This is a genomic window from Umezawaea sp. NPDC059074 (genome assembly GCF_042738955.1).
Taxonomy (GTDB): Bacteria; Actinomycetota; Actinomycetes; order Mycobacteriales; family Pseudonocardiaceae; genus Umezawaea.
This window is the reverse complement of record NZ_JBHYHC010000043.1, coordinates 1-54614: the sequence shown is the minus strand read 5'-3', so window position 1 is coordinate 54614 and position 54614 is coordinate 1. Positions and strand designations below refer to the sequence as shown.

Below are 54614 nucleotides of genomic sequence, written 5' to 3'. Positions count from 1 at the left end.
CACCGGCGTCGGTGTCGTCGAAGCGTCGAAGATGCTCGGCCCCGACCGGGTCAAGCCCGGTGACGTCGTCATCGGCATGGGCTCGTCCGGCCTGCACTCCAACGGCTACTCGCTGGCCCGCCACGTGCTCCTGGAGATCGCCAGGATGCCGCTGGAGGGCCACGTCGAGGAGTTCGGCCGCACCCTCGGCGAGGAGCTGCTGGAGCCGACCCGCATCTACGCCAAGGACTGCCTGGCGCTGGCCGCCGAGGCCGAGGTGCGCACGTACGCGCACATCACCGGCGGCGGCCTGACCGCCAACCTGGCCCGCGTGCTGCCCGCGGGCGTGCGCGCCGACCTGGACCGCGGCACCTGGACGCCGGACCCCGTGTTCGCCCTGATCGCCCAGCGCGGCCGGGTCGAGCGCGAGGAGATGGAGAAGACGTTCAACATGGGCGTCGGCATGATGGCGGTCGTCTCCCCCGAGGACGTCGACCGCGCACTGGCCGTGCTGACCGCCCGCCACGTGCCCGCGTGGGTGCTGGGCGAGGTCAACAAGGCCGACGACGCCGACGCGCCGCGCGCGACGCTCGCCGGGGACCACCCCCGCTTCTGAGCCCGAGGCAACCTCCCCGGTCGTCGTCCACGTACAGGACGACGACCGAGGGGAGGGGCCCGTGGGAGATCGCGACAGCGAGTTCTCCGAGTACGTGGACGCCCGCGCGCTGGTGCTGCGGAGAACCGCGTACCTGCTGTGCGGTGACTGGCACCGCGCGGAAGACCTGGTGCAGACCACCTTTGCCAAGCTGTACGTGGCGTGGCCGCGACTGGCGCGTGGCGGCGGCGTCGACTCGTACGCCCGCAAGGTGCTGGTGCACGTGTCCGTCGACGAGTCCCGCCGCGCCTACCGGCGCCGCGAGCAGACCGTCGACCGGACTCCCGAGCAGCGCGACGCCGCCACGCGACCGGAAGACCGGGTCGACGTGCTGGCCGCGCTGGACAAGTTGCCTCCAGGGCAACGTTCCGTCCTGGTTCTGCGGTACTGGGAGGACCAGTCCGTCGCCGAGACCGCGCGACTGCTCGGCAGTTCGCAGGGCACCGTCAAGAGCCAGGCGTCCAAGGGGCTGGCCGCGTTGCGCGTCCTGCTCGGCACCGACCAAGCGGCAGTGGGGGACCAGCGATGACAGACGACGACATCAGGACCGCGTTCGGCTCGGTCTTCACCGACGAGCCGCCGCTGGGCGTCCACTCCGCCGAGGTGCTCCGCAAGGGGCGAGGGCGACTGCGCAGGCGCCGGGCCGCGCTGGCGGGCGGGTTCGCCGCCGTCGTGGCCGCGGTGGTGGTCGGCGGCTCCCTCCTGCCGGGCCCGCGGGAACTGGTCTCGGCGGCCCGGCCCTCTCCCGACCGCGCGGCGGGGCCGTGCAGCACGGGGCCGGAGTCGTCGACCGCCCCCGCCACCCTTCAGGGTTCGACCGCCCCCGCCGCGACCACCCTTCCGGTGAGGCCGTGCGAGCCCACGACCGCGGAGCAGGCGCAGGCGCTGACCGGCCTGCTGACCCGCGTCGGCGTGCTGCCGTCGGAGTTCACCCTCCGGGGCGCCGACGACTCGCCGGTCCTGTTCGTGGAGAGGCGGGGGGAGTACCTGCTGACCGCCGACCTGGTCGCCCCGGACGGCCAGGAAGGCGCTCTCACCGTGCTGGTCGGCGGCCTCAGCTCCGGCGACTCCCGCCCGAGTTGCCAGCCGCCCGCCACCTGCGAGTTCCGGACGGTCGACGGGGAGACGCTGCAAATCACCACGAGGCCGTTCGGCTCGGCGGGCGAGGTCCTCACCATGGTCTACCACCTGAGCGCCGACGGCTCCCAGGTGTACGCCTCGACCTCGAACGTCTCGTCCAGGGCGTCGGGGGCGACCGGCAAGGCCCGCACGCCGCCGAGCATCGACCACCAGCCCCTGACGGTGGACCAGCTGGTAAAGCTGGTGACCTTGCCGGGCCTGGAGTTCTAGGCTTGTGCCGTGGCTGACGACTTGACCGTGACGCGGACGCTGGTGCTGCCGGCGGCCGAACTCCGCGAACGGTTCTCCAGGTCGGGTGGCCCCGGTGGCCAGGGCGTGAACACGGCGGACAGCCGGGTCGAACTCAGCTTCGACCTGGCTGCCTCGCCGTCCGTGCCGGAGTGGCTGCGGAACCGGATGGTCGAGCGGCTGGCGAACCGGCTGGTGGACGGCGTGCTCACGGTCGCCGCCAGCGAGCACCGCGCCCAGCTCCAGAACCGGCAGGCCGCCCGCGGGCGGATGGCGAACCTCCTGCGCGAGGCCGCGGCCGCCCCGCCACCGGTCCGCCGCCCCACCAAGCCCAGCCGCGGCTCGAAGGAACGCCGGATCGCCCAGAAGAAGCGCCGCGGCGTCACCAAGCGCGGGCGCAGCGGCGGGTTCGACGACTAGTCGCGGTCGAGCCGGTGTCGTAGCGTCGCCGGTGTGGCCGAACTCGTCGGTGTGCAGAAGACGCTCAGCCCCGTCCTGCGGGCCAAGGCGCTGGACAACCGGCTGCCGAGCCCGATCCTCGGTGACGAGCTGGCCGAGCGGACCATGCGCCTGCTCGACCCCGAGTACGACAAGCGCCCGTTCGGCACCAGTCAGCTGGGGCTCGCGGCCGTGGTGCGGGCCAAGGTCCACGACGACTGGGCGCGGTCGTTTCTCGCTGAGCACCCGGACGCCGTGGTGCTGCACCTCGGCTGCGGTCTCGACGCGCGGGTGTTCCGGCTCGACCCGCCCCCGACCGTCGATTGGATCGACCTGGACTACCCCGCGATCGTCGAGCTACGGCAGCGGTTCCTGCCGGAGCGGGAGCACTGCGCCCTGGTCGGGTCCAGCGTCACCGACCTGACCTGGCTCGACCGCGTGCCCCGCGGCAGGCCGGTGCTGGTGATCGCCGAGGGGCTGGTGCCCTACCTGACCGAGGCCGAGCTGCGACGGCTGCTGACGGGCGTCGTCGACGCCTTCCCCAGCGGTCAGGTGCAGGTCGACACCGTGTCGGTCTGGGCGTGGCGCACGTCGAAGTGGGATCCCACCCTGCGCAAGTACGGCACCCGGTTCCACTGCGGTTTCGACGATCCGGCCGTGCTCGCGGACTGGCACCCGAGGCTCCGGTACGTCGACGAGGCCCCGATGAACGACTCGCCGGTGCTGCTGGCCAAGGCGCCCGCGAACGTCCGCCGCGCGTACCGCGTCCTGAACCTGGTGCCGGGCATGAGGAAGTCCACCCGCATCGCGCGGTTCCGGTTCTAGCGCGGGTCGCCCAGCCACACGTACTGGCGTTCGGGCCGCCCGGTCCCGCCGTAGCGCAACCGGACCTCGGCCTTGCCGATCCCGACGAAGTACTCCAGGTACCGCCGCGCGCTCACCCGCGCCAGTTCCGTCACCTCGGCGCACTCCGACGCCGACAGCCCGTCCAGCCTGCCCCGCAGCGCCCGTTCCACGAGGGTCGCGGTCTGGGCCGTCAGCCCCTTCGGCAGCACCGGGGCCGCGCTGCCCGGTCGCGCCCCGAACACCTGGTCCACGTCCGCCTGCCCGGCCGCCGCCAGCCGGTCCAGCTTCCGCCGCAGCGCCGCGAAGTGCTCCAGCTGGTCGCGCAGCGCGGAGAACTCGAACGGCTTGATCAGGTAGTGCAGGACCCCGCCCCGCATGGCGCTGCGCACCGTGTCCACGTCCGTGGCGGCGGTGATCACGATGACGTCAACGGCCGCGTCCCCCTGGGCCCGCAACGTCCGCAGCACCTCCAGCCCGCCGACGTCCGGCAGGTAGATGTCCAGCAGCACCAGGTCCGGCCGCAGCTCCCCGACCAGCCGCACCGCGTCCGCCCCGGTGTGCGCCACGCCCACCACCGAGAACCCCGGCGTCCGCGACACGTACCCGCTGTGCACCTTCGCGACCATGAAGTCGTCGTCCACCACCAGCACCCGGATCACGCGGGCACCTCCCTCGGCAGTCGGGCCGTGAACACCGCGCCGGAGTCGTTGTGCACCCGCACGCTCCCGCCCCGCCGCAGGCACGTCTGCCGGGTCAGCGCCAACCCGAGGCCGCGCTGCCCCTGTTCGGCGGCCTTGGTGGTGAACCCGTTCTTGAACACCTCTTCGGCGATCTCCGGCGCCACGCCGGGCCCGGAGTCGCGGACCTCCACCAGCACCGCCGAGTCGGACTCCGACACCGACACCGAGATCCACCCCCTGGCGTTGGCCAGCGCGTCCAGCGCGTTGTCCACGAGGTTGCCCAGCACCGTCACCAGGTCCGTCGACAGCTCCTCGTCCACCTCGTCCAGGTGGCTGTCCGGGTCCATCCGCAACCCCACCCCGCGCTCGGCTGCCAGGCTCGACTTCGCGATCAGCAGCGCGGCCACGGCCGGGTCCAGGATGCGCGACCCGACCTCGACCTGCCACTGCCCCTGCGCGGAGCTGATCCGGTGCACGAACCCGCGCACCTCGTCGTACTCGCCGAGCTCGATCAGGCCGGAGATGGTGTGCAGCCGGTTGCTGAACTCGTGGGCCTGCGCCCGCAGGGTGTCGGTGGCGTGCCGGTTCGCGTCCAGCTCGTTCTGGAGCACCAGCAGCTCGGTGCGGTCCCGCAGCGTCACGACCGACCCGACCTCCACGCCGTGCACGGCGATCGGCATCCGGTTCAGCGTCAGCACGGACCCGGCGCGCAGCACGAGCTGGTCCGCCCCGGTGGCCTTGCCGGTCAGCACGTCCTGCAACCGGTCGTCCAGCTCCAGGTCCGCCACCGCCCGCCCGACGCAGTCCGCGGGCAGGTCCAGCGACTCGCGCGCGTGGTCGTTGGCCAGGGTGATCCGGTGCTGCGGGTCGAGCCCGACCACGCCCTCCTTGATGCCGTGCAGCAGCGCTTCCCGGTGCTCCACCAGCGAGGTGATCTCCCGCGGCTCCAACCCGAGCGTCTGCTTCTTCACCCGCCGCGTGAGCAGCACCGACCCGACCACGCCGATGGCCAGCGCGACCCCGAGCAGCCGCAGCGCGTTGCCGGGCGAGTCCAGCACGCCCTCGAAGAACCCCGGCGAGTCCTGGCCCGCCGCGACCAGCCCGATCACCTCGCCCCGGTCGCTCATCACCGGCACGTGCGCCACCAGCGCGCCGTGCAGCTCGCCGACCCACGACCGTCCACTGAGGGCGGTGCTGTCCCCGATGTCCAGCGCCGCACCGACTTGCGCCGGGTCCGGTGACGTCAGCACCCGCCGCGAGGCGTCGGTGATGATCACGTAGCTGGCCCCGGACAGGCTGCGCCCGCTCTCGGCGAACGGCGCCAGCGCGTAGTGCCGCAGCGGGTCCTCCAGGCTCAGCCGCACGCCCGCGGTCGCGGCCACGTCCTCGGCCACGGAGAGCATCCGCCGTCCCTCGGTGGTGGCGAAGTTCGCCCCCGCCTGGACGACGGACAGCGCGCCCACCGAGCACAGCAGGGCCACGACCACTACCAGTTGCCAGGCGAGCAGTTGCCTGGCCAGCGATCCCCGACCGCCCATCGACCCTCCCGCCTCGTCGCGTGGGAGTGACAGTAGGACGTTCGGAGGACCGGTGCGCGAGACCACAAAGACCAAAAGAACCGCTACGCCCGCAAACGGGACTTCCGGTTAACACCCCGGCAACATCCCACCCCAACGGAGGAGAGGCGGAGATCACAGTGCTGATCAGGAACTGGCTGGCGGTCGGGGCCGCGGTCGCGGCCGTGCTCGTGGTGCCGCCGCTGCTCACGCCGGGCGGCGACAGCGCTTCGGGCCAGCTCCGGGCGTTGCGGGTGCTGGTGCCGAACGCGCCCGGCGGCGGCTACGACATCACCGCCCGCACCGCGGCCAAGGCGATGGAGGACGCGGACCTGCTCCGCAACGCCGAGGTGTTCAACCTGCCGGGAGCGGGCGGGACGGTCGGGCTCGGGCGGACCGTGGCCGAGAAGGGCAACGGGAAGCTGGTCATGTCGATGGGCCTCGGCGTCGTCGGCAGCGTCTACACGAACAAGGCCCCCTCGTCGCTGCTGGACACCACGCCCGTCGCGAAGCTGATCGAGGAGCCGGACATCGTCGTGGTGGGCAAGGACTCGCCCTACCGGACGCTCGACGACCTGGTCACGGCGTGGAAGGCGGATCCGGGCGCGGTGCCCGTCGGCGGCGGGTCGTCGCCCGGCGGACCGGACCACCTGGCGCCGATGCTGATGGCGAAGGCCGTCGGCCTGGAGCCGAGGACCGTCAACTACATCCCGTTCGACGGCGGCGGCGAGCTGCTCGCGTCGGTGCTCGGCGGCAAGGTCGCCTTCGGCGTGTCCGGCATCGGCGAGTACCGCGACCAGATCCAGGCCGGGACGCTCCGCGTGCTCGCGGTGACCAGCGCCGACCGGATCCCCGGCGTGGACGCGCCGACGCTGACCGAGGCGGGCGTGGACGTGAAGTTCAGCAACTGGCGCGGGATCGTCGCGCCACCCGGACTGTCCACTGAGGACCGCGACCGGCTGGTGGACCTGTTCACGAAGCTGCACGCCACCCCGCAGTGGAAGGAAGCGCTGGAGCGCAACGGGTGGACCGACGCCTTCGCGCCGGGTGAGAAGTTCGGGGACTTCCTGGAAGAGGAGAACACGCGAGTGGCGACCGTGCTGAAGGACTTGGGGCTCGCATGACCACGTGGCTGAAGGAGCGCTCGGAACTCGGGGTGTCCGCCGTCCTGGCGGTGCTCGGGGTGGTGGTGCTGGTGGACGCGCTGCGGATCCACACGGACTTCGCCCAGCGCGGACCGGTCGGGCCCAAGGCGGTGCCGGTCGTGGTCGGCGTGGGGCTGCTGGTCGTGGCCGTGCTGCTGGCGCGCGACGTGCTGCGCGGCGGCCGCGGCGAGGCCGAGGGCGGCGAGGACGTCGACCTCACCGCGCCCGCCGACTGGCGCACGGTCCTCCTGCTGTGCGGGGCCTTCCTGGCCAACGCGGCGCTGATCGGCGTGGTCGGGTTCCCGATCTCCGGGGCGGTCCTGTTCTGGGGCGCGGCGTACGCGCTGGGCAGTCGGCACTTCGTGCGCGACCCGCTGATCGCCGCCGGGATGGCCGTCGTGACGTTCCTGGTGTTCAACAACCTGCTCGGGGTTCCCCTGCCCGGCGGCCCGCTGATGGGGGTGCTGTGATGTTCGACCAGCTCATGGGCGGTTTCGCCACCGCCTTGACGCCCACGCACCTCGCGCTGGCCGCGCTGGGCGTGCTGCTCGGCACCGCGATCGGCGTGCTGCCGGGCATCGGGCCCGCGATGGCCGTGGCGCTGCTGCTGCCGGTGACCTACGGCCTGGAGCCGACCGGCGCGTTCATCATGTTCGCGGGCATCTACTACGGCGGGATGTTCGGCGGCTCGACCACGTCGATCCTGCTGAACACCCCCGGCGAGAGCGCGGCGGTCGTGGCCGCGATCGACGGGAACCCCATGGCGCGCAAGGGTCGTGGCGCGCAGGCGTTGGCGGCCGCCGCCATCGGGCACTTCGTCGGCGGGATCATCGGCACGACCATGCTGGTGCTGCTCGCGCCGACCGTGGCCGAGTACGCCGTCGACATCGGCGCCCCGGACTTCTTCGCGATCATGGTGCTGGCGTTCATCGCGGTCACGTCGGTGCTCGGCGCTTCACGGGTGCGCGGCTTCGCCTCCCTGCTGATCGGCTTGGCCATCGGGCTCGTGGGGCTCGACGAGATGACCGGCCAGCAGCGGATGACGTTCGGGTCGCTGCACTTGGCGGACGGCATCGACGTGGTGATCGTGGCCGTGGCGCTGTTCGCCGTCGGAGAGTCGCTGTGGGTGGCCGCCCACCTGCGGCGCAACGTCAGCGAGGCCATCCCCGTCGGACGGCCGTGGCTCGGGCGCGCGGACCTCAAGCGGGCGTGGAAGCCGTGGCTGCGCGGGCCGTTCATCGGGTTCCCGTTCGGCGCGATCCCCGCCGGCGGCGCGGAGATCCCGACGTTCCTGTCGTACGTGGCCGAGAAGCGGCTGGCCGGGAAGCACCGGGACGAGTTCGGCAAGGGCGCCATCGAGGGCGTCGCCGGGCCCGAGGCGACGGCGTCCGCGTCGGCCGCGGGGACGCTGGTGTCGATGCTGACGCTGGGACTGCCGACCACGGCGGTCGCGGCGGTGATGCTGGCGGCGTTCCAGCAGTACGGGATCCAGCCGGGCCCGCTGCTGTTCCAGCGGGAGTCGTCGCTGGTGTGGGGCCTGATCGCGTCGCTGTTCATCGGGCTGACGCTGCTGCTGGTGCTGAACCTGCCGCTCGCGCCGCTGTGGGCGAAGCTGCTGCGGATCCCGCGGCCGTACCTGTACGCGGGCATCCTGTTCTTCGCCAGCGTCGGGGCCTACGCGGTCAACGCCGACGTGTTCGACCTGCTGGTGATGTTCGTGATCGGCGTGCTCGGGTTCGTGATGCGGCGCTACGGCCTGCCGGTGCTGCCCGCGATCATCGGCGTGATCCTCGGACCGGCCGCCGAGCAGCAGATGCGGCGGGCGTTGCAGCTCTCGGACGGCGACCTGTCCGGGCTGGTGAACACGCCGTTCTCGATCGTGGTCTACGTCGTCATCGCGGTGCTGCTGTTCTTCCCGCTGATCCGCAAGGCGATCGCGCCGAAGAAGCCGACCACGCCCTCCGCCCCCGTGCGCGAGGAGGTGTGAGGCCTCCCCGGTTCCACGGCGCCCCTCGTGCCGTGGAACCGGGGAGCGCTCTAGCCGTGGGTCGGGAAGCCCAGGTCGATGCCGTGCTGCCGGGGCCAGCGGGCGGTGACCGCCTTCGCCCTGGTGTAGAAGCGGACGCCCTCCGCGCCGTGCACGTGGGTGTCGCCGAACAGCGAGTCCTTCCAGCCGCCGAAGGAGTAGTACGCCATCGGCACCGGGATGGGGACGTTGATGCCGACCATGCCGACCTGCACGCGGCGCTGGTACTCGCGGGCCGCGAGGCCGTCACCGGTGTAGATGGCCGTGCCGTTGCCGTACCTGTTGGCGTTGACCAGGTCCACGGCCGCCTCGAACGTCGGCACCCGCACCACGCTCAGCACCGGGCCGAAGATCTCGTCCCGGTAGAGCGCCATGTCCGTGGTCACGTGGTCGAACAGGGTCGGCTTGAGCCAGAACCCGTTCTCGTGGCCCTCCGGGGCGAACCCCCGGCCGTCGACCACGAGCGTCGCGCCCTCGTCGTTGTCCACGTAGGACTGCACCTTGTCTCGGTGCACCCCGGTGACCAGCGGGCCCATCTGCGAGGCGGGATCGGTGCCGGGGCCGGTGACCAGGCCCTTCGTCCGCTCGGCGATCTTCTCCACCAGGCTGTCCGCCGCGTCGCCCACCGCGACCACGACGGAGATCGCCATGCACCGCTCGCCCGCGCTGCCGTAGCCTGCGGACACGGCCGCGTCCGCCGCCACGTCGAGGTCGGCGTCCGGCAGCACGACCATGTGGTTCTTGGCCCCGCCCAACGCCTGCACGCGCTTGCCCGCCGCCGTGCCGCGGGCGTAGACGTGCCGGGCGATGGCCGTGGACCCGACGAACGACGCCGCCGCGACGTCCGGGTGGTCCAGCAGCGCGTTGACCGCGGTCGCGTCGCCGTGCAGGACGTTCAGCACGCCGTCCGGCAGGCCCGCCTCGGAGAACAGCTCGGCCAGCCGCACCGCCGCCGACGGGTCGCGCTCGGACGGCTTGAGGACGAACGTGTTCCCGCTGGCGATGGCCACCGGGAACATCCACATCGGCACCATCACCGGGAAGTTGAACGGCGTGATGCCCGCGACCACGCCCAGCGGCTGTCGGACCGAGTACGCGTCCACCCCGCGCGACACCTGCTCCGAGTGCTCGCCCTTGAGGAGGTGGGGGATGCCGCAGGCGAACTCGACGACCTCCAGGCCGCGCTGCACCTCGCCCGCCGCGTCGTCGAGGACCTTGCCGTGCTCGGCGGTGATGATCGCGGCCAGCTCGTCGCGGTGCTCGTGCAGCAGGTGGCGGTAGGTGAAGAGGATGCGCGAGCGCGTGGCCAGCGACGACTCCGACCAGGACGCCGACGCCTTCAGCGCCGAGGCGACGGCCAGGTCGACGTCCGCCTGGTCCGCGAGGACGACCCGCTTGGCGACCTCGCCGGTCGCCGGGTCGAACACGTCGCTGGTCCGGCTCGACACGCCCGTCGTGCGGGCGCCGTCGATCCAGTGCGGGATGGTGCTGGTCAAGACGACCCTCCTGGGGCGGCAGTGGTGTTCCGGACGACGAGCTTCGGGTGCAGCAGGTGCCGCACGGGCTCGGTGCGCTCGCCGCGCACGCGTTGCAGCAGCGCCTCGGCGGCCAGCCTGCCGATCTCGTTGCGCGGCTGGTCGACGGTGGTGAGCGAGACGTGGCGCAGTGCGGCCAGCGAGGTGTTGTCGTAGCCGACGACCGAGACGTCCTCCGGGACGCGGAAACCGGCCTCCTCCAACGCGGAGATCGCGCCGACGGCGTTGAAGTCGTTGCAGGAGATGATCGCCGTGGGCATCCGGCCGCCGCGGTGCAGCTCCTGGATGGCCTTCGCGCCCGCCGCGTCGGTGTACTCGCTGCCCACCACGCGGGGTTCCAGGCCGTGGCCGGTCATGGCGTTCACGTAGCCGCGCCGCCGCGGACCGGCCTGGCTGCCCTCGCCGCCGTCGAGGTGGACGATGTCGCGGTGGCCTAACGAGACCAGGTGGTCCACCGCCAAGCCCGCGCCCTGCTCGCCGTCGTCGTTGACCGTGTCCACGCCCGAGACGCGGCTCGACCTGGCCACGAGCACGATCGGCAGGTGGTCGGCGGCGTTGCTGATGGCGGCCGTCGGCACGACGGGGCTGAGCAGCGCCAATCCCGCCGGGCGGAACGACAGCAGGCTGTCCAGCGCCCGCCGCTCGCGGGCCGGGCTGCGGCCGCCGGTGTTGATGATCAGGTCGAAGCCCTGCTCGCGCGCCACCGCGTCGAGGCCGTCCACGACCTCCGCGAAGAACGCGTTGTGCAGGTCGGACACCATCACCCCTAGGACGGTCGAGGTCCGGCTGGCCAACGACCGCGCCATCGCGTGCGGCGAGTAGCCCAGCTCCTCCGCCGCCTTGAGCACCGCGGCGCGTCGCTGCTCGCTCACCTTGGGTGAATCCCGCATCACCAGCGACACCAGCGCGCGGGACACCCCCGCCCGCTTGGCGACGTCCTCCATGGTCGGCCTGGCCACCGCCACCTCCCTCGTCCGCGGGTCACGAGCCGGAAACGCCCCCTTGACACCCGTGTGACGGAAGCTACAGCATTGGAGCGCTCCAACCAATAGAGCGCTCTAACGCCACAGACCTCCTACCAGGACGGAGACCCTCCGCATGCGGATCGGAGTCGCTGGAGTCGGCCGGATCGGCACGATGCACGCCACCAACCTCGCCGCGCTGGACCAGGTCGACGAGGTCCTCCTCTTCGACCCCGTCCCCGGTCGAGCGGCCCAGGCGTCGGCCGACCTGCCCGGCACGAAGGCGGTCGACGACCTCGACGCGTTGCTCACGGCGAGTGACGGCGTGTTGTTGGCGACCCCGACGAACACCCACCCCGCCCTGCTGCGCGCCGCGCTGGCGGCGAAGGTCCCCGCCCTGTGCGAGAAGCCCATCGCCAGCGACCTGGACGAGATGAGGGCGCTGGTCGACGACGTCGAGGCCTCCGGCGTCGAGGTGCTGGTCGGCTTCCAGCGCCGCTTCGACCCGGCCGTGTTCGAGCTGCACCGCCGCATCCGCGCGGGAGAGGTCGGCGACATCTACCTGGTCCGGGCGGTCGGCAACGACGCCCAACCCCCGGACTTCGGCTACCTGCCCGCGTCCGGCGGCATCTTCCGCGACCTGCTGATCCACGACCTGGACGCCGTCCCGTGGCTGGTCGGCGAGCCCGTGGTGGAGGTGTACGCGTCCGGTTCCGTCCTGGTGAACCAGGCGTTCGCCGACGCCGACGACGTGGACAACGCCGTGGTGCTGCTGAAGTTCGCGGGAGGCGCCCACGCCACCCTCGCGGGCGGCAGGCACGACCCGCTCGGCTACGACCACCGCATCGAGGTCCTCGGCAGCAAGGACTCCCTCGCCGTGGGCGTGGACCCCCGCACCCCGCTGACCTCGCTCGAACCCGGCGGCCCGGTCGTCGCGGCCGACGCCTACCCCGGTTTCCCCGAGCGCTTCCACCGCGCCTACCTCAACGAGATGGCCGTCTTCACCCAGGTGGTCGCCGGTGAAGTGGCGAACCCCTCCCCCGCGAGGGAGAGTTTGATCAGCCTCCGCCTCGCCGAGGCGTGCGAGGCTTCCCGGCGTTCGGGTTCGCCGGTCCGCCTGACGGGAGTGAACGCATGACGAAGATCGCCGGCGCGCCCATCTCCTGGGGTGTGTGCGAGGTGCCCGCTTGGGGTCGGGTGTTGGAGGCCGAGCAGGTGCTCGGTGAGATGGCGTCGCTCGGGTTGGCGGCGACCGAGTTGGGGCCGCCCGACTACCTGCCGTCCGATCCCGCCGCGTTGAAGGCGCTGCTCGCCGAGCACGACCTCAGTCTCGTCGGCGGGTTCCTCGCGGTCGTGCTGCACGACCCGCCGCAGGTGCCGTCCACTGTGGAGGAAGCCGAGCGCGTCGCCGCGCTGCTGGCCGCCGCTGGGGCCGGGGTGCTGGTGCTGGCCGCCGCCACCGGGCTCGACGGGTACGACGAGCGGCCCGAGTTGAGCGACGAGCAGTGGCGGACGTTGATCCAGACGTCCGCGAAGATCGCCGACATCGCCGCTGCCCACGGGCTGCGGACGGTGCTGCACCCGCACGTCGGCACGCACGTGGAGCGGACCGCCGAGGTCGAGCGGTTCCTCGCGGACTCCGAACTCCCGCTCTGCCTGGACACCGGCCACCTGCTCATCGGCGGCACGGATCCGGTCGACCTGGCCCGCCGCCACCCGGACCGGATCGGCCACGTGCACCTCAAGGACGTGCGCGCGGAGATCGCGGACCGGGTGCGCGGTGGGGAACTCGGCTACACCGCCGCCGTCCAGCAGGGGATCTACGTGCCCCTCGGCGACGGCGACGTGGACGTGGAAGCTCTGGTCACGCTCCTCCGGGAGGCGGGCTACACCGGTTGGTTCGTCCTCGAACAGGACACCGCGCTCGGTGACGGCAGTCCAGCGGACACCCCCGTGCTGGACACCGCGCGCAGCCTCGCGCACCTCAACAAGATCATCGGAAAGGGCTAGGGACGATGACGTCTGTTCGCTCTGCAAGACGAAGTGTTCTGCGCGTGGGCCTCGGCGTTGCCGCGGTCGCCCTGCTGGCCGCGTGCAGCGGGCCGGGTGCGAGCAACACCACCAGTTCCGGCAGCCCCGACACCGGGTCCGCCTCCAGCTCCAGCGGTCCGCTGAAGGTCGCCGTCGTCACGCACGGCTCCGCCGGTGACACCTTCTGGAACGTGGTCAAGAACGGCGCGACCGACGCGGGCAAGGCGCTCGGCGTGACGGTCGACTACAACTCCGACGGCGACCCCGGCGCGCAGTCCAAGCTGATCGACAACGCGGTGTCGCAGAAGGTCGGCGGCCTCGTCGTGTCGATGGCGAACCCGGACGCGCTGAAGACCTCGATCGAGGCCGCCGTCAAGGCGGGCATCCCGGTGATCACCATCAACTCCGGCGGCGACAAGAGCGCGTCCTTCGGGGCCATCGCGCACGTCGGCCAGGAGGAGGGGATCGCGGGCGAGCAGGCGGGCAAGAAGCTCAAGGACGCGGGCAAGACCAAGCTCCTCTGCGTGATCCACGAGGCGGGCAACATCGGCCTCAGCCAGCGCTGCGACGGCGCGAAGACCGGCTTCGGCGGCTCGGTGACGAACCTCCAGGTCGACATCAACAACCCGACCGACATCGAGGCCCGCATCAAGGGCGCGTTGCAGACCGACCCGTCGATCGACGCCGTGCTGGCGCTGAACCCGCAGGTCGCCGTCAACGCCGCGAGCGCGGCCAAGGGCGCGTCCTCCAAGGCCGCCGTGGCGACGTTCGACCTCAACGCCGACGTGGTCGCGGGCATCAAGGCCGGTGACGTGCTGTTCGCCGTCGACCAGCAGCAGTACGAGCAGGGCTACCTGCCGATCGTGATGCTGAAGCTGTACCACGACAACGCGAACACCGTCGGCGGTGGCCAGCCCGTGCTGACCGGTCCCGGCTTCGTCGACAAGTCCAATGTGGACAAGGTCGAGGAATACGCCAAGCGCGGCACCCGCTAACCGACGCTGGAAGGGAGGGAGATGTCCGTGGCAGCGCAAGCTCCACCGGCCGCCGACGAGCGGATCAGCAAGCCCGGCCTGCTCGACCGGCTGGTCGTCCGACCGGAGATCGGGTCGCTGCTCGGCGCGGTGCTCGTGTTCCTGTTCTTCTCCATCGTGACCGAGCAGTTCCTGAGCACCGGCGGTGTCGCGACCTGGCTCGACGACGCGTCCACGCTCGGGATCATGGCGGTGGCCGTGTCGCTGCTCATGATCGGCGGGGAGTTCGACCTGTCCGCCGGTGTCATGACCGCGTCCACCGCGCTGGTCACGGCCATCCTCTCCACCCAGCTCGGCTGGAACGTCTGGCTGGCCCTGGTCGTGTCGCTGCTGTTCGCGCTGGGCGTCGGGGCGCTCAACGGGTGGCTGGTGATGCGGACGGGGCTGCCCAGCTTCATCGTGACGCTCGGCTCGTTCCTCGCGTTGCAGGGCCTCAACCTCGGCATCACGCGGCTCGTCACCGGCACCGTGCAGGTGTCCGGGATGCGCACCACCGACGGCTACGCGTCCGCCGGGTTCCTGTTCGCGTCGACGTTCAGCTTCGGCGGCACGTCGTTCTACATCTCCATCGTCTGGTGGATCCTGTTCACGGTCGTCGCCTCGACGATCCTGGTGCGGACCCGCTTCGGCAACTGGATCTTCGCGGTCGGCGGGTCGGCGCTCAGCTCCCGCGCGGTCGGCGTGCCGGTGATGCGGACCAAGATCTTCCTGTTCATGACCACGGCGTTCGCGGCGTGGCTGGTCGGGTCGATCAACATCCTGCGGTTCACCAGCGTGCAGGCCAACCAGGGCATCGGCCTGGAGTTCCAGTTCATCATCGCGGCCGTCATCGGCGGCTGCCTGCTCACCGGCGGCTTCGGCTCCGCGGTGGGCGCGGCCATCGGCGCGCTGATCTTCGGCATGGCGCGCCAGGGCATCGTCTACGCCAACTGGAACAGCGACTGGTTCCAGCTGTTCCTCGGCGTGATGCTGCTGTCGGCGGTGCTGGTCAACAACGCCCTGCGGCGGCGAGCGGAGAGGGTGCGGCGATGACCTCGCTGATCGAGACCACCGAGATCGGCAAGACCTACGGCAGCGTCATCGCGCTGCGGGACGTGTCGACCGTCGTCAACGCGGGCGAGGTCACCTGCGTGCTCGGCGACAACGGCGCGGGCAAGTCCACGCTCATCAAGATCCTCGCGGGCGTGCACCAGCACGACCGGGGCAGCCTCAAGGTCGAGGGCGAGGAGATCAGCTTCACCTCGCCGCGCGAAGCGCTCGACCACGGGATCGCCACGGTCTACCAGGACCTCGCCGTCGTGCCGTTGATGAGCGTGTGGCGCAACTTCTTCCTGGGGTCCGAGCCCACGAAGGGGTTCGGGCCGTTCAAGGTGCTGGACCGCAAGCAGGGCCGCGAGGTCACGAAGAAGGCGCTGTCCGAGATGGGCATCGACCTGCGGGACGTGGAGCAGCCGGTCGGCACGCTGTCCGGCGGTGAACGGCAGTGCGTCGCCATCGCGCGGGCCGTGCACTTCGGCGCGAAGGTGCTGATCCTGGACGAGCCGACCGCCGCGCTCGGCGTGAAGCAGGCCGGGGTGGTGCTGAAGTACGTGGCACGGGCCCGCGACCGCGGCCTCGGCGTCGTGCTGATCACCCACAACCCGCACCACGCGTTCCCGGTCGGCGACCGGTTCCTGCTGCTCAAGCGGGGTCGTTCGCTCGGGTCGTACGACAAGGCCGACATCACCATCGAGGAACTGACCCGGCAGATGGCCGGTGGCGCCGAACTCGACGCGCTGTCGCACGAGCTGCGTGCGGCGGAGAAGGAGGACGTGAGCTGATGGCGGTGGACGTGCTCACGGTCGGTCGTGTCGGTGTCGACCTCTACCCCGAGCAGAGCGGAGTCCCGCTGTCGGCCGTGCGCACGTTCGCCAAGTCGCTCGGCGGCACCGCGACCAACGTCGCGGTGGCCGCCGCCCGGCTCGGGCGGCGCTCGGCGGTGTTGACGAAGGTCGGTCCGGACGGGTTCGGCGACTACGTGCGCGAGGCGCTGGCCGGGTTCGGCGTCTCGCCGGAGTTCGTCGGCACGTCGCCCGACCTCCAGACGCCGGTGGTGTTCTGCGAGCTGAACCCGCCGGAGGACCCGCCGCTGCTGTTCTACCGCTCGCCGATCGCGCCGGACCTCACGCTCGGGGAGCCGGACGTGCCGTGGGACGTCGTCGCGGACGTGCCGCTGCTGTGGGTCACCGGCACGGGGGTGTCGGCGGAGCCCGCGCGGGGAACCCAGCGCAAGATGCTGGAGCACCGCGGCCGCCGGGCGCACACCGTGCTGGACCTCGATTTCCGGCCGATGTTCTGGTCCGATGTGGACAGTGCGCGGCGGGAGATCGGCTGGATGCTGGACCACGTGACCGTGGCGGTGGGCAACCGGACCGAGGTCGAGGTCGCCGTCGGCACCGCCGACCCGGACGAGGCCGCGCGTCGGCTGCTCGACCGCGGCGTGGAACTCGCGCTGGTCAAGAAGGGCGCCGAGGGCGTGCTGGTCGCGACGGCCGAGGGCTCGTGGACCGTGCCGCCGCACCCGGTCGACGTGGTGTGCGGCCTGGGCGCGGGCGACGCGTTCGGCGGGGCGCTGGCGCACGGCCTGCTCTCCGGCTGGGATCCGGTGCGGATCGCCCGCTACGCCAACGTCGCGGGCGCGCTGGTCGCGGGCCGTCTGGCCTGCGCGGACGCCATGCCGGAACCGCACGAGATCGAGGAGCTCCTGTGATCACCGACCAGCAGTGGGCCGAGCTGCTGACCACCAGGGCGACCGACCCCGGCTCGATCCGCCGGGCGTACCAGGCCCGCCGCGGCCCCAAGGGCCTGCTGTCGGAGCGCGGGACGCTGTTCCTGGTCGCGGCCGACCACCCGGCGCGCGGCGCGCTGGGCGTCGGCGGCGACCCGATGGCGATGGCGGACCGGCGGTCGCTGCTGGACCGGCTGCTGATCGCGCTGGCGAACCCGGACGTCGACGGCGTGCTCGGCACCCCGGACGTGATCGAGGACCTGCTCCTGCTCGACGGCCTGCACGAGAAGGTCGTGATCGGCTCGATGAACCGGGGTGGCTTGGCGGGCGCGGACTGGGAGATCGACGACCGGTTCACCGCGTACGACCCGCCCTCGATCGCCACGAACGGGCTCGACGGCGGGAAGATGCTGCTGCGCCTGGTGAACTCCGACGCGGGGACCGCCCCGACGTTGGAGGCGTGCGCGCAGGCCGTGTCCGCGCTGGCTCAGCACGGGCTGATGGCGATGGTCGAACCGCTGCCCTACGACCGCGACGACAGCGGGAAACTGGTGCTGCGCACCGATTCCGCGTCGCTGGCACGGGCGGCCGCGGTCGCCGCGGGCCTCGGCGTCACGTCGGCGTTCACCTGGCTCAAGCTGCCCGCCCCCGCCGACCCGGACACCGCGCTGGGCAGCACGACGCTGCCCACGCTGGTGCTGGGCGGCGTCCCCGGCCCCGATCCCGCCGCCGACCTGGCCTCGTGGGGGCGGTCGCTGCGGCACCCGACCGTGCGCGGGCTGGTCGTCGGTCGCGCCCTGCTCTACCCGCCGGACGGCGACGTGGCGGGCGCGGTGGCCTCCGCCGCGGCCGTGCTGCGCGCCGCTCACCAGGAGGTCACGGCATGAGTTGGCACCGCCCGTTGGGAACCCTGTCCTACGGCGACGACGCGATCCGGCTCGGCCCCGCCGAGGCGGGCTGGACCTACACCGGCCTGCGGGTGCTCCGGCTGGCCCCCGGCGAGAGCCGGGTGGTCGACACCGACGAGTTCGAGGCGTTCGTGCTGCCCCTCGCGGGCGGCTGCGTCGTCGAGGTCGACGGCGAGCGGTTCGAGCTGACCGGCCGCGAGTCGGTGTTCACCCGCGTCACGGACTTCGCCTACGTGCCGAGGGACGCCCGCGTCACGCTGTCGTCCGCCGACGGCGCCGAGGTGGCGCTGCCGATGGCCCGCTGCGAACGACGGCTGGAGCCCAGGTACGGGCCCGCCGAAGACGTGCCGGTCGAGGTGCGGGGCGCGGGCAACGCGACCCGGCAGGTGACGAACTTCGGCGTGCCCGGCGTCTGGGACCACGCGGACAAGCTGGTGGCGTGCGAGCTGATCACACCGGACGGCAACTGGTCGTCCTACCCGCCGCACAAGCACGACGACACCGAGCCGTGCGAGGTCGTGAACGAGGAGGTCTACTACTTCCGGATCGCCGGACGCGACGGGGTGACGCCGTCGCGTGAGGGGTTCGGGCTGCACAAGACCTACACCGGCGACGGCGAGGTGGACGAGGACGTGGCCGTGCGCGACGGGGACGTCTTCCTGATCCCGCGGGGCTACCACGGCCCGTGCGTCGCCGCGCCCGGCTACCCCATGTACTACCTGAACGTCCTGGCCGGACCAGGGGCGGAGCGGTCGCTCGCGTTCTGCGACGACCCCGCCCACACGTGGATCCGGGACAGCTGGGCCGACCAGGAGCTCGACCCGCGCTGCCCGGTGACGAACGCGAAGGGGCGAACGGCATGAAGCTGACCACGGCGCAGGCGCTCGTCCGGTGGCTGCTGGCGCAGCGGACCGAGCTGTTCGACGGGTCCGAGGCCCCGCTGTTCCCCGGCGTGTTCGCGATCTTCGGGCACGGCAACGTGCTCGGGATCGGCACCGCGCTGGAGGAGGTGCGCGACCAGCTCCCGGTGTGGCGCGGGCACAACGAGCAGGGAATGGCGCTGGCCGCCGTCGGCATCGGCAAGGCGACGCACCGGCGGCAGGTCGGCGTGGCCACGTCGTCGATCGGGCCGGGCGCGTTGAACATGGTGACGGCGGCGGGGGTCGCGCACGCGAACCGGCTGCCGCTGCTGCTGTTGCCCGGCGACACGTTCGTCGGCCGCGCGCCGGACCCGGTGCTCCAGCAGGTCGAGCACTTCCACGACCCGACGGCCACGGTGAACGACGCCTTCCGGGCCGTGAGCCGGTACTTCGACCGGATCACCAGGCCCGAGCAGCTGCTGTCGACGTTGCCGCAGGTCGCGCGGGTGCTGACCGACCCGGCCGAGTGCGGGCCGGTGACGCTGGCGCTGCCGCAGGACGTGCAGGCCGAGTCGTACGACTTCCCGGACTCGCTGTTCCACCCCGTGGTGCACCGGCTGCTGCGGCAGCGACCCGACCTCCGGGCGTTGACCGGCGCGGCCGAGCTGATCACCTCCGCGCGCAAGCCGCTGCTGGTGCTCGGCGGCGGGGTCCGGTACTCCGGGGCCGCAGGCCGGGCGCTGCGGTTCGCCGAGCAGCACCGGATCCCGGTCGTGGAGACGACCGCGGGCCGGACGCTCGTCCCGCACGACCACCCGCTCAACGCCGGACCGCTCGGCGTCACCGGCTCCACGTCGGCGAACGTCCTGGCGGCCGAGGCCGACGTGGTGATCGCCGTGGGGACCCGGTTGCAGGACTTCACCACGGCGTCGTGGACGGTGTTCTCCCCCGAAGTCCGGTTGCTGACCCTCAACGCGGCCCGGTTCGACGCGGTGAAGCACGGCGCCCAGGCGCTGGTGGCCGACGCCGACGAGGGGCTGCGCGAGCTGACCGACCTGCTCGGGCAGTGGCAGGGCGACTCGCACTGGGCCGACCAGGCCGCCGTGGAGCGGTGCCGGTGGGACGAGCACATCGACGGGCTGCGCACGCCCGACTCGGAACTGCCGACGTACGCGCAGGTCGTGGGCGTGGTCAACGACCTCAGCACGCCCGAGGACTACGTGATGACCGCGTCCGGCGGCCTGCCCGGCGAGCTGATCGGCGGCTGGCGGGCCATCGGCGAGTCGACGATGGACGTCGAGTACGGGTTCTCCTGCATGGGCTACGAGCTGGCGGGCGCGTGGGGCGCGGCCATCGCCCGACCGTCCGGCATCGTGACGACGCTGGTGGGCGACGGGTCGTACCTGATGCTGAACTCCGAGCTGTACTCCGCCGCGTTCGCCGGGCACGGGTTCGTGGCCGTGGTGTGCGACAACGACGGGTACGCGGTGATCCACCGGTTGCAGACCGGGCAGGGCGGGGCGGGGTTCAACAACCTGTACGCGGACGTGCGGACCGCGCACGCCGCGCCGCCGCGCACGGACTTCGCGGCCCACGCCGCCGCACTGGGCTGCGCGGTGTTCGCCGTCGACGGCCTCGACGACCTGGCCGACGCCTACCGCAAGGCGCGGGAGGCGGCAGTCGGGGAACGGCGGCCCGCGGTCGTCGTGATCCGCACGCACCCGGACGCGTGGACCGAGGCCGGGGCGTGGTGGGAGGTCGGCGTGCCCGCCACCTCGCACCGCCCGGAGATCGACGCCGCCCACGAGCGGATGGTGGAGGACAAGGCGCGCCAGGTCCGGTACCTGGGCTAGAAGGCGGGCGGCGCCGGGGGCAGCACGGCCGCGTCCACCGGCGTGCGCGGCAGGGCCGGGCTGATGGCGCCGAGCACGGCCCTCAGCTCCGGCTCCAGCTCGGGGTGCTCCCACAGCACGGCGTGGATCGAGCCGCGCCACTCCGTGGTGAACTCCGCCCTCGCCTGCGTCCGCCGTTCCAGCGGCACCAGCGCCAGCTCGTCCCGCGACGCCTGGAGCCTGCTCGTCACGAACTCGACCCGGCGCGGCACGCCGGAACCGAGCACTCCCGCGACCTCGGCGCGGACCCCCGCCCACAGGTGGGTGTCCATCGCCTTGATGAGGGCGCCCGCGACCGTGCCCGCCAACAGCCGCAGTCCTTCGTCCGGCATCCGCTTCCTCTCCGCTCGAGTGGGGCCCATCACTTCCGGCCGCGTTCGCGCACCGTGAGGTCCCTGCCCGCCTGGTAGACGGTGGACCCGTGGGTGGCCACCGCGTGCTGGTTGATCGTGCCGGGCCTGCCGGGCGGTTCCGCCTCGGCCACGGGCTCGGCCGCCACGGGCGTCGCGCCCGTGAGGTTCACGGCGTGCACGTCGGCCCCCGCCACCCACATCCAGCCGTGGCCGCTGAAGGTCTTGACGGTGACGTCGACCTTGCGGAAGTCGGTCGGCTCGAACGTGGTGTGGCCCGCCGCGACCAGGGTGTCGTAGAGGTGTTCGGAGAGGATCAGGACCAGGTCCGCGTTCGGGAAGTCGTCGAGCGCCTGGTGGGCCGGGTGGCTGCTGAGGAGGCGGTTGAGCAGGACCGTGTCGCGGCCGGGGAAGCCGTTGGCGCCGTTGACGACCACACCGTGGTGGATGGCCATCCGCATCCGGACCCTGGCCTCCGGGACGCGGTAGCGGTTGAGCGAGTGGAGCTCCGCGGCGAGGGCGCGCACGTAGGTGTCGACCACGGTGCTCTCCGGGCTGTCCGGCGGGAGCACGGCGAACTCCTCGTCGCCCAGCGGTTGCCGGTGCCACGAGGAGCGGTCGAGTCCCGCGGCCGCGCCCGCCCGGTCGAGGCTCTGGACGAGCAGCTCCTGGAGGATGCGCTGGAGCTGGTCGTCGGCCGCCCCGTACTTGCGCAGGTCGCAGGAGACGAGCAGGCTGCGCCGAAAGTCGGCCTGGCTCATGGCGGACTACCTCCGGATCGGGACCTGCTGCGCAGAGTCACTGTGCGGTACGACATCGGACGGAAAACCGCAAAATTGCGGACTGGCGTCAGCAGCTCGCGAATTCGCGCAATCGCTGCAGGTCGGGGACGACCACGTTGCGCCTCAGGTGGCTGACGACGACGCCCGCCTTGCGCAGATCGCTGAACGCCTTCTCGGCGGTTCGCGGCTTCATGCCCGCGATCGACGCCAGTTCGACTTTGGTTAGCGGAATTCCCAACACCCATCCCTCGGTCTCTTCGCGGCCATAGGTCTGCACCAGCTCGTAGACCACTCGCGCGACTCTCTCGGCCGCGGGGTGCGAGAGGAAATCGCGACGTCGTTGATTCGCCCAGCGCAGTCGGTCGTTCGTCATGGCGAACAATTCGACGAACGCGTCGTTGCGCCGGTGCAGAAAGGCCGTGAGTTCCGCGCTGCTGATCATCTTGGCCACGACGTCGCCGCAGGTCACCACCGTGGCGGACCGCGGCTTCTGGTCGAGGGCGGACATCTCGCCCACCAGGTCGCCCGCGACCCGGATGGCCAGCAGGGCGGTGTTCCCGGTCTCGTCCGAGGCCTGGACCTTCACGACGCCGTCCAGCAGGAGGAGCACATGAGTGTCGCTCGCATCCTGCTCGATGACCTCCTTGTCCGCCGGATACCGGACCACGGTCCCGATGTTCAGGAGTTCCTGTCGCGGTGCGTCGCGCAAGCGGCCCAGCAGGCTGTTCGACGGCCACGCGAGATCCTGTGTTGCTGTCGGCAATGGCATTTGGATCCTGGTTACTCGTCGGTACCGGCGGGCGATGTGAAAATCGAATTCATCGTGAGCGCACACTCGTACCTGAGAGTAAGTGTGTGCGGCGGAGACCCCGAACGTGCTGCGGAGAGTACACCCAATTGGACGCATGCCGCAGGCGATACGGCTTATGACGAATTCGATGATCAACTGCGAATGGGAATGGATACCGGACCAGCTGGAATTCCCCTGCTCCCACCTGGTGTGATCCGCCTCCGATCGGGAACAAGACGGCAGACGTGGGACCTTGGAACGAGGGGAGAGACCACGAGGAGAAGGAGTCGTCTTGAGCCCCCTGTTCGACCCACTCACGCTGCGATCGGTGACCTTGCCGAACCGAATCGCGGTGAGTCCGATGTGCCAGTACTCGGCCGAGAACGGCGTGCCGAACGACTGGCACCTGGTCCACCTGGGTTCGCGGGCGGTCGGCGGCGCCGGACTGGTGATCGCCGAGGCCACCGCCGTCCAGGCCAACGGCCGCATCTCGCCCTCCGACACCGGCATCTGGAACGACGAGCAGGTCGCGGCGTGGCGACCCATCACGAAGTTCATCCGCGAGCACGGCGCGGTGGCGGGCCTCCAGCTCGGGCACGCGGGCCGCAAGGCGTCGACCTACTCGCCGTTCGCCGACCAGCACGGCGGCGTGCCGGACGACCAGGGCGGCTGGACGCCCGTCGGCGTGGGCACCGAGCCGTTCACCGCGAGCTACCGGACCCCCGTGGAACTCGACGAGGACGGCATCCAGCAGCTCATCCGGGACTTCGCCGCGGGCGCTCGCCGGGCGTTGGACGCGGGCTTCCAGCTCGTGGAGGTCCACGCGGCCCACGGCTACCTGCTGCACCAGTTCCTGTCGCCGCTCACGAACAAGCGCACCGACGGGTACGGCGGGAGCTTCGAGGGGCGCACCCGCCTGGCCGTCGAGGTGACGGCCGCGGTCCGCGCCGAAGTGGGAGAGGACGTGCCCGTGCTCGTCCGCATCTCGGCGACCGACTGGGTCGACGGAGGGTGGGACGAGCAGGACAGCGTCCGGCTCTCGCGCGCGCTCGCCGACGTCGGCGCAGACCTCGTGGACGCGTCGACCGGCGGCTTGGTGCCGGACGCCAAGATCACCTCGGGGCCCGGTTACCAGGTGCCGTTCGCCGACGCGGTTCGGAAGAAGGCCGAAGTACCCACCGGGGCCGTCGGACTCATCACCGACGCCCGGCAGGCTGAAACGATCCTCACCGACGGGTCGGCGGACATCGTTCTGCTCGCGCGCGAACTACTCCGCGACCCGTACTGGCCGTTGCACGCAGCGGTCCAGCTCGGAGCGGAGGTGAGGGCGCCCCAGCAGTACGCCAGGGCGTTCTAGAAGGTCCCGAGACTTCAAGGGTTGAGCTGCTTGTGGCAGCTCAACCCTTGAGAGTCCCAGGTTGATTCAGCGACGGTAGTCGTCGTATCCGTCTTCCGACGGATCGTCTGGTCGCTCGTCGCTGAAGTGTCCATTCGCGGACTCGCCGCTGGACAGCTCGCGTTGCAAGGCGTCAAAGTCGGTGGAATGGGAGCTGTACTTAAGCTCTCGGGCCACCTTCGTCTGCTTGGCCTTCGCTCGGCCGCGCCCCATGGCTCGACCCCCTCAGACAGGGACGGGGGCGGCCGGGGGAACGGCGGCCCCACTCGTCTCGACAACTAGTTCCTGGTAACTACCGTACCGTGTCGATGGGGTTCCTCGCGACGCGGTAGGCCCTGGGAGTTGTGAGACGCACCGCCCAATCTCCTCAGAGGGCCCTCATGGCAGGATTCACACGTGCCTCGACCGTTCGTCGCCTACCTCCGGGTGTACGAGCCGCTGTCGGCGCTCGAACCCCCGTTGGCTGATCAGGTGCGTCGCGCGCTCGAAAAGGGCTCGCTGGGCAGAGCCGACGTCGGCGACCGGGAACGCGAACTGTGGTTGCGGTCACAGCTGGCCTCGCCGCCCAGATTGCTGCCAGGAGACCGCTCGGACGGGCGTGGCGCGGTCGAGAACGCCCCCTTCGACGTGATGACCATCAGCCCGGCCGAGGTCCCCACGAGCGACGCCGCCCGCGTGGGCCCTGGACCGCTGGTCTGCCCCCTGGACCTGCGGGCCCGGTCCGCGGCCGGTCTGATCGGCTTCCTGGCCACCTCGACCGGCCCGCTGCGCGACGAGGCGCTGAGCAGGCCGTCGGACGAGGCCCGCTCCCGCGCCGCCTCCGTGATGGCCGAGCTGAACGCGGGCGCGGTCCACGTCGTGTCCACCACCTGGACCGTCCCGCTGCCCTGGTTCGCCCTGGTCGACCCGGACACGCGCCGCATCGTCCTGGCCCCGCAGAACGACCCGGCCCGCCAGCTGTCGTGGCGCGTGGCCATGGCCGACGCCCGCAGGCGCGTGGCGCGGGCGCACACGATCGTGAAGCGCTCGATCGGCGAGAACGGCCCGGCCAGGGTCCTGGCCGACACCGGCCGCTGGCTGGAGAACTTCCACCCGCACTCCGCCGTCGAACTCGACTACGGCGGCCTGGTCCAGCTCGTCGAGGACAAGGACCTGCTGGAGGACACCTCGGCCCAGGACGTGAACGCGATCATCGACGCCCTGGAGTCGGGCGACTCGGAAGAGGTCGCGCTCCGCTACGAGTCCCTCCGCGAGTTCTGGTCCGAACTGGGCCTCCGCGAACGCCACGGCTGACTGCTACTGCTTCACCCGAACGGGCGTGCTCGGGTACCCCAGGGCGCTCTCCCGGAGCAGCATCCGAGCGGCGACGGCGGCCACCGCCGCCAGCAGGAGGGCCGCGGGCCACGACACCGAGACGGCCACCCAGCCCGCGAGCGCGGGGGTGATCGTCGCGCTCAGGTAGTTGGCCGAGTTCTGCATGCCCAGTGCGGTCCCGCTGCTGCCCTCGGGAGCCATCTCGGCGGCGGCGGTCACCGCGAGCCCGTTCCAGCACACGGCCAGGGCGGTGGTCGGCACCAGCACGACGGCCAACAGCCAGACCGGCGCTTCCACCAGCACCGCGGACAGCACGAACCCCACCGCCACGACCACCGTGATGACCCGCAGAGGCCCCACCCGACTGCGCACGGCGTCCGACCACACCCCGGCCCCCAGTCGTCCCGCACCACCCAGCACCTGGGCGACCGCGAACAGCCCTGAAGCGGCCCCGACAGCCAGCCCGCGGTGTTCGTGGAGCAGTTCCACCATCAACGCGGCGGCGGTGAACTGCGGGACCACCAACAACCCGCTGGCGACACTGAGCCGGATCAACCGCCGATCCCGCAGCACCACACCCTGGCTGCGGGTAGCGCGAACAGCACCAGCCGGTTCCCGAATGAACACGGCAATGGCCAACGCCACGATTCCGGTGAACGCGCTCAACACCAAGAACGCCGCCGGAACCCCCGCGTTCGCCGCCACCACCGGCAACACGACAGCGGCCAACGCCGCCCCCAACGGCGTGGCGGTCTGCCGAATCCCCATCGCCAACCCACGCCGGTCAGCGGTGAACCAACTCATCACCGCCCGCCCACTGGCGGCGTTGACGCTCGCCCCGAAAACCCCAGCGCCGAACAACGCGAGACCGGCCACCACGACGTGTCCGCCCGCGGCCAGAGCGAGGCAAGCGGCAGCGCCCACCCCGCCGACGGTCATCACCACCCGCTCACCCCGTCGATCGGCGAGCGCGCCCCAGCTGACCAACGTGAGCATGGTCCCCAGGTTCACCGCCCCCAGCAGCAACCCGACCTGCGGCAACGAGAGGTGGAAGAACTCCCGCAACTGCGGCGTCAGCGCGGGCAGGCCGAGGAACACCGCCGCGTTGGTCCCCTGTGCGACCGCCCCGACCCCGAGAACCACCCACCGATACCGACCCGCCATACCTGCACGCTAGGCCCGCTGCTCAACATCCGGGAAGAAAATTCCACAGGATGGGAAGGGGTGAGGTGTGGGCATGAGGCCGGAGAAATGGGTGAAGGAATAGGCGGAGCCAATGGGCGAGATGTAGGCAGGAAATGGCGGCTGGGAATTCCGAGGGGCCGGATGATCGCGCACCCGCCGCCCCTGGAAGAACATCTCAGCGCTACCGGCGGGAAACACCCGCCGGACCATCCACCCAGAGCATGCACGGTTAGTGCAAATGCACGTGCAACACCAAAAAAGCCGCCCGGCACGCCCCGTGGGGCACGTCGAAGCGGCGTTGTCCGCCGTGCCCGCGCGTGGTGCCGGGCGGTCGGTTCAGTCCTTGACCCGGTTGTTCGGTCGGCCTCGCTCGTCCGCCAGCAGGTCGTCCACCGAGGCGCTCCCGCTCTGGTAGCGGCCCGCGATCTCGGCGTTCAGCTGGTCCATCACGACCTGCACCTGTCGACGGCGCTGGGAAACCGAGGCTTCCTCGCCGATGAACGTGCGCAGGGTGAGGTCCAGCTTCTCGTCGGAGAGCGTGCTCACGTCCGAGAGGTCGACGTCCGAGACCAAGGCCTCGACGTGCCGCTGGTGGGCGTCCGCCCGTGACGGCTCGTGGGTCTGGTACCGGCCGAGACCGGTGGACGGGCCCACGGCGTTGGACGCGAGGATCGTTGCCAGTTGGTCGACGACGGAGGACCCGCCGTCGGTCCGGCGCAGTTTTTCCGCGCGCACGATGTCGATCCGCGCGTGCAGCAGTCGTCGCAGGTAGGAGAGGTCTGTTTCCTCTTGGGCCGCTTCGTCGCGCAACGCGCGCACGTCGGCGAGAGGGCGCTGCTCGACGCCCTCTGCGTAGTCAGGGGCGAGCACCCGGTCGATACGGCGGCGTCCGCCAGGACGCACCTCGATCACGTACTCATCCTGAGGTAGATCCTGCTCAGCCGCCAACACGAACCTGCTTCCAAAGTGGTGTCAAACCTGTACCGGACTGTGCACACCGAGTAGTTCCCGTGCTTCGGCCACCGCCAGCGGCGGCCGTTGAGCGATCTTCGCCAGGCCCGCGGCGCGCGCCACGAGCTGGACGTCGTCCCGGACCGGCTGGCCGTCGGCGTAGTCGGCGGTGTCGGCGGTGCCCACCCGGAGGTGGCCGCCGGTCGCCAACGCCGCCAGCATCACCGGCAACGTCGTCCCGTCCAGCCCGGCCGCGGAGAAGGTCGCGCCGTCCGGGAGCCGACGCACCGCGTCGACCACAGTCACCGCATCGCCCGGCGACCCTCCGGGGTTACCCAGCACGAGCCCGACGTGAACACGATCGGCGACCGGGAGCCCGTGCTCGTCCAGCAGTCGCCGCAGCACGGCGACCAGCGCGAGGTCGGTGATCTCGAACGAGGGGGCGATCCGGAGGTCCCGCAACGCCGTGTGGAGCCGCACGAGCGCCTCCCAGTCGCCGTCCAGCGGAACCGCGGCCGAGTCCGGTGCCACGTCGAGAGCACCGGTCACGTCCGCCAACCGGACCAGCAGCCCGGTCTGTTCGCGCAGCCCGACGACAGCGTCGCGCAACCACGCCACCGGACCCGCGGGCACCAGCACCACGGAGACGCCGACCCGCTCGCAGCTCACCGCGGCCGCCACCAGGTCGTCGACCGAGCCCGTCGCGCGAGGCGCGACGGTGAGCAGCGTGCCGGGGTAGCCGGAGCGGGGCATGCGGAAATACTGGCACAGGTCCGGTCGGGAACGACCGGTGCCGCACGCCTGGAGTCCACCGAACGGCCGCACACCGACCCGGTACCGGTTCCGACGGCCGTACGAGCCCCGCCGAAGCCCGAACCGAGCTTGGCCCAAGCCAGCCCGACGTGGGCCCCGCCGTAGCCCAAGTACCCAGCCGGGCCCGGCCGAAGTCCCGGTCCGGCCCGAGCAGACCTTGCCGCGTCCCTACCGGCCCAGGTTCCTGGCTGCTTCCCGGCCCAGTGCCGGGGTGTCCGGCGGGATCGAGTCGGGGTCGATCGCGCCTTGCACGATCCGGTCGTCGACCCCGAGCATCAGTTCGGCGTCCACCGGCACCGAGCGTTTGACCAGCGCCAACGCCACCGTGCCCAGTTCGTGGTGCAGTGCGACGCTGCCCACGCGGCCGACCACGCGGTCGCCCAGCAGCACCGGGTCGCCGGTTTCCGGTTGGACCTCGCGGGAGCCGTCCAGGTGGAGCAGGAGCATCCGGCGTGGCGGGCGGCCGACGTTGTGCACCTTCGACACGGTCTCCTGGCCGCGGTAGCACCCCTTGTCCAGGTGCACGGCCGAGCCGATCCAGTTGACCTCGTGCGGGATGGTCTTCTCGTCGGTGTCGATGCCGAGCCGGGGGCGCAGGGCCTCGACGCGCAGCGCCTCGAACGCCCACGTGCCCGCGGGTCGGGCGCCGCCGTCGGTCAGGCGGCCCCACCAGGTCACCAGGTCGGCGCGCGGCACGACCAGGTCAACGGCGTCGTGGCCGGGCCACGTCATGCGGCGTGCGAACCCGCCGCCGGGCAGCGCCAGCACCTGGTCCGGCTTGCCGGGCACGGGCAGGTCCAGCTTCGCCAGCAGGTCCGCCACCTCCGGCCCCACCAGGGACAGCACGGCCAGTTCGGCGGTCGCGTCGCGCGGCTCCACCTTCGACCAGAACCGCATCGAGTCCAGGTACTTCAGCAGCGGTTCGAGGGTCCGCGCCTCCATGTCGAGGTACACCGTGCCGTCGACGTTCGCGACGACGGCGTGGTGCTCGACCCGGCCCTGCACGTCCAGCACCAGCGCCTCGGTGCCGCGGCCCTCGGCGAGGGCCGCGAAGTGCTGGCTGGTCAACGAGTGCAGCCAGGTCAGGCGGTCGTCGCCGGGCACGGCGAGCACACCGCGGTGCGAGCGGTCGAACACCGCGACCGAGCGCGCCGCCGACCGCTGCTCGGCGAACGGGTCGCCGAAGTGCCACGGCACCCCTTGGTCGGGGGCGCCGTCGAACGGCGCGACGGCGCCAGGTGCGGTGAGCAGCGGTGAGTTCACTCGGTCTCCAGTTCCAGGCAGTCCCGACACGTGCCGGACAGCGCGAGGTGGCTTGCGTCAAGTTCGAACCCGTACGCCTCGCCCAGTGTTCCGGCCAGCCCTTCGAGCAGGTCGCACGGGATCTCGTCCATCCGCCCGCAGCGGTGGCAGACGAGGTGCACGTGCTCGTGGTCGTCGGCCGAGTAGGTCGGGGCCCCGTGGCCGAGGTGGGTGTGCCGGACCAGGCCGAGCTTGTCCAGCAGGTCGAGGGTCCGGTAGATCGTCGTGATGTTCACCGTCGACGCGGTGGCCTGCACGCGGGTGCAGATCTGCTCCGGTGTGGCGTGCTCCAGTTCGCGCACCGCGTCGAGCACGAGTTGTCGCTGGGGGGTCATGCGCATTCCGCGCTCGTGCAACGTCTTGCGCAACGCCTGCCTGCCACTTGCGGTCTCCACCGTGCCGATGGTAGGCCGTGAGTAGGCTGCCCGTATGCGCGTGCTGGCACTTCTCGACGGAACGTTGGCCGACCCCGATGCCCCGCTCGTGCGGGTGGACGACCTCGGCCTGATGCGCGGCGACGGGATCTTCGAAACGGTCCTGGTCGTCGACGGAAAGCCGCGGGAGATGGACCCGCACCTCGACCGGCTGGCCCGGTCCGCGGCGATGCTGGACCTCCCCGAACCCGACCGCGCGGCCTTCGAGCGGGCCGCCACCCTGGTGCTGGACAACTGGTCCGGCGGCCAGGAGATGGCCCTCAAGCTCGTCTACACCCGCGGCGTCGAGGGCGGTGACGGCACGCCCACCGGTTTCGCGCTGGGCATGGCGATCGGCGCGAAGGTCCTCGCGCAGCGCGCGGGCGGCCTGTCGGCGGTGACGCTGGACCGCGGCATCGAGCCCGGTCTGGCCGAGCGCGCCCCGTGGCTGCTGCTGGGCGCGAAGTCCTTGTCGTACGCGGTGAACATGGCGGCGCTGCGGGAAGCCGAACGCCGCGGCGCGGAGGAGGTCGTGTTCACCACGTCCTCCGGCAGCGTCCTGGAGGGTCCGACGTCGACCCTCCTCACGGTCAACGGCCGCACCATCACCACCCCGCCCGCCACCCTCGGCATCCTCCCCGGCACCACGCAGGCCGCCCTGTTCCGCGCCGCGAAGCGCGAGGGCTGGACGGTCGTGGTCGAGCCGATCCCCGTGGCCGACCTGCACTCGGCCGACGGCGTGTTCCTGGTGTCGAGCGTCCGCAAGATCACCCGCGTGCACACGCTGGACGGCAAGCCCCTCGCCGACTCGACCGCGATCCACGCCGAGCTGGCCGACCTGTACGAGTCCGAGTACTGACCGGTCGGGGCGGCGGTCCGCCGCCGCCCCACCAGAGCTGATCCGACCGAACCGGCCTGACCGGGCTCGTCGCCGTGCTACTCCTGGGTGATCAAGCACCCGACGGTGGTGCTCCGGCACGGCGAGGTGGGCGAGCTGTCCTCCGGTTTGCGGGCGTTGGCCCGGTTCGTCGCGGTCGTCGCGGCCGTCGTCACCTACGTCGCGTTGCACTTCGCCATCACCGCGGGCACGGACCTGCGGGATCGCGCCGCCTTCCACGACGCCCCCGAGCAGTACGCGGCGTTCCTCGCCGCGGTCGACCGGCTGCCGTCGTCGATCGGCGAGGTCCGCGCGGTGGCCGCGTGGTTCGAGGAGAACGCCCCGTCCGGGAGCCAGAGCCGACCGTCGATCTGGCTCGGCGCGAGTCTCGCCGAGGACGGCAGCGCGAACGTCCTGAAGGTGGTCGACGACGTCCCGGCGGAGATCGACCGGGACCGAGCGGCGCTGGACGCGGCCTTCGACGCGTCCGCCGAGGCCGCGCGGCCGTGGCTGGAGGTGTCCGCCGCGCTGCTCGTCCTCGTGCTGCTGTTCCGGTACCGCCGTCGGACGGCCAACGCCGAGGTCGTGGAGCTGGTCAGCCGGTTCGTCCCGCACCGGCCCCGGTGGCGGCGGCCGGTGTTCCTGGTGGTCAGCGGCGTGGGCTACCTGCTGATGGTGTCGGGGTTCTTCTCGTTCGTGACGGCGACCCGCGCCAAGGGCATCCCCTGGTCGGTGCGGGGGTTCATGCTGCTCGGCTGCCTGGTCGCGCTGGTGATCGCCTACTTCGTGCTCCGCTACTCCCGGCCGCGGTCGGCGCGCGGCGCGGTGCAGGCGTTGCGGGCGGACGGGCGCACGCCCGTGCTGTACCTGCGGAGCTTCGGCGACGACGCCACCGCGGCCGAGGTCGACGAGATGCCCGGAGCCCTGTCGACCGCTCTGCTCAGCGTGTCCACGCGGGAGGAGCAGCTCGTCGAGGCCTTGGGCGCGTTCGGCCCGGTCATCGCGGTCGGTCGACCCCGTGAGCCACTGCCGCACCTCGGGGCCGCCCGGTTCTACCTGCCGTTCCACGACTGGCAGCCGGGTGTCCTGCGGCTGATGGAGCTGTGCCAGGTGATCGTCCTGCGGCTGGGCGAGGGCGACGGGCTGTGGTGGGAGGTCGACCAGGCGAGCTCCACCCAGCCCGCGGGCAAGCTCGTGCTGCTGGTGCCCGGCGAGCGGGACGGCCTCGGCGAGCGGCTCGACGAGCACCTGCCGAAGCCGACCGGCCTGGACGGGGTGGTGACCGGGACCGGGCTGTGGACGGCCGCCGTCATCGCCTTCGCCCCCGACTGGACGCCACGGGTCGTGCCCGTGCCGCCGGTGCCCGGTCAGCGCGCCCCGCAGGGATCGGCCGCCCACCACGTGGCCCGCGCGGTGCAGGAGGCCCTGCGCTCGGTCGGCGTCCACAAGCGGGCGATGGCCCTGCGGGTCAACAGCGGCCTGCTGCTGACGATGGCCAAGGTCCTGCTGCTGATCCCGGTGGCGGCGCTGGTCGTGCGCTTCCTGCGGCTCGTCGGGCTCTGGTAGGGCGGGGACCGCCCCGGAAGGGACGGCCCCCGCGAGGGAGGACTACCGCAGTCCGGCGTCGACCGCGCTCATCAACGTCCCGGTGTCACCGGACATCTCCCAGAACATCGCGCCGAGCAGGCCCTTGCTCTTGATCCACGCGGTCTTCTTGCCGATCGACCACGTGTCGTCGAACGTCCACCACTGGCCGCCCGCGCCCGTGTAGCAGTAGGTCGCCACGGCCACCTCGTCGTGCTGGGCCGGGCAGTTCGGGACGCTGGCGAGCAGGTTCGCGTACCCGCGCGTCCCGGCCTCCTCGGCGAACTGCCCCGGAGCCGCGCCGGTGGCCGTCTGCCACACGCCCTTCTTGCCGCCGTCGGCCACGCCCTGCCAGCCGCGGCCGTAGAACGCGAGCCCGAGCGTGATCTTGCGCGGCGGCACCCCGGCGGTGAGGTACGCGTTCACCGTGGACTCCACGCTGAACTTCGTCGCGTACGGGTCGGCCGGGTCCGGGTACAGGTTGCCCTGGTGTCCGGTGCGGTTCGGCTCCCACGAGTTGTCGCTGCCCGAGCCGTGGAAGTCGTAGCCCTGGACGTTGAAGATGTCCATGGACTTGGCGACCTCGGCCACGTCCCAGCCCGCCGCGATCTTCGCCGGGTCGGCCGGGGTGAACGCGGTGATCTGGTAGCGCTTGCCCGTGGTGGTGGACAGCGCGTCGAGCTGCTTGCGGAACTCGGCGATCAGCAGGGTGTTGTTCGCCTTGTCGTTCGGGCCGATGTGGTTGCCCGCGTGGCCCTCCGAGCCGGGCCACTCCCAGTCGAGGTCGATGCCGTCGAAGATGCCCGCCGCGCTGCCGGGGCCGCCCGCGCCGCCGTACACCGGCAGGTTGCCCTTGATGTAGGTGTCGAGGCAGGACGCGACGAACTTCTTCCGCGAGGCGTCCGTGGCCGCCACGTCGGAGAAGTACTTCGAGTACGTCCACCCGCCGAGCGAGATCAGCACCTTCAGGTTCGGGTACTTCGCCTTGAGCTTGCGGAGCTGGTTGTAGTTGCCGCGCAACGCCTCGAAGCCCGTGTCCGCCACGCCGTCGACCGACTGGGACGCCGCGTACGGCTTGCTGTAGTCGGCCTCGGCGTCACCCGCGCCGTCACCCTGGCTCGGGTCCTGCGGGTTGGCCGTGGTGCCCCTGGTGACGCCCTGGAGGCAGGTCAGGTTGACCGGGTCGATGTTGCCGAACGCGTAGTTCAGGTGCGTCATCTTCGCCGCGGAACCGTTGGTGTCCAGGTTCTTCACGAAGAACTGGCGGCCGTAGATGCCCCACTGCACGAAGTACCCGACCCTGGCGTAGCCGCTGCCGATGACGTCGGCCGTGGACACCTGGAGCCCCGCGGTGAACGCGGACACGTTGTCGTACAGGTCGCGGGCCCGGACGGTGAACGTGTAGGCCGTGGACGGCGACAGGCCGGTGACCACGGCGGACGTGCCCGGCACGGTGGAGTTCAGCACCCCGCCGACGAAGACGTCGTACCCGGCGACACCGCGGTTGTCGATCGACGCGGTCCACGCCAGCGAGACGCTCGCCGAGTCGACGGCCGTGCTGCGCAGTCCGGTCGGCACGGTCGGCGCCTGCGTGTCGTCGCTCGGGTTGTTGGTCGTCACGGAGAGGGCGTTGCTCGCCGCGCTCCGGTTCCCCTTGCTGTCCTTGGCCTTCACCGTGAACGAGTACGCGGTGTTCGGGTTGAGACCGGTCACGGTCGCGCTGGTGCCGGTGACCGTCGTGAACAGGGAAGTGCCCTGGTAGACCTCGTACCCGGCCAGCGGCAGCGTTCCCTGGGTCGCGGCGTCCCACGCGAGGGACACCGTCCTGGTCGTCTTGACCGGCGACCGCAGGTTCGCGGGCGCGCCGGGTGGGGTGTCCGCGCCGCCGTCGCAGCGGACGTCGTTGACGCGGCAGCTCGTCGGCTCGACCGCGGAGCTGAGGGTGAACGTCGGGCTGTACGGCTCGGTCGAGCCGCGAACCGCCACGCTCTTGTTGTAGTACAAGGGGACCAGCGTGACGATCCGGCCGTTCTGGGTGATCGTCGAGTGCTGCGCGCCGCTCGCCGTGACGCCCGCGGGCAGCTCGAACACGATCGACCACGAGGTCAGCACCGCGTCGGTGTTGTTGTTGACCACGTACTTGCCCGTGGTGCCGCTCAACGAGAACGACGCCGTCACCGGCGCGGCCGGGGGCGGCGGCTCACCGGTGCCGTCGCAGTTCGCGCCGTTGATCGTGCACGTCGTGGGGTCGGCGGCCGAGCTGAGCGTGAACGTCGGGCTGTAGGGCTCGGTGTTCTTCCCCGCGCCGACGGTGTTGATGTAGTACGCGGGCGTGAGCGTGACCTTCGTGCCGGTCTGCGTCGTCGTGGCGTTCTGCGCGCCGCTGACGGTGACCCCGGAGGGCAGGTCGAACTTGATCGACCAGCCGGTGATGGCCGTGGTGGACGAGTTGGCGACGACGATCTTCGCCTGGGTTCCGGTTCGGGTGAAGGTGGCGGTGAGTCCGGCGGCTGCCTGTGCCGGTGGGGCGAGGACGGTCGCGGCGGTGGCTAGCGCCACCAGCGCGATGACGAGACGACGCATGGGGTGTGCTCCTCGACATCCGAGAACCACGGCGGCCCGTCCCTGAACGTAGGTGACCTGGGTCACCGGAACAATGGGTCTAGACCAAGTTAGTCCTGAGGGCGGAACTCCAGCCGGACGCCTGGTCTTGCCTGGGCCAGCAGTGGGAGCGCTTCCTCGGGGACGACGCCGATCACCGGGTAGCCGCCGGTCGTCGGGTGGTCGGCGAGGAACACGACCGGCTGGCCGTCCGCGGGCACCTGCACGCCGCCGGTCGGGATGCCCTCGCTCGGCAGCTCCTGGCCCTGGAAGGCCTCCGCGCGCGTCAGCGCCGTTCCGTGGAGCCGCATCCCGACCCGGTTGCTCTTCTCGGACACCGTCCAGCTCCCGGAGCGCAGTTGGGTGGCCGGGGTGGTGAACCACTCGTCGCGCGGGCCGAGGAGGACGGGGATGACCAGTTCGGCGGGGACGTGGGTCGGGGTCAGGACGTCCGCGCCGGTGGCCGGGGCGGTGATCCGGCCCAGGGGGAGGGTGTCGCCGGGCTGCACCGGGGCCGGGCCGATGCCGGAGAGGAGGTCGGTGGAGCGGCTGCCCAGTTCGGCCGTCACGGCGAAGCCGCCGGACGCGGCGAGGTAGGACCGGAGGCCTTGCTCGGGAGTGCCGAGTTCCAGCACGTCGCCGTGGGCCAGGTGCACCGGCGCGTGCGAGCCGACCGCGCATCCGTTGCGGCGCACCGGAACGCGCGGGCCGGTCACGACGACCGTGCACGACGACTCGGCCCGGACGGCGAGCCCGCCGAGGAGGACTTCCAGGCAGGCGGCGGATTCGGGGTTGCCCGCCAGCCGGTTCGCCAGGCGGAGGGCGGGGGTGTCCAGTGCTCCGGACGGGGGGACGCCGAGGTGGGCGTAGCCCGGTCGGCCCAGGTCTTGGACGAGGGTTTGCGGGCCGGTGCGCAGGACGGTGAGGTGTCTTCTCATCCGGCCACCTCGAAGCGGACGCGGTCGCCGGGGGCGAGCAGGGCGGGTTCGTCGCGGCGGGGGTCGAACAAGGTCGTGTCGGTGCGGCCGAGCAGGCGCCAGCCGCCGGGGGTGGCGCGGGGGTAGGCGGCGGTGAACTCGCCCGCGATGGCCACCGAGCCCGCGGGGACCTTGGTGCGGGGGCTGTCGAGCCTGGGCTGGCGCAGGGGTTCCGGGAGGCCGACGAGGTAGCCGAAGCCGGGGGCGAAACCGCAGAACGCCACCTCGTACTCGGTCCCGGAGTGCAGGTCGACGACCTCGGCTTCGGTGAGGCCCGCGGTTTCGGCCACCAGGGCGAGGTCCGGGCCGTCGTAGTGGACGGGGATGCGGATGTCGCGGGACTCGGTTTTTGTTGGGTGGGCGAGGTCGACGGTGTCGAGGACGCGGCGGACCGGGGTGAGGTCTGTTCCGGGGTGGACGGAGATCAGGACCGTGCGGGCCGCTGGGACCAGCTCCAGGAGGTTCGGGAGGTCGGCCGCGTGGAGGGCGGCGCGGACGGCCGCGACCTCGCTCAGCGAGTCGACCTCGACCAGCACGGCGTCCCGGCCGCATCTCCGCAGGTGCATGGAGGCATCTTACGGGTGGTGAGGATTGTTGAACAATCCTTGGCGGGGTGGTGTTGGACGTTCTGGTTCGAGAGTCCCCTCGGTAGGGGCTGAAGTGGGTGGGGTTCGCTCCCGGACCATGGGGCGGGTCGGCGTTTTCTGTCGGTGGTTCCGTCGGAGGTTCCGGGGGTGGCCGATTTGACTTGGGGACCCCTCATTTTGGCCTTGATCGGGCCAAAAGGCAGTGCCCCAAAGCTCTGCCCGATCTCCAATTTTAAGGCCAAAATCCCCAAGTAAAATCGGCCGCTGCGCGGTGGGGCGCGTGCGGCTGGGCAGTCAATCGGCAGGTCAGTGGTAGTGGGTGGTGGGTTTTTGCCCCTCCTGTCGGTGGTGAGGTTAGTCGTGTCAACTCTGGTTGACAAGTGGGAAAGGTGGTCCTAGCGTTTGGTGAATGGTTGAGCGAGGTGATGTTGTGATTGATGTTGATGGTTTGCGGATGCGGTATGGGGTTGTTGATGTTCTGGTTGATGTGACGTTCCAGGTTTGTCGTGGGGAGGTGTTGGCGTTGTTGGGGCCCAACGGGGCTGGGAAGAGCACCACGATCGAGGTGTTGGAGGGGTTTCGGGGGCGGTCTGCCGGGCGGGTCTCGGTGTTGGGGGTTGATCCGGCTCTTGCCGGTTCGGCTTGGCGGGGGCGGGTTGGGGTGGTGTTGCAGTCCTGGCGTGATCACGGGAAGTGGCGGGTGCGGGAGTTGTTGGCGTACCTCGGGTCCTGCTACGCCTCGCCGTGGGATGTCGACTCGCTGGTGGCCGCTGTCGGGCTTGAGGCGCAGGCCGGGCAGAAGATCCGCACTCTGTCCGGTGGGCAGCGGCGGCGGTTGGACGTGGCCATCGGGGTCGTGGGGCGGCCGGAGTTGTTGTTCCTGGACGAGCCGACCGTCGGGTTCGATCCGGAGGCTCGGCGGGAGTTCCACGAGCTGGTGCGGGGGCTTGAGGGGACGACCGTGCTGCTGACCACGCACGACCTGCACGAGGCCGAGGCGTTGGCCGATCGGATCGTCGTGCTGGACCGGGGGCGGGTCATCGCCGACGGCACGGCCGCCGAGTTGGCTCGGGTGATCGTCGGGGAGGACGAGGTGCGGTGGACGGTCGGGGGGCAGCGGCACGTCGAGGCCACCGCCGACTCGACCCGGTTCGCCTTCGACCTGTTCCGGCGGTTCGGCGACGAGGTGTCCGAGCTGGAGGTTCGGCGGACGTCGTTGGAGGACACGTACCTCGCGCTCGTGCGCCAGGCCGAGGAGGTGGCCTGATGAACGGGGTCGCACTGCGGGCGGGGTGGCGGCGTGGCGTGGTCGAGCTGCGGCAGTCGTTCACCAACGGGGCTGACCTGTGGGGGCACTTCTTCTGGCCGTTGTTGATGGTCGGTGTGACGTTATACCTGCGGGACAAGGATTTCGGTGGGTTTCGGCTCGGGGCGCTCGTCCTGCCGAGCGTCCTGGGCATGAACGCGTCGATGGCGATGGTCAGCATGAGCCAGCAGCTCACCGCCGATCGGGAGGACGGGACGCTGCTGCGGGCCAAGGCCACGCCGCACGGGGTTCCCGCCTACCTGCTGGGCAAGATCGTCTCGGTGTCGGGCGGGCTGGTCGTCGAGCTGACGATCTTCCTGGTCCCGGCCGCGGTGCTGGTGCCGGGGCTGGCGATCGGGGCGGGCTCGTGGCCGACGCTGGTGTGGGTGTTGGGGCTCGGGCTGGCCGCCGCGCTGCCGTTGGGCGCGGTGCTCGGGTCGGTGTTCACCAGCTCGCGCAGTCAAGGGCTGCTCACGCTGCCGATCCTCGGGCTGATCGGCATCTCCGGGATCTTCTACCCGGTCACCGCGCTACCGGAGTGGGTGCAGGGGCTCGCGCAGGTGTTCCCGGTGTACTGGGTGGGGTTGGGGACGCGGTCCGCGCTGCTGCCGGACGGGTCGGTCGTCGTGGAGATCGGCGAGTCGTGGCGGCACCTGGAGACCGCCGGTGTGCTGGCCGCGTGGGCGGTCGTCGGACTGCTCGTGGCCCCGGTCGTGTTGAGGCGGATGGCACGGCGGGAATCCGGGTCGAGCGTCGCCGAACGGCGGGAGAGGGCGATGCGCCGAGTCGGCTGAATCGCCCACGGCGGCCGTGCTCGGCCTGCTGTACTCGGGTGGTGGAGATGGAGCTGGCCTACGACAACCTGGGCAGTCGGCTGCGGCGGATCGGGCCGGTCGAGCTGACCTACGGCACGCTGGGCATCCGGCCCCAGACGGTCGGGTCCTGGGAGCTGGAGTACGACCGGTTGGGCACCCGGCTCCGGTCGGTGGGCGGGGTGGCGGTCGAGTACGGGGCGTTGGGCGGGAACTGCCAGGCCCTCGGGGTGTGGCAGCTGGAGTACGACTTCCTCAGCGACCACCCGCACCAGATCGGGCCGTACGACCTCACCTACGACCACCTGGGCTCGCGATTGCGGACGGTGGGGCGGGTGGAACTCGACTACGGGCTGCTCGGCACCCGTCCCACCGCGGTGCGGTACCCCGGTGGGACGCTGCCGGACGACGACCTGCTCGCCCTCTACCTCGCCTTGTACCTACAGGAGGAGAGGCTGAGGGGGTGACTAGCCCGCGTACCGGGTGAGGTGCGCGGACGTGTGCGGCTGGAGCGGGTAGCCGACCATGGCCCGCTCCTCCACGTACGCGAGGTCGCCGTTGTTGACCACGCCGTACAGGCGCTGGGCCGCCGTGACGTCCTTCGCGGTGGAGGTGCGCACGACCGCGTCAGTGGAGAACTCCCACGACGTCTGGTTGCGCGGCTTGCCGTAGTACAGCTCCATGATGCCGGTGTTGTGCGTGAGGAGGACCTCGATGGTGTCGTCCTCCTGCGGACGCCAGAACCCGGTCTCGCGCGCGGCGGGACGGATCACGTCACCGGCCTCCGACAGCAGCCACGACCGCGCCTCGTAGAACAGGAACGGCCTGCCGTCGTGGGCGAACGTGATCTGCTGGCCGAAGCGGTACGGGCCGTCGATGCTCGGGTAGACGACCTCGCCCTCGCCGCGCCACACGCCGATCAGCGGCAGCAGCGACAGGCAGCGGTCGTGCAGGTTCGGCCCCTCGCGCAGGTTCGCCGTGTCGCCGGGGACCGGCAGGTCGGCGAACTGCGGGGTGTTGCGGGCGCGGGTGATCTCGGCGCGCTCGGCGGCGGCCTGCACCGCGGCGTCGCCGCTGCCCGGCTCGGGGTTGGTCGTCGTCATCAGCGCTGGTCGGAGTAGAGCCGGTAGACCACGTACGCGGCGAACCACGTGATCAGCAGCGAGACGAGGATCAGCAGCCCCGTGAAGAAGTGTTCCACCCGCTGAGTTTATCCCGACCGGGCGAAACGGAGGGGACGGCGGTGGCCAAAGCCACCCGCCGTCCCCTTCACCCGGTAGCGCCGGGCGTGACACCCGTGCACTCCGGAGCGCGATCAGGCGACCGCGACCTCGACCGCGTGCACGCCGGGGCCCGACGCGGTCACGAGCGCCTGGCCGTTGCCCGAGCGGTGCAACGCCCGGATCGTCCAGTCGCCGGGAGCCGCGAAGAACCGGAAGTCGCCCTCCGGCGACGACACGACCTCGGCGGTGAACTCGCCGGTCGAGTCGAGCAGCCGCACGTACGCGCCGCCGACGGGCGCGCCCTCGGCGAACACCTTGCCGCTGAGCACCGTCTCCGTTGTCGTGTCCACGCCCTCGATGACCACTGACTGGTCCGGGGCACCGCATCCGCTCATGGTCAGCCTTCCTTGCCGCTGCCGAGCTCGACCGGCACGCCGACGAGCGAGCCGTACTCGGTCCAGGAACCGTCGTAGTTCTTCACGTCCTCGTGGCCCAGCAGCTCGTGCAGGGCGAACCAGGTGTGCGAGGAGCGCTCGCCGATGCGGCAGTACGCGATGGTGTTCTTCGAGCCGTCGAGGCCCGCCTCGCCGTAGATGGCCTTCAGCTCCTCGTCGGAGCGGAAGGTGCCGTCCTCGTTGGCCGCCTTGCTCCACGGCACGTTGATCGCCGACGGGATGTGCCCGCCGCGCTGCGCCTGCTCCTGCGGCAGGTGCGCCGGTGCGAGGAGCTTGCCGGAGAACTCGTCGGGGGAGCGCACGTCGACCAGGTTCTTCGTGCCGATCGCCGCCACGACCTCGTCGCGGAACGCGCGGATGGAGAGGTCCTGCTCCTTCGCCGAGTAGGACGTCTCCGCGCGCTCGACGACGTCCTTGTCCAGCGGACGCCCGTCCAGCTCCCACTTCTTGCGGCCGCCGTCGAGCAGCTTCACCGCGTCGTGGCCGTACAGCTTGAAGTACCAGTACGCGTAGGCCGCGAACCAGTTGTTGTTGCCGCCGTAGAGGATCACGGTGTCGTCGTTGGAGATGCCCTTGGCGGACAGCAGCTTCTCGAAGCCCTCGCGGTCCACGAAGTCGCGGCGGACCTGGTCCTGGAGCTCCGTCTTCCAGTCGATGCGGACGGCGCCGGGGATGTGGCCGCCCTCGTACGCGGTGGTGTCCTCGTCGACCTCGACGAACACCACGCCGGGCGCTTCGAGGTTTTCCTCTGACCAGGCGGCCGAGACCAGGACGTTCTCACGGCTCATCGGAGTGGCTCCCAATTCTTGTTTCTCTTAGTGCTGGCGGACGAGTGCGGGCGCGAAACGGCGCAGGAGCAGGAACATCTCGCACCCGAGGCAGAAGGCGAACGCGGCGTTCAGCAGTGCCGCGACCAGTGCGAGCGAGGTCGCGACGACGCCGAGACCGGTCAGGCCGGTCGCGTAGCCGAGCGTGCCGACCAGCGCGAACGCGAACCCGACGCCCTGGGCGAAGCGCAGCGGCGCGGCGTCCTCGCGTTCGGTCGTGGGACCGAGGCGGGGCGCGACGAGGCTCCGGAACACCGGGCTCCACGGGTTCAGCCCGAGCGAGACGAAGCCGGAGGCGGCGAAGACCGCGGCCTGCGCGGCGAGCAGCGGCCACCAGCCCGTGAGCAGCACCACCACGAGCACGGCGGCCGTCATCCACGCGGTGAACCGCGGACCGCGCGGGTCTACCGGGGCGTCCTTGACCACGATGCGACTCCTGACTCGGGGACAGAGGTGTCCGTCAGGGCGGTTCAGGGGCGGTCGCGCGCTGGAGGACCGCCGGGAACTACCCGGTCAGCGCATCGGTCGACACAGGCTGCTGTGCACGCGGCAGAGGTCCACCGCGAGTCGCTTGGTCAGCAGCACGTACATGTCATCGAGCGTAACCGCAGTTCTCCCCTGTCGGGAGTGGTGTCCACTACTTGGAACAGGCGGTTTTCACCCGTTGGAGGCAGAAAGGTGGTCCTCCAGCGCCGCCAGCAGCGCGTCCCGCCGGGGAACGCCGCCGATCCGGAGGATCTCCACGCCCGTCGGGGTCAGCGCCAGGGTGGTCGGGGTCCGCATCACGCCCAGCTCCGCGGCCACCTCGGGCAGGTTCGTCACGTCCAGGTCCACGTGGTGCAGCCCGTCGGTCCTGCCTGCCAGGTCGGCCAGCAGCACGCGGGTCTGCCTGCACGGCGTGCAGAACGTCGTCGACAGCTGCACCAGCGTCACCGGCTCGTCGGGGTGCAGCAGCGCGCGCACCGGGTCCGGCAGCGCGGGCCCGGCGGTCGTCGTCCTCGCGGCCTTGATCCGACCTTCGCGGGCCCGCAGCAGGAAGCCGATCGCGCCCACCGCGACCAGCACCGCCAGCAGTGCCCACACTCCGGTCATGTCACCCGTTGCCCTGGTCCAGCGGGATGTTGTCCACGGTGCCCTCCACCGTGAAAGCCCCACTCTCCACCTGCACCGCGGTCGGTGTCACGGTGAACGGCAGCACACCGGGGTCGATGGTGATGCTGAGCGCCTGCTTGAGCTGCGCGATGAACGGCTCCAGCGACACGTCGTCGATCTTCAGCTCGTTGACGCCGAGCACGACTTGGCCGTTGACCAGCGTCACGGTGCCGAAGGCGGTCAGCGAGACCTTCCGGCTGGCGAGCGTCGTGTTGCCGGTCAGCTTCACCGCCGCCGTGGTGCGCGACGCGGCCGTGGCCTCGGCGGGCTTCTCGGCGCGGGTGTCCGGCTCGATCGCCATGTCGGTGAACGGCGTGACCTGGTTGACCAGCCGGTTCAGGTCGTTGGCCTTGATCTTCACCCGGCCCTGGACGCGGTCGATCTTCGCGCCCTTGGTGTTGCCCGCGAGCAGGTTCGACAGCTCGATGCGGGTGTGCAGCAGGTTCGCCTGGACCTCGAGGTCGCGCAGCTGGTCCTTCACCGGCACGCCGGTCGCGCTGATCTCGATGTCCTTGTAGTCGCCGCTGAGCGCCTGCGTGATGAACGGGAACCCGTTGATCCGCACCGACGGGTCCTCGGTGAGCTGGAGCTTCGTCCGCATCTTCTGCGCGACCTGGTACTCGCCCGCCGCGGCCAGCGCGAAGTCCGCGCCCACGAGCAGGGCGGCCAGCACCAGCAGGGCGATGATCCACTTGCGGCCCCTGGACGGTCGGCGTTTCGGAGCGGTCCTGCGGATCGGGGCGGTCGTCATTTCTTTCCTTCTCGTGTGGGCGCGTGGCTTCGCAGGGAGGCCTTGGCCAGCCAGGCCGCGATCCGGTCCACCAGCGACGGCGTCATGGCCGACTCCGCGTGCCGGGTGGCGGGTTCCAGCCACAGTTCGGCGTGCCCGCGGGTCGCCCTGTGCAGCGCGACGCCGTGGTCGGGGCTGAAGTAGTGGTCGTCCTCACCATGCACGACCAGCAGTGGGGTGGGCGTGATCCGGTGCACGACCTCCAGCGGGCTCTCCGGGACGACGTCCCAGCGCCTGCCGAGCCGCACGCCGAGCGCCCGCGCGGCCAACCGGCCGTGCGGCTGCTCCAGCAGCCAGTGCACCCGGCGCATGGGCGCGGTCTCCCGCACCCACCACCGCGATGGCCCGCTCACGGCCGCCACCGCGTCCGGTTTGTCCGGCAGCAGCGCGGCGTGCCGGATCGCGATCGACGCGCCCATCGAGAACCCCACCGTCACGACCCGCCGGTACCCCAGCGAGCGGGCGAGCGAAACCCCCGCGGCGAGGTCGTGGATCTCGTCCGCGCCCACCGTGGAACGGCCGGCGGACCGTCCATGGCCCCGGAAGTCCAGGGCGACGACTCCTCCGTGCCGCGCAAATCGATTCAGCACGCGGCTCACGGCGGGCTTCCGAACGTTGTTCGTGAAGCCGTGGCCGATCACGAAAGCAAGATCGGTAACGCCCTGTACAGCAGTTATGTGCACTCCGTGCAGGAGCACGCCGTCGTGTGACATGGATGTAACAGGCGTGACGCTTGTGGAAACAACTGTGACTCTGACCTGTTGACCTGGGTCTTTCGTGGATCGCACCGGTATTGTCTCCGTCATCCGCAGGCAACGGGGCCCGGTCACCGTACGCTGCTGGGCTGGTTCGGTGACCAGTCACCAGCCACTTAGGAGGGCCCGCGATGAGCATCGACGTGCTGCTGCTGACCACCGACTCAGACCCCGAGGCGGTGTTGCCCGCGCTGTCCCTGCTGCCCCACGAGGTTCGGCCGCTCCGACCCGAGGTCTCCGCACTCCTGGAGGCCGGGCCGCACGACATCGTGCTGGTCGACGCCAGGACCGACCTGGCGGGCGCTCGCAGCCTCTGCCGCCTGCTCGACAGCAGCGGCGTGGACGTCCCCGTCGTCGCCGTCGTGACGGAAGGCGGCCTGGTGGCCGTCACCTCCGACTGGAGCGTCGACGAGATCCTGCTCCCCACCTCCGGCCCCGCCGAGGTCGACGCCCGCCTGCGCCTCGTGCGCTCCCGGCGCGGCACCGCGCAGACCGGTGGCGACGGCTCGATCCAGCTCGGCGAGCTGGTCATCGACGAGGCCACCTACACGGCCCGGCTCAAGGGCCGTCCGCTCGACCTGACGTACAAGGAGTTCGAGCTCCTCAAGTACCTCGCGCAGCACGCGGGCCGCGTGTTCACCCGCGCCCAGCTGCTCCAGGAGGTCTGGGGCTACGACTTCTTCGGCGGCACCCGCACCGTGGACGTCCACGTGCGACGCCTCCGCGCGAAGCTCGGCCCCGAGCACGAGTCGCTCATCGGCACCGTGCGGAACGTGGGCTACAAGTTCGTCCGCCCTCCGCGTCCGGGCGCCGTCCGCCGCGGCGGCGTGGACCAGCTGGCTGACCCGGCCGACACGACCGCGCTCGACGACGCGGAGTTCTTCCGCGTCTAGGACGCCGACGAGCCCGCCCCGGTGCGAACGGGGCGGGCTCGTCGTGTTCTCAGACCCGTGCGGCCAGCGCTTCGAGCACGGCCTCGGCGACCGCCTTGCCAGAGGCGGGGTTCTGGCCGGTGACCAGGTTGCCGTCCACGACGACGAACGGCCCCCACGCCGGGCCGGACGTGAACTCCGCGCCACCGGCCCGCAGGCGCTTCTCCAGCAGCCACGGCGCGTTGAGCGCGAGACCGGTGACGGTCTCCTCCTCGTCGGTGAACGAGGTCAGCTTGCGCCCCTTGAACAGCCAGGTCCCGTCCGGCGTGCCCGCCGACAGGAAGCTCGACTGGCCGTGGCAGAGCGCGGCGACGACCTTCGAGTCGTCCGGCAGCATCGCGCCGAGCACGCGCGCCACGTCCGGGTTCACGGCCAGGTCCTGCATGGGGCCGTGGCCGCCGGGGACGAGCACGGCGTCGTAGTCGGCCGGGTCGACGTCCTCCAGCCTCGCGGGGTGCTCCAGCAGGTCGCGGGTCTCCTCCAGGTACGCGGTCACGTCGGCCACGAGGGCCGCGTCGCCGTTGTTCGCCTCCAGGGCGAGGCTCATCGCGTCCGGCACGGGCGTCTTGCCGCCGGGGGTCGCGATGGTGATGTCGACGCCCGCGTCGCGGAAGGCGCGGTGCGGGGCGACGAACTCCTCCGCCCAGAACCCGGTCGGGCGCTGGGTGCCGTCGTTCTGGCTCCAGACCCGAGCGGCGGTCAGGACGATGAGAATCTTGGGCATCGCGGGGTATCTCCTAGTTCTGGCGCTGGGGAGCGCCGGTGACCGCCGAGGAGTTCTCGACGGTGGTGAGCAGCGAGCGCAGCGCGGCCAGCGCGGTGGCCGCCTGCTCGCCGTCCAGGTCTTCGAGGCCGCAGTAGGACGTGCTGATCCGCCGCATCGCCGATTCGGCGATGTCGCGGCCGCCCGGTTCGAGCCGGACCAGCAGGCCGCGCAGGACGTCCGGGTCGTTCACCCTGGTGACGAGGCCCAGGTCGCAGAGCGCGTCGATCTGCTTGCTCACGGCCCCGGACGTGATCATCAGCTCGCGGAACAGGGCCGTGGGGCTGAGCTGGCACCGGGGGCCGGACCGGCGCAGCGCCAGCAGGACGCGCAGGTCGGCGGGGCGCAGGCCGTGGTCCCGCGCCAGGTCGGTGAAGGCCTGCTCCAGGTGCCTCCGCAGCCGCTGCACCGTGGAGACCAGCAGGAACGTCGTCGTGTCCAGGCCCTCCAGCTCCCGTTCCCACTGCTCGGCGACGACCTCCGGTCGGGGAGGCAGGTGCTCACCCACGGCTCGCCCCGTTCCGCCGAACCCCGTCCCACCGCATCGCGAACCGCCTTCCACCGCTGGTTGAACTTCTTGGGAAGCTAACTTCCTGGGAAGTTAGCTTCCTAGGAAGTTACTCCGGGTCGTCCCGGAGGGCAAGTTCGCGCCCGAACCTCCACCTCACGCACCTTGATCTCCCCTCCCGACCACGCGGTAGCGTCGCCCCCGTGGCGGAACTGAGCTGGTTCACCGAGCTGTCCGAGTCCCAGGCCGACGAGGTCGTCGTGGTGCTGGAAGCGGCCGAGCGCACCGACGGCGTCGCCCCGGTGGGCGAGCACGTCCGCCTCCGGATGCGCCCCGGCGCCCACGGCAGCGCCCACCTCCTGGCGCGGGTCGACGGCGAGGTGGTCGGCTACGCGCACCTCGACCTCCTCGGCGACGCCGCGGGCAACCAGGTGGCCGAGTTCGTGGTCCACCCGGCCCACCGCAAGCGGGGCCTCGGGGCCGAGTTGGGCGAGGCGGTGGTCGCCAAGGCCACCACCCTGCGCGTGTGGGCGCACGGCGGCCACCCGGACGCGGACGCCCTCGCCACCAAGCACGGCTTCCGCAAGGTCCGCGAGCTGCTGCGCATGCGCCTGAGCCTCGAAGCGGAACTCCCCGAGGCTCCGCTCCCCGAGGGCGTGAGCCTGCGCGCGTTCGTGCCCGGCCAGGACGAGGCCGCGGTCGTCTACGTCAACCACCGCGCGTTCGACTGGCACCCCGAGCAGGGCGCCATGAGCATCGAGGACGTCGCCCACAAGGAAGCCGAGGAGTGGTTCGACCCCAAGGGCTTCCTGCTCGCCGTGGACCCCGACGGCAAGCTGCGGGGTTTCCACTGGACGAAGGTCCACGACCTGCCCGAGCCGCTGGGCGAGGTCTACGTGGTCGGCGTCGACCCGGAGGCACAGGGCGGCGGTCTCGGCAAGGCCCTGACCGTGGCGGGCTTGCGCTACTTGAAGGACCAGGGACTACGCCAGGTGATGCTCTACGTCGAATCTGACAACGCAGCAGCCGTTCGGGTGTACACCCGGTTGGGGTTCACCCTGTGGGACGCGGACGTCCAGTACGGCCGCTAGTAGCCGGGTCATCACGTAAGGCGAACACGCAGGTCACGGACGTGTATCGATGGCGTCTCCCGATCGAGTGCCCTTGTCCTGTTCACCCCCCGTTCACCTCGACTAGGGAAGCCGTCCACTCTCGCTGCCTACCTTCCGTAGCGAGCGGCGACGTCCGTCGCGAAACCGCGAAAGCTTCGGTAGGTGGAGGACCCTCAGGTGAAGATCCAGCGGCACGGCGCAACGCTCGGCCTCATCGCGGCCGGCGCGCTCCTGCTCACCGCGTGTGGCAGCGACAACAACGCTCCGGCGGGGTCGACCGGCGGAGCATCCTCCGCCGCTGCCTCGGCGGAGCAGGTCGACTGCACCGGCAAGGCCAAGCTGAGCGCCGAGGGCTCGTCCGCGCAGAAGACCGCGATCGAGTCCTTCGTGCAGGTCTACCAGCAGAAGTGCAAGGGCGCGGACCTCGCGTACAACCCGTCCGGCTCCGGCGCGGGCGTCAAGCAGTTCAACGCCGCGCAGGTCGACTTCGGCGGCTCGGACTCCCCCCTCTCCAAGGAGAAGGGCGAGACCGACGCGGCCGCCACGCGCTGCAAGTCCAACCCGGCGTGGAACATCCCGCTGGTGTTCGGCCCCGTCGCGATCGGCTACAAGCTCGACGGCGTCAAGGACCTCACCGTGAGCGGCGAGGTGGCCGCCAAGATCTTCAACGGTGGCATCAAGAAGTGGAACGACCCGGCGATCAAGGCCCTGAACGGCAGCGCGACGCTCCCGGACAAGGACATCACCGTCGTCTACCGCTCCGACGAGTCCGGCACCACGGACAACTTCCAGAAGTACCTGACCGCCGCCTCCAAGGGCGCGTGGACCCAGGGCGACGGCAAGGCGTTCAAGGGCGGCCTCGGCGAGGGCAAGGAGAAGTCCGCCGGTGTCGCGCAGGCCGTGGCCTCGGTCGACGGTGCGGTGACCTACGTCGAGTGGTCGTTCGCGCAGGACAACAAGCTGTCCGTGGCGAAGATCGACAACGGTGCGGGCGCGGTCGAGCTGACCCCCGAGACCGTCGGCAAGGCGATCGACGGCGCGAAGATCAAGGGTGAGGGCAACGACCTCGTCCTCGACCTGAACTCCATCTACGCCTCCACCGCCGCGGGCACCTACCCGCTGGTCCTCGCGACCTACGAGATCGTCTGCTCCAAGGGCTACGACGCCGACACCGCGAAGGCCGTCAAGGCGTTCCTCACGGTGGCCGCGACCGACGGCCAGGCGGGCCTCACGGCCGCCGGCTACTCGCCGCTGCCCAAGGCGTTCCAGGACAAGATCCTGACCGCCATCAAGGCGATCGCCTGAGTCAGCCGGCAGACTCCAGAGTCGACGCCAGCACACGATGAGCGACCCCGTCGTGGTCAAGCCTCCAGGGGGCACCGGTGACACCGGTGCCCCTCGGGGGGCTTCGGCCCACACCCCAGTGCCACCCCCGGAGGCTCCGATTCCGCCCCAAACGGAAGTCGAACCGAAGTCACCCCACGTCCGACCGGGAGACCGGATCTTCAAGGGTCTCGCGACCGGATCCGGCATCTTCATCGTGGTCCTCATCGGGGCGATCGGCATCTTCCTGCTCGTGCAGGCGATCCCGTCGCTCGCGCTGGACAACGTCAACTTCCTCTTCAGCCGCGAGTGGTCGACCGGCGACGTCAGCAACATGCGGTACGGCATCCTCGACCTGTTCCTGGTCACCGTGGTGTCCGCCGCGTTCGCGCTGATCATCGCCATGCCGGTCGCCATGGGCATCGCGCTCTTCCTGACGCAGTACGCGCCGCGCAGGCTGGCCAGGCCGTTCGCCTACGTCATCGACCTGCTCGCGGCCGTCCCGTCGATCATCTTCGGCCTGTGGGGCCTGTTCGTCCTCGGCCCGGTGCTCACGCCGTTCGGCGAGTGGCTGACCTCGGCGCTCGGGTTCATCCCGCTGTTCGCCAAGGGCAACGTCAGCATCGCCCTGGGCGGCACCATCTTCACCGCGGGCATCGTCCTGGCGGTGATGATCCTGCCGATCATCACGGCGGTCAGCCGCGAGGTGTTCGACCGGACGCCACCGACCCACATCGAGGGCGCCATCGCGCTGGGCGCGACCAAGTGGGAGGTCGTCCGCACGACCGTGCTGCCGTTCGGCAAGGCCGGTTACGTGAGCGCCTCGATGCTCGGCCTCGGCCGCGCGCTCGGCGAGACCATCGCGTTGACGATCATCCTGAGCGCCACCGGCTCCAACTTCGGCTGGAGCCTCTTCGACGGCGGCGCCACGTTCGCCTCGAAGATCGCGCTGGCCGCCCCGGAGTTCAACGACCCCAAGTCGGCGGGCGCGTACATCGCAGCCGGCCTCGTCCTGTTCGTGCTGACCTTCCTGGTCAACGCGGCCGCCAGGTCGATCGTCGCCGGTCGTAAGGAGTACGAATGAGCACCGACACGGCCGACCTCTCCAGGTTGGCGACCCCGCCGACGTTCCAGAGCGTGAGCGGCTCGCGCAAGGCGAAGAACCTCTTCGCGACCGTGCTGGTGAGCCTGGCGTTCCTCATCGCGGTCGTCCCGCTGGTGTGGGTGCTCTACACCGTGGTCCAGCGCGGCCTCCCGGTCGTGCTGAACGCCGACTGGTGGCAGAAGTCGTTGTCCGGCCTGCTGTCGCGGCAGACCGGTGGCGGCGTCTACCACGCGATCTACGGCACCCTGGTGCAGGGCCTGGTCTGCGGCGTGATCTCCGTGCCGATCGGCCTGTTCGTCGCGGTGTACCTGGTGGAGTACGGCGGCCGCTCGCGGCTGTCGAAGGCGACCACGTTCATGGTCGACATCCTCACCGGTGTCCCGTCGATCGTGGCGGCGCTGTTCGTGTACTCGCTGTGGATCACCACGTTCGGCTTCGGCCGCAGCGGTTTCGCGGTGTCGCTCGCGCTGGTGCTCCTCATGGTGCCGGTCATCGTGCGCACCACGGAGGAAATGCTCAAGATCGTGCCGGACGAGCTGCGCGAGGCGTCCTACGCGCTGGGCATCCCCAAGTGGAAGACGATCGTGAAGATCGTCATCCCGACCGCGCTGTCCGGCATCCTCACCGGCGTCATGCTGGCCCTCGCCCGCGTCATGGGCGAGACCGCGCCGGTGCTCGTGCTCGCCGCGTACGCCCCGTACATCAACTACAACCTCTTCGACGGCCCCATGGCCTCGTTGCCGTTGTTGATGACGTCGGAGCGCAACAACCCCACGGACGCGGGCTTCGACCGCATCTGGGGCGCGGCGATCACCCTTGTCCTGATCATCACGCTGTTCAACCTGCTGGCGACCGTGATCTCGCGGTGGCTCGCGCCGAAGACCAAGTGAGCGGGCGGTAACCACCGATGGCGAAGCGCATCGACGTCAAGGACCTCAACCTCTTCTACGGCAAGTTCCACGCCGTCCAGCAGGTTTCGCTCTCCGTGCCGCCGCGCAACGTGACCGCGTTCATCGGTCCGTCCGGCTGCGGCAAGTCCACCGTGCTGCGGTCGTTGAACCGCATGCACGAGGTCGCCACCGGCGCACGGGTCGAAGGCTCGGTCCAGCTGGACGGCGAGGACATCTACGCGTCCACTGTGGACCCGGTGCAGGTGCGGCGCACCATCGGCATGGTGTTCCAGCGCCCCAACCCGTTCCCCACGATGTCCATCCGCGACAACGTGGTGGCCGGTCTGAAGCTGGCGGGCGTCAAGAACAAGAAGCAGCTCGACGAGGTGGCCGAGCGGTCGCTGCGCGGCGCGAACCTCTGGAACGAGGTCAAGGACCGCATGGACCGCCCCGGTGGCGGCCTGTCCGGTGGCCAGCAGCAGCGCCTGTGCATCGCGCGGGCGATCGCCGTGCAGCCCGACGTCCTGCTGATGGACGAGCCGTGCTCCGCGCTGGACCCCATCTCCACCTTGGCGATCGAGGACCTGATCACCGAGCTGAAGAAGGACTACACGATCGTCATCGTCACCCACAACATGCAGCAGGCCGCCCGCGTGAGCGACCAGACCGCGTTCTTCAACCTCCTGGGCGTCGGCCAGCCGGGCCAGCTCATCGAGGTCGACGACACGGAGAAGATCTTCTCGAACCCCACGCAGAAGGCGACCGAGGACTACATCTCCGGCCGCTTCGGCTGAGTCGGGGACTTCCCGGAGGCCCGTTCCGAACTTCGTTCGGGGCGGGTCTTTTCCGTTGTCCAGAAGACTTCCGGGCAAGGAAAAAGGGCCCCGCGGCGGCGGGGCCCCTTGGTGGATCAGCGGGTCAGAGCTCTTGGTCGCCGTCGGCGCCGTAGCCGGGCATCCGGCCCGTCACGACGAACACGGTGCGCTTCGCCACGGACACGGCGTGGTCGGCGAACCGCTCGTAGAAGCGGCCCAGCAGCGTCGTGTCGACGGCCGAGGCCACGCCGTACGGCCAGTCCTTGTCCATGATCACGGTGAACAGGTGGCGGTGCAGGTCGTCCATCGCGTCGTCGGCGTCCTCGATCTGCCGCGCCCGCTCCACGTCCTGCGTCCGGATGATGTCGGTCGCCTCGCGCGCCAGCTCGACCGCGATGCGGCCCATCTCCGCGAAGTACGGCTTCACGTCGTCGCCGAGCACCGCCTGCGGGTGCCTGCGCCGGGCGGCCTTGGCGACGTGCAGGGCCAGGTCTCCCATGCGCTCAACGCTTTCCGCGGCGTGGATGACCGCGAGCACCGTGCGCAGGTCCGTCGCGACGGGCGCCTGCAGCGCGAGCAGCGCGTACGACTGCTCCTCGATGCTGGCGCGCACGTCGTCGACCTTGGCGTCGTCGCCGATCACCTGTTCGGCGAGAGCCAGGTCCGCTTCGAGCAGCGCGGTGGTCGCGCGCTCCATGGCGTCACCGACCATGCCGCACATGTCGGCGAGCTGGTTGGCGAGCTGTCCGAGCTGGTCATGGTAGGCCTCACGCATGCCGACAGCGTACTTCGGCCGTGTCGCGGCAGCGACATCGTCGCATGAACCCCGGATGAACCGCTGGTGTCCGACGGGCCTAACCCCTGGCAGCGCACTAGGCGCAGGGGTCGGCTCCACCGTTCACAATGGACAGATCGGCGGGAGGAGCGGTCTGGCCCGACGCGGTGTTCTGCGCCGTGCCGCCCTGCGGTGACACGACCTTCTCGTCGAAGTTGGGCCCGATGACGAGGGCCACGGCGCTGCCCATCGACGCGTCGAACTGGAGCGTCGCGCCGGGCACGGCCGCGCCCAGGGTCGCCGCCCCGTCCTCGCCGCCCGCCCCGTACTTGATGATCGTCTTGTCGACCGGCGGGTTGTCGTCGAACCGCACGACGTCGAAGCCGACGCCCTTCAGCGAGTCCTTGAGCCGGGTGGCGGCGCCGGGGTTGTCCGGGTCGCCGTTGAGCACCTGGAGCTTCACCGACTTCGCGTCCACGACCTTGCCCTTGCCCGGTTGGGCGGGCGGGGCGGCGCCGGTGGACGGCGAGCCCGTCGGGTTCGCGTCCGGCGTCTCACCGGGCAGCGGAGTGCCGTCGATGATCGCCTGGAACAACCGGTTCGCCTCTTCGGGCACGAACTCCTCGGTGTTGTCGTCGGGGCTCGGGGTCGGCCCCTCCTCGGTGCGGTGCGGCATCGTCACGAAGCTGACGCGCCCCGCTTCGAGGCCCTGCAACGACTGCCCGAGGGTGAGGAGCTGGTCCGCGCCGACGTTCTGGCCCTGCGTGGAGGCCGCGAACGCGTTGATGAACGAGTTCAGCTTGCCGGGGTTCAGCAGGATCTCGTTGGACAGCGCCTTGCGCAGCAACGAGGACAGGAACTTCTGCTGGCGGGTGATCCGGTCGTAGTCGCCGAACACCTCGCCCGAGACCTTGCGGGCGCGCACGTAGTTCAGCGCTTGGTCGCCGGAGATGTCGTACTTGCCCGCCTTGTCGAACAGCACGCCCAGCTCGTCGTCCTTCATCGGCTTGGGCACGCACACGTTCACGCTGCCGACCGCGTCGACCATGCTCTTGAAGCCGTTGAAGTCGACGCTGATGAAGTGGTTGATGTTGAGGTGGGTGATCCCGCTCATCATCGCGGTCACGCACTTCGGGCCGCCGACGGCGTAGGCCTCGTTGGCCATGGCTCCTTTGGCGGCCTCGACCTGTTCGCCGGTGTAGGTGCCCGTCGCCGGGTCCCAGCCCTCGCACGCGGGCCGGTCGACCCGCACGTCGCGCGGCAGCGACACCACGACGACGCGCTTCCGGTCGGCCGGGACGTGCGCCAGCATCAGCACGTCCGAGCGGGCGCCCTGCTCGTTCTGGGCGTCGCCGACGCCGTCCTGCGGTTTCGCGTTCGCGCGGGTGTCGGAGCCGACGATCAGGAAGTTCTCGTCGCCCAGCTGCTTCTCGGCGTCCTGCACGGCGGCGGTGTTCGAGCCGAGCGCGTCGATCTCGGTGAACTTGCTGTCCACCCACTGCAGCGCGCCCCAGCCGAGGCCGACCGACACGAAGACCAGCACGGCCGACGTCAACGAGATGATCTTGAGGATCCGGACGATCTTCGAGTGCTTCGGCGTCCGCCCGCGCGGGGGCAGCACCTCGCCGTCCTCGTCGAGGACGACGGGCTCGGCGTACTCGGTCTTGTCCTCGTCCTCCTCGGCCTTCCACGGCATGAGCTTCTGCTTGCGCTCCTTGCGCTTGCGCTCCTGCTCGGCCAGCTCGTCGTGCACAGCGGAGAACCGCGCCAGCGTGTGGTCGACCTCGCGGCGCTTCTTGACGTCCTCGCCGATGGCCTCCATCTCCGTGGTGAGGCTCGCCGGGTCGATCTCCTCGCGGCGCTCGGGGCCGGGCGGCCGCGGCGGCTCCACGGCGTCGCCCGCCGGGGTGTTCGGCGCGCGGCGGGGACCCGAGGAGTCCATCGGGATCCGCAGCGACCCGCTGGAGCCGGGGTTGGGCGGCAGTGGACCCGCGCCGGGCGGGACCGGTCGAGGGCCGGTCGCCTCCGGGCGCGGCGGCACGGCGCGGGGGCCGGTCGCGTCGCGGCCGGGGATCGGCCGGGGGCCGGTGAGGTCCCCACGCGGCGGCTGAGGAGCCGCACCGGGTGGTAGGGGTGCGATCGGCCGGGGACGCCTGCCCGTGCCGTCAGCGGGCGGCACAGACGGCGGGACGACGGGTCGCGGACGGGTGCCGGTGGCCTCGCCGGGGTGCCCGACCGGGGGGACGGGCGGCGCGGCGCGCCTGCCGGTCTGGTCGACGGGCGGCTGCGGCGGGGCGGACCGGTGGCCCGCCTCGGGGGGCAGCGGCGGGCGGTTCACGGGCGGGATCGGCCGTTGACCGCTGAGCTGCTCGGGGGCGACCCGCCTGCCGGTGGGCTCGGCGCGCCTGCCGGTCGACTCGGCGGCGCGGCGGCCCGTGGGCTCGCCGACCTGTCTCTTATACACATA

At 71.0% G+C, this 54614-nt stretch carries 59 protein-coding genes (1 of these 59 running past the window's edge); 31 read left to right on the top strand and 28 right to left on the bottom strand.

Annotated features, from left to right (window positions below; genetic code table 11):
- The 5 genes from purM to ACFWW9_RS20865 all read left to right on the top strand — a co-directional run.
- Positions 1 to 595: the 3' portion of a phosphoribosylformylglycinamidine cyclo-ligase gene (gene purM, locus ACFWW9_RS20885; RefSeq protein ID WP_390380121.1), read on the top strand. It extends 500 nt beyond the left edge of the window; only the last 595 of its 1095 coding nucleotides appear in the window; its start codon lies off the left edge, out of view; it ends in the stop codon at positions 593 to 595.
- Positions 596 to 656: 61 nt separating this feature from the next.
- Positions 657 to 1163, top strand: a complete 507-nt coding sequence (locus tag ACFWW9_RS20880) for a SigE family RNA polymerase sigma factor (RefSeq protein ID WP_390380118.1) — start codon at positions 657 to 659, stop codon at positions 1161 to 1163.
- Positions 1160 to 1984 carry a hypothetical protein gene (locus tag ACFWW9_RS20875; protein WP_390380116.1) on the top strand — a complete coding sequence of 275 codons (825 nt, stop codon included), beginning with the start codon at positions 1160 to 1162 and terminating at the stop codon, positions 1982 to 1984. The genes ACFWW9_RS20880 and ACFWW9_RS20875 overlap by 4 nt, the downstream gene beginning before the upstream one ends.
- 9 nt (positions 1985 to 1993) lie before the next feature.
- A complete protein-coding gene (gene arfB, locus ACFWW9_RS20870) occupies positions 1994 to 2422 on the top strand; it encodes an alternative ribosome rescue aminoacyl-tRNA hydrolase ArfB (protein ID WP_390380113.1) in 429 nt (142 codons plus the stop codon).
- Positions 2423 to 2455: 33 nt separating this feature from the next.
- Positions 2456 to 3265: a class I SAM-dependent methyltransferase gene (locus ACFWW9_RS20865; protein ID WP_390380111.1), complete on the top strand. Its 810-nt coding sequence runs from the start codon at positions 2456 to 2458 to the stop codon at positions 3263 to 3265.
- Here ACFWW9_RS20865 and ACFWW9_RS20860 read toward each other — a convergent pair.
- Positions 3262 to 3945 (bottom strand): response regulator, encoded by a 684-nt coding sequence (locus ACFWW9_RS20860; RefSeq protein WP_390380108.1) that lies wholly within the window; start codon positions 3943 to 3945, stop codon positions 3262 to 3264. The genes ACFWW9_RS20865 and ACFWW9_RS20860 overlap by 4 nt on opposite strands.
- Entirely contained in the window at positions 3942 to 5504 is a 1563-nt protein-coding gene (locus ACFWW9_RS20855) for an ATP-binding protein (protein ID WP_390380105.1), read from the bottom strand. The genes ACFWW9_RS20860 and ACFWW9_RS20855 overlap by 4 nt, the downstream gene beginning before the upstream one ends.
- 176 nt (positions 5505 to 5680) lie before the next feature.
- Between ACFWW9_RS20855 and ACFWW9_RS20850 the strand changes: the two genes are divergently transcribed.
- Genes ACFWW9_RS20850 through ACFWW9_RS20840 form a run of 3 tightly spaced genes read left to right on the top strand, consistent with a single transcriptional unit; the run spans position 5681 to position 8654 of the window.
- A complete protein-coding gene (locus tag ACFWW9_RS20850) occupies positions 5681 to 6646 on the top strand; it encodes a Bug family tripartite tricarboxylate transporter substrate binding protein (RefSeq protein WP_390380173.1) in 966 nt (321 codons plus the stop codon).
- Complete coding sequence (locus ACFWW9_RS20845; RefSeq protein WP_390380102.1) at positions 6643 to 7137, top strand: tripartite tricarboxylate transporter TctB family protein; 495 nt, start codon at positions 6643 to 6645, stop codon at positions 7135 to 7137. The genes ACFWW9_RS20850 and ACFWW9_RS20845 overlap by 4 nt, the downstream gene beginning before the upstream one ends.
- Complete coding sequence (locus tag ACFWW9_RS20840; RefSeq protein ID WP_390380099.1) at positions 7137 to 8654, top strand: tripartite tricarboxylate transporter permease; 1518 nt, start codon at positions 7137 to 7139, stop codon at positions 8652 to 8654. The genes ACFWW9_RS20845 and ACFWW9_RS20840 overlap by 1 nt, the downstream gene beginning before the upstream one ends.
- Positions 8655 to 8704: 50 nt before the next feature.
- Here ACFWW9_RS20840 and ACFWW9_RS20835 read toward each other — a convergent pair whose 3' ends face one another.
- Together ACFWW9_RS20835 and ACFWW9_RS20830 are read right to left on the bottom strand one after the other, a co-directional pair.
- Entirely contained in the window at positions 8705 to 10189 is a 1485-nt protein-coding gene (locus ACFWW9_RS20835) for a CoA-acylating methylmalonate-semialdehyde dehydrogenase (RefSeq protein WP_390380096.1), read from the bottom strand.
- On the bottom strand, positions 10186 to 11187 hold the full coding sequence (locus ACFWW9_RS20830; RefSeq protein ID WP_390380093.1) for a LacI family DNA-binding transcriptional regulator: 1002 nt from the start codon (positions 11185 to 11187) through the stop codon (positions 10186 to 10188). Before ACFWW9_RS20830 ends, ACFWW9_RS20835 begins: the two co-directional genes overlap by 4 nt.
- Positions 11188 to 11326: 139 nt before the next feature.
- Here ACFWW9_RS20830 and ACFWW9_RS20825 point away from each other — a divergent pair, with 139 nt between their 5' ends.
- The 9 genes from ACFWW9_RS20825 to iolD are packed head-to-tail and all read left to right on the top strand — an operon-like array spanning position 11327 to position 20643.
- A complete protein-coding gene (locus tag ACFWW9_RS20825) occupies positions 11327 to 12328 on the top strand; it encodes a Gfo/Idh/MocA family oxidoreductase (RefSeq protein ID WP_390380090.1) in 1002 nt (333 codons plus the stop codon).
- On the top strand, positions 12325 to 13200 hold the full coding sequence (locus ACFWW9_RS20820) for a TIM barrel protein (RefSeq protein WP_390380087.1): 876 nt from the start codon (positions 12325 to 12327) through the stop codon (positions 13198 to 13200). The genes ACFWW9_RS20825 and ACFWW9_RS20820 overlap by 4 nt, the downstream gene beginning before the upstream one ends.
- Positions 13201 to 13205: 5 nt before the next feature.
- Complete coding sequence (locus ACFWW9_RS20815; RefSeq protein WP_390380084.1) at positions 13206 to 14216, top strand: sugar ABC transporter substrate-binding protein; 1011 nt, start codon at positions 13206 to 13208, stop codon at positions 14214 to 14216.
- Positions 14217 to 14237: 21 nt separating this feature from the next.
- The gene (locus ACFWW9_RS20810; RefSeq protein WP_390380081.1) at positions 14238 to 15287 is read left to right on the top strand and encodes an ABC transporter permease; all 1050 of its coding nucleotides are present in this window, start codon (positions 14238 to 14240) and stop codon (positions 15285 to 15287) included.
- Positions 15284 to 16075 (top strand): ATP-binding cassette domain-containing protein, encoded by a 792-nt coding sequence (locus ACFWW9_RS20805; RefSeq protein ID WP_390380078.1) that lies wholly within the window; start codon positions 15284 to 15286, stop codon positions 16073 to 16075. The genes ACFWW9_RS20810 and ACFWW9_RS20805 overlap by 4 nt, the downstream gene beginning before the upstream one ends.
- Positions 16075 to 17004, top strand: a complete 930-nt coding sequence (iolC, locus tag ACFWW9_RS20800) for a 5-dehydro-2-deoxygluconokinase (protein WP_390380075.1) — start codon at positions 16075 to 16077, stop codon at positions 17002 to 17004. The genes ACFWW9_RS20805 and iolC overlap by 1 nt, the downstream gene beginning before the upstream one ends.
- Positions 17001 to 17909 (top strand): aldolase, encoded by a 909-nt coding sequence (locus ACFWW9_RS20795; RefSeq protein ID WP_390380073.1) that lies wholly within the window; start codon positions 17001 to 17003, stop codon positions 17907 to 17909. The genes iolC and ACFWW9_RS20795 overlap by 4 nt, the downstream gene beginning before the upstream one ends.
- Positions 17906 to 18793: a 5-deoxy-glucuronate isomerase gene (gene iolB / locus ACFWW9_RS20790; RefSeq protein ID WP_390380070.1), complete on the top strand. Its 888-nt coding sequence runs from the start codon at positions 17906 to 17908 to the stop codon at positions 18791 to 18793. Before ACFWW9_RS20795 ends, iolB begins: the two co-directional genes overlap by 4 nt.
- A complete protein-coding gene (gene iolD, locus ACFWW9_RS20785) occupies positions 18790 to 20643 on the top strand; it encodes a 3D-(3,5/4)-trihydroxycyclohexane-1,2-dione acylhydrolase (decyclizing) (RefSeq protein WP_390380067.1) in 1854 nt (617 codons plus the stop codon). Before iolB ends, iolD begins: the two co-directional genes overlap by 4 nt.
- Here iolD and ACFWW9_RS20780 read toward each other — a convergent pair.
- The 3 genes from ACFWW9_RS20780 to ACFWW9_RS20770 all read right to left on the bottom strand — a co-directional run bounded on the left by ACFWW9_RS20780 (position 20640) and on the right by ACFWW9_RS20770 (position 22583).
- A complete protein-coding gene (locus ACFWW9_RS20780; protein ID WP_390380064.1) occupies positions 20640 to 21014 on the bottom strand; it encodes a hypothetical protein in 375 nt (124 codons plus the stop codon). The two genes, iolD and ACFWW9_RS20780, sit on opposite strands and share 4 nt — an antisense overlap.
- A 29-nt stretch (positions 21015 to 21043) precedes the next feature.
- Positions 21044 to 21793: a hypothetical protein gene (locus ACFWW9_RS20775; protein ID WP_390380061.1), complete on the bottom strand. Its 750-nt coding sequence runs from the start codon at positions 21791 to 21793 to the stop codon at positions 21044 to 21046.
- A gap of 88 nt (positions 21794 to 21881) precedes the next feature.
- Entirely contained in the window at positions 21882 to 22583 is a 702-nt protein-coding gene (locus ACFWW9_RS20770; protein ID WP_390380058.1) for a Crp/Fnr family transcriptional regulator, read from the bottom strand.
- A gap of 313 nt (positions 22584 to 22896) precedes the next feature.
- Here ACFWW9_RS20770 and ACFWW9_RS20765 point away from each other — a divergent pair, with 313 nt between their 5' ends.
- Entirely contained in the window at positions 22897 to 23961 is a 1065-nt protein-coding gene (locus ACFWW9_RS20765) for an NADH:flavin oxidoreductase/NADH oxidase (protein ID WP_390380055.1), read from the top strand.
- A gap of 66 nt (positions 23962 to 24027) precedes the next feature.
- Here ACFWW9_RS20765 and ACFWW9_RS20760 read toward each other — a convergent pair whose 3' ends face one another.
- Positions 24028 to 24213, bottom strand: a complete 186-nt coding sequence (locus ACFWW9_RS20760; protein WP_106196235.1) for a DUF3073 domain-containing protein — start codon at positions 24211 to 24213, stop codon at positions 24028 to 24030.
- A gap of 183 nt (positions 24214 to 24396) precedes the next feature.
- On the opposite strand from ACFWW9_RS20760, the gene ACFWW9_RS20755 reads away from it, so the two are divergent.
- Positions 24397 to 25293 carry a hypothetical protein gene (locus ACFWW9_RS20755; RefSeq protein ID WP_390380051.1) on the top strand — a complete coding sequence of 299 codons (897 nt, stop codon included), beginning with the start codon at positions 24397 to 24399 and terminating at the stop codon, positions 25291 to 25293.
- Positions 25294 to 25296: 3 nt separating this feature from the next.
- On the opposite strand, the gene ACFWW9_RS20750 is transcribed toward ACFWW9_RS20755, so the two are convergent.
- The 5 genes from ACFWW9_RS20750 to ACFWW9_RS20730 form a co-directional block, all read right to left on the bottom strand.
- Positions 25297 to 26478, bottom strand: coding sequence for an MFS transporter (locus tag ACFWW9_RS20750; RefSeq protein ID WP_390380048.1), 1182 nt, complete (start codon positions 26476 to 26478; stop codon positions 25297 to 25299).
- 357 nt (positions 26479 to 26835) lie between these two features.
- Positions 26836 to 27411, bottom strand: coding sequence for an aerial mycelium formation protein (locus tag ACFWW9_RS20745; protein ID WP_390380045.1), 576 nt, complete (start codon positions 27409 to 27411; stop codon positions 26836 to 26838).
- Positions 27412 to 27471: 60 nt separating this feature from the next.
- Entirely contained in the window at positions 27472 to 28203 is a 732-nt protein-coding gene (locus ACFWW9_RS20740) for a 3-keto-5-aminohexanoate cleavage protein (protein ID WP_390380042.1), read from the bottom strand.
- A gap of 228 nt (positions 28204 to 28431) precedes the next feature.
- Positions 28432 to 29526: a YgfZ/GcvT domain-containing protein gene (locus ACFWW9_RS20735; RefSeq protein ID WP_390380039.1), complete on the bottom strand. Its 1095-nt coding sequence runs from the start codon at positions 29524 to 29526 to the stop codon at positions 28432 to 28434.
- Positions 29523 to 29906 carry a Fur family transcriptional regulator gene (locus tag ACFWW9_RS20730; RefSeq protein WP_390380170.1) on the bottom strand — a complete coding sequence of 128 codons (384 nt, stop codon included), beginning with the start codon at positions 29904 to 29906 and terminating at the stop codon, positions 29523 to 29525. Before ACFWW9_RS20730 ends, ACFWW9_RS20735 begins: the two co-directional genes overlap by 4 nt.
- An 88-nt stretch (positions 29907 to 29994) precedes the next feature.
- Between ACFWW9_RS20730 and ACFWW9_RS20725 the strand changes: the two genes are divergently transcribed.
- Entirely contained in the window at positions 29995 to 30837 is an 843-nt protein-coding gene (locus tag ACFWW9_RS20725) for an aminodeoxychorismate lyase (protein ID WP_390380036.1), read from the top strand.
- A gap of 87 nt (positions 30838 to 30924) precedes the next feature.
- Positions 30925 to 32421 carry a hypothetical protein gene (locus tag ACFWW9_RS20720; protein WP_390380033.1) on the top strand — a complete coding sequence of 499 codons (1497 nt, stop codon included), beginning with the start codon at positions 30925 to 30927 and terminating at the stop codon, positions 32419 to 32421.
- A 42-nt stretch (positions 32422 to 32463) separates the two neighbouring features.
- On the opposite strand, the gene ACFWW9_RS20715 is transcribed toward ACFWW9_RS20720, so the two are convergent.
- The 3 genes from ACFWW9_RS20715 to pxpB all read right to left on the bottom strand — a co-directional run bounded on the left by ACFWW9_RS20715 (position 32464) and on the right by pxpB (position 36583).
- Positions 32464 to 35022, bottom strand: a complete 2559-nt coding sequence (locus ACFWW9_RS20715) for a glycosyl hydrolase family 18 protein (protein ID WP_390380030.1) — start codon at positions 35020 to 35022, stop codon at positions 32464 to 32466.
- Positions 35023 to 35111: 89 nt separating this feature from the next.
- A complete protein-coding gene (locus ACFWW9_RS20710; protein ID WP_390380027.1) occupies positions 35112 to 35978 on the bottom strand; it encodes a biotin-dependent carboxyltransferase family protein in 867 nt (288 codons plus the stop codon).
- Entirely contained in the window at positions 35975 to 36583 is a 609-nt protein-coding gene (gene pxpB, locus ACFWW9_RS20705) for a 5-oxoprolinase subunit PxpB (protein WP_390380024.1), read from the bottom strand. Before pxpB ends, ACFWW9_RS20710 begins: the two co-directional genes overlap by 4 nt.
- A 430-nt stretch (positions 36584 to 37013) precedes the next feature.
- On the opposite strand from pxpB, the gene ACFWW9_RS20700 reads away from it, so the two are divergent.
- The 3 genes from ACFWW9_RS20700 to ACFWW9_RS20690 are packed head-to-tail and all read left to right on the top strand — an operon-like array spanning position 37014 to position 39189.
- A complete protein-coding gene (locus ACFWW9_RS20700; RefSeq protein ID WP_390380021.1) occupies positions 37014 to 37871 on the top strand; it encodes an ABC transporter ATP-binding protein in 858 nt (285 codons plus the stop codon).
- Complete coding sequence (locus ACFWW9_RS20695; RefSeq protein ID WP_390380018.1) at positions 37871 to 38704, top strand: ABC transporter permease; 834 nt, start codon at positions 37871 to 37873, stop codon at positions 38702 to 38704. Before ACFWW9_RS20700 ends, ACFWW9_RS20695 begins: the two co-directional genes overlap by 1 nt.
- Positions 38705 to 38742: 38 nt before the next feature.
- Positions 38743 to 39189 (top strand): hypothetical protein, encoded by a 447-nt coding sequence (locus ACFWW9_RS20690; protein WP_390380015.1) that lies wholly within the window; start codon positions 38743 to 38745, stop codon positions 39187 to 39189.
- Here the strand turns inward: ACFWW9_RS20690 and ACFWW9_RS20685 are convergent, their stop codons facing one another.
- From ACFWW9_RS20685 to ACFWW9_RS20650, 8 genes are all read right to left on the bottom strand, one after another.
- Positions 39190 to 39825 carry an FABP family protein gene (locus ACFWW9_RS20685; RefSeq protein WP_390380012.1) on the bottom strand — a complete coding sequence of 212 codons (636 nt, stop codon included), beginning with the start codon at positions 39823 to 39825 and terminating at the stop codon, positions 39190 to 39192.
- A gap of 212 nt (positions 39826 to 40037) precedes the next feature.
- The gene (locus ACFWW9_RS20680) at positions 40038 to 40340 is read right to left on the bottom strand and encodes a DUF1416 domain-containing protein (protein ID WP_390380010.1); all 303 of its coding nucleotides are present in this window, start codon (positions 40338 to 40340) and stop codon (positions 40038 to 40040) included.
- Between the two features lie 2 nt (positions 40341 to 40342).
- Positions 40343 to 41188, bottom strand: a complete 846-nt coding sequence (locus tag ACFWW9_RS20675) for a sulfurtransferase (RefSeq protein ID WP_390380007.1) — start codon at positions 41186 to 41188, stop codon at positions 40343 to 40345.
- Between the two features lie 27 nt (positions 41189 to 41215).
- Complete coding sequence (locus tag ACFWW9_RS20670; RefSeq protein ID WP_390380004.1) at positions 41216 to 41653, bottom strand: DUF4395 domain-containing protein; 438 nt, start codon at positions 41651 to 41653, stop codon at positions 41216 to 41218.
- Positions 41654 to 41740: 87 nt separating this feature from the next.
- On the bottom strand, positions 41741 to 41818 hold the full coding sequence (locus ACFWW9_RS20665; protein ID WP_390380167.1) for a putative leader peptide: 78 nt from the start codon (positions 41816 to 41818) through the stop codon (positions 41741 to 41743).
- Between the two features lie 66 nt (positions 41819 to 41884).
- Positions 41885 to 42319 carry a thioredoxin domain-containing protein gene (locus ACFWW9_RS20660; RefSeq protein WP_390380001.1) on the bottom strand — a complete coding sequence of 145 codons (435 nt, stop codon included), beginning with the start codon at positions 42317 to 42319 and terminating at the stop codon, positions 41885 to 41887.
- Between the two features lies 1 nt (position 42320).
- The gene (locus ACFWW9_RS20655; RefSeq protein ID WP_390379998.1) at positions 42321 to 43130 is read right to left on the bottom strand and encodes a DUF2993 domain-containing protein; all 810 of its coding nucleotides are present in this window, start codon (positions 43128 to 43130) and stop codon (positions 42321 to 42323) included.
- Complete coding sequence (locus ACFWW9_RS20650; RefSeq protein ID WP_390379995.1) at positions 43127 to 43759, bottom strand: alpha/beta hydrolase family protein; 633 nt, start codon at positions 43757 to 43759, stop codon at positions 43127 to 43129. Before ACFWW9_RS20650 ends, ACFWW9_RS20655 begins: the two co-directional genes overlap by 4 nt.
- Between ACFWW9_RS20650 and ACFWW9_RS20645 the strand changes: the two genes are divergently transcribed.
- Positions 43703 to 43879: a hypothetical protein gene (locus ACFWW9_RS20645; protein WP_390380179.1), complete on the top strand. Its 177-nt coding sequence runs from the start codon at positions 43703 to 43705 to the stop codon at positions 43877 to 43879. The two genes, ACFWW9_RS20650 and ACFWW9_RS20645, sit on opposite strands and share 57 nt — an antisense overlap.
- Before the next feature lie 176 nt (positions 43880 to 44055).
- Positions 44056 to 44817 carry a winged helix-turn-helix domain-containing protein gene (locus ACFWW9_RS20640; protein ID WP_390379992.1) on the top strand — a complete coding sequence of 254 codons (762 nt, stop codon included), beginning with the start codon at positions 44056 to 44058 and terminating at the stop codon, positions 44815 to 44817.
- Between the two features lie 49 nt (positions 44818 to 44866).
- Here ACFWW9_RS20640 and ACFWW9_RS20635 read toward each other — a convergent pair whose 3' ends face one another.
- Both ACFWW9_RS20635 and ACFWW9_RS20630 read right to left on the bottom strand, forming a co-directional pair.
- The gene (locus ACFWW9_RS20635) at positions 44867 to 45580 is read right to left on the bottom strand and encodes a type 1 glutamine amidotransferase domain-containing protein (RefSeq protein WP_390379989.1); all 714 of its coding nucleotides are present in this window, start codon (positions 45578 to 45580) and stop codon (positions 44867 to 44869) included.
- Between the two features lie 13 nt (positions 45581 to 45593).
- Positions 45594 to 46127, bottom strand: coding sequence for a MarR family winged helix-turn-helix transcriptional regulator (locus ACFWW9_RS20630; RefSeq protein WP_390379986.1), 534 nt, complete (start codon positions 46125 to 46127; stop codon positions 45594 to 45596).
- A gap of 203 nt (positions 46128 to 46330) precedes the next feature.
- Between ACFWW9_RS20630 and mshD the strand changes: the two genes are divergently transcribed.
- The 5 genes from mshD to pstB all read left to right on the top strand — a co-directional run bounded on the left by mshD (position 46331) and on the right by pstB (position 51351).
- Positions 46331 to 47218 carry a mycothiol synthase gene (gene mshD, locus ACFWW9_RS20625; protein WP_390379983.1) on the top strand — a complete coding sequence of 296 codons (888 nt, stop codon included), beginning with the start codon at positions 46331 to 46333 and terminating at the stop codon, positions 47216 to 47218.
- Positions 47219 to 47416: 198 nt separating this feature from the next.
- Positions 47417 to 48544 (top strand): phosphate ABC transporter substrate-binding protein PstS, encoded by a 1128-nt coding sequence (gene pstS, locus ACFWW9_RS20620; RefSeq protein ID WP_390379980.1) that lies wholly within the window; start codon positions 47417 to 47419, stop codon positions 48542 to 48544.
- A 37-nt stretch (positions 48545 to 48581) separates the two neighbouring features.
- On the top strand, positions 48582 to 49646 hold the full coding sequence (gene pstC / locus ACFWW9_RS20615) for a phosphate ABC transporter permease subunit PstC (protein WP_390379977.1): 1065 nt from the start codon (positions 48582 to 48584) through the stop codon (positions 49644 to 49646).
- Complete coding sequence (gene pstA, locus ACFWW9_RS20610; protein WP_390379974.1) at positions 49643 to 50557, top strand: phosphate ABC transporter permease PstA; 915 nt, start codon at positions 49643 to 49645, stop codon at positions 50555 to 50557. Before pstC ends, pstA begins: the two co-directional genes overlap by 4 nt.
- A gap of 17 nt (positions 50558 to 50574) precedes the next feature.
- A complete protein-coding gene (gene pstB / locus ACFWW9_RS20605) occupies positions 50575 to 51351 on the top strand; it encodes a phosphate ABC transporter ATP-binding protein PstB (protein ID WP_390379971.1) in 777 nt (258 codons plus the stop codon).
- A gap of 124 nt (positions 51352 to 51475) precedes the next feature.
- On the opposite strand, the gene phoU is transcribed toward pstB, so the two are convergent.
- Both phoU and ACFWW9_RS20595 read right to left on the bottom strand, forming a co-directional pair.
- Positions 51476 to 52147 carry a phosphate signaling complex protein PhoU gene (gene phoU, locus ACFWW9_RS20600; RefSeq protein ID WP_390379968.1) on the bottom strand — a complete coding sequence of 224 codons (672 nt, stop codon included), beginning with the start codon at positions 52145 to 52147 and terminating at the stop codon, positions 51476 to 51478.
- Between the two features lie 97 nt (positions 52148 to 52244).
- Positions 52245 to 54485 (bottom strand): LCP family protein, encoded by a 2241-nt coding sequence (locus ACFWW9_RS20595; protein ID WP_390379964.1) that lies wholly within the window; start codon positions 54483 to 54485, stop codon positions 52245 to 52247.
- Positions 54486 to 54614 lie beyond the last annotated feature (129 nt).

Coding starts and splice junctions, on each gene's coding strand:
- pstB (WP_390379971.1), top strand. CDS start 50,575: ATGGCGAAGCGCATCGACGTCAAGGACCTCAACCTCTTCTACGGCAAG.
- ACFWW9_RS20730 (WP_390380170.1), bottom strand. CDS start 29,906: ATGCGCATGACCCCCCAGCGACAACTCGTGCTCGACGCGGTGCGCGAA.
- iolC (WP_390380075.1), top strand. CDS start 16,075: ATGGCGGTGGACGTGCTCACGGTCGGTCGTGTCGGTGTCGACCTCTAC.
- pstA (WP_390379974.1), top strand. CDS start 49,643: ATGAGCACCGACACGGCCGACCTCTCCAGGTTGGCGACCCCGCCGACG.
- pstC (WP_390379977.1), top strand. CDS start 48,582: ATGAGCGACCCCGTCGTGGTCAAGCCTCCAGGGGGCACCGGTGACACC.
- ACFWW9_RS20740 (WP_390380042.1), bottom strand. CDS start 28,203: ATGCCCCGCTCCGGCTACCCCGGCACGCTGCTCACCGTCGCGCCTCGC.
- ACFWW9_RS20770 (WP_390380058.1), bottom strand. CDS start 22,583: ATGCCATTGCCGACAGCAACACAGGATCTCGCGTGGCCGTCGAACAGC.
- ACFWW9_RS20680 (WP_390380010.1), bottom strand. CDS start 40,340: ATGAGCGGATGCGGTGCCCCGGACCAGTCAGTGGTCATCGAGGGCGTG.
- ACFWW9_RS20685 (WP_390380012.1), bottom strand. CDS start 39,825: ATGACGACGACCAACCCCGAGCCGGGCAGCGGCGACGCCGCGGTGCAG.
- ACFWW9_RS20840 (WP_390380099.1), top strand. CDS start 7,137: ATGTTCGACCAGCTCATGGGCGGTTTCGCCACCGCCTTGACGCCCACG.
- ACFWW9_RS20845 (WP_390380102.1), top strand. CDS start 6,643: ATGACCACGTGGCTGAAGGAGCGCTCGGAACTCGGGGTGTCCGCCGTC.
- ACFWW9_RS20815 (WP_390380084.1), top strand. CDS start 13,206: ATGACGTCTGTTCGCTCTGCAAGACGAAGTGTTCTGCGCGTGGGCCTC.
- ACFWW9_RS20810 (WP_390380081.1), top strand. CDS start 14,238: ATGTCCGTGGCAGCGCAAGCTCCACCGGCCGCCGACGAGCGGATCAGC.
- phoU (WP_390379968.1), bottom strand. CDS start 52,147: ATGCGTGAGGCCTACCATGACCAGCTCGGACAGCTCGCCAACCAGCTC.
- ACFWW9_RS20660 (WP_390380001.1), bottom strand. CDS start 42,319: ATGACCGGAGTGTGGGCACTGCTGGCGGTGCTGGTCGCGGTGGGCGCG.
- ACFWW9_RS20655 (WP_390379998.1), bottom strand. CDS start 43,130: ATGACGACCGCCCCGATCCGCAGGACCGCTCCGAAACGCCGACCGTCC.
- ACFWW9_RS20710 (WP_390380027.1), bottom strand. CDS start 35,978: ATGAGAAGACACCTCACCGTCCTGCGCACCGGCCCGCAAACCCTCGTC.
- ACFWW9_RS20855 (WP_390380105.1), bottom strand. CDS start 5,504: ATGGGCGGTCGGGGATCGCTGGCCAGGCAACTGCTCGCCTGGCAACTG.
- ACFWW9_RS20665 (WP_390380167.1), bottom strand. CDS start 41,818: ATGTACGTGCTGCTGACCAAGCGACTCGCGGTGGACCTCTGCCGCGTG.
- ACFWW9_RS20875 (WP_390380116.1), top strand. CDS start 1,160: ATGACAGACGACGACATCAGGACCGCGTTCGGCTCGGTCTTCACCGAC.
- ACFWW9_RS20695 (WP_390380018.1), top strand. CDS start 37,871: ATGAACGGGGTCGCACTGCGGGCGGGGTGGCGGCGTGGCGTGGTCGAG.
- ACFWW9_RS20820 (WP_390380087.1), top strand. CDS start 12,325: ATGACGAAGATCGCCGGCGCGCCCATCTCCTGGGGTGTGTGCGAGGTG.
- ACFWW9_RS20750 (WP_390380048.1), bottom strand. CDS start 26,478: ATGGCGGGTCGGTATCGGTGGGTGGTTCTCGGGGTCGGGGCGGTCGCA.
- ACFWW9_RS20805 (WP_390380078.1), top strand. CDS start 15,284: ATGACCTCGCTGATCGAGACCACCGAGATCGGCAAGACCTACGGCAGC.
- ACFWW9_RS20635 (WP_390379989.1), bottom strand. CDS start 45,580: ATGCCCAAGATTCTCATCGTCCTGACCGCCGCTCGGGTCTGGAGCCAG.
- iolB (WP_390380070.1), top strand. CDS start 17,906: ATGAGTTGGCACCGCCCGTTGGGAACCCTGTCCTACGGCGACGACGCG.
- ACFWW9_RS20775 (WP_390380061.1), bottom strand. CDS start 21,793: ATGAGCCAGGCCGACTTTCGGCGCAGCCTGCTCGTCTCCTGCGACCTG.
- ACFWW9_RS20645 (WP_390380179.1), top strand. CDS start 43,703: ATGGCCCCGGAAGTCCAGGGCGACGACTCCTCCGTGCCGCGCAAATCG.
- ACFWW9_RS20675 (WP_390380007.1), bottom strand. CDS start 41,188: ATGAGCCGTGAGAACGTCCTGGTCTCGGCCGCCTGGTCAGAGGAAAAC.
- pxpB (WP_390380024.1), bottom strand. CDS start 36,583: ATGCACCTGCGGAGATGCGGCCGGGACGCCGTGCTGGTCGAGGTCGAC.
- ACFWW9_RS20700 (WP_390380021.1), top strand. CDS start 37,014: ATGGTTGAGCGAGGTGATGTTGTGATTGATGTTGATGGTTTGCGGATG.
- ACFWW9_RS20760 (WP_106196235.1), bottom strand. CDS start 24,213: ATGGGGCGCGGCCGAGCGAAGGCCAAGCAGACGAAGGTGGCCCGAGAG.
- ACFWW9_RS20780 (WP_390380064.1), bottom strand. CDS start 21,014: ATGCCGGACGAAGGACTGCGGCTGTTGGCGGGCACGGTCGCGGGCGCC.
- iolD (WP_390380067.1), top strand. CDS start 18,790: ATGAAGCTGACCACGGCGCAGGCGCTCGTCCGGTGGCTGCTGGCGCAG.
- ACFWW9_RS20715 (WP_390380030.1), bottom strand. CDS start 35,022: ATGCGTCGTCTCGTCATCGCGCTGGTGGCGCTAGCCACCGCCGCGACC.
- ACFWW9_RS20725 (WP_390380036.1), top strand. CDS start 29,995: ATGCGCGTGCTGGCACTTCTCGACGGAACGTTGGCCGACCCCGATGCC.
- ACFWW9_RS20825 (WP_390380090.1), top strand. CDS start 11,327: ATGCGGATCGGAGTCGCTGGAGTCGGCCGGATCGGCACGATGCACGCC.
- ACFWW9_RS20640 (WP_390379992.1), top strand. CDS start 44,056: ATGAGCATCGACGTGCTGCTGCTGACCACCGACTCAGACCCCGAGGCG.